Annotated in this window: 58 protein-coding genes and 2 tRNA genes (2 of these 60 running past the window's edge); 36 read left to right on the top strand and 24 right to left on the bottom strand. The window is 32.0% G+C overall.

What is annotated here, in order from left to right; translation table 11 throughout:
* Nucleotides 1–1,326: the 3' portion of a glucose-6-phosphate isomerase gene (pgi, locus tag J9309_RS04605; RefSeq protein WP_230477370.1), read on the top strand. The gene continues 327 nt to the left of window position 1, outside the view; 1,326 of the gene's 1,653 nt are visible here — the last part of the coding sequence; its start codon lies off the left edge, out of view; its stop codon occupies nt 1,324–1,326.
* Nucleotides 1,327–1,738: 412 nt separating this feature from the next.
* Here pgi and J9309_RS04600 read toward each other — a convergent pair whose 3' ends face one another.
* The 5 genes from J9309_RS04600 to J9309_RS04580 form a co-directional block, all read right to left on the bottom strand.
* Nucleotides 1,739–2,260: a plastocyanin/azurin family copper-binding protein gene (locus J9309_RS04600; protein WP_230477369.1), complete on the bottom strand. Its 522-nt coding sequence runs from the start codon at nt 2,258–2,260 to the stop codon at nt 1,739–1,741.
* 117 nt (nt 2,261–2,377) lie between these two features.
* The gene (locus J9309_RS04595; RefSeq protein WP_230477368.1) at nt 2,378–3,025 is read right to left on the bottom strand and encodes a 7-carboxy-7-deazaguanine synthase QueE; all 648 of its coding nucleotides are present in this window, start codon (nt 3,023–3,025) and stop codon (nt 2,378–2,380) included.
* A 2-nt stretch (nt 3,026–3,027) separates the two neighbouring features.
* A complete protein-coding gene (locus J9309_RS04590) occupies nt 3,028–3,906 on the bottom strand; it encodes a bifunctional 5,10-methylenetetrahydrofolate dehydrogenase/5,10-methenyltetrahydrofolate cyclohydrolase (protein ID WP_230477367.1) in 879 nt (292 codons plus the stop codon).
* A 153-nt stretch (nt 3,907–4,059) separates the two neighbouring features.
* Entirely contained in the window at nt 4,060–4,476 is a 417-nt protein-coding gene (locus J9309_RS04585; protein WP_230477366.1) for a hypothetical protein, read from the bottom strand.
* A 3-nt stretch (nt 4,477–4,479) separates the two neighbouring features.
* Complete coding sequence (locus J9309_RS04580) at nt 4,480–5,481, bottom strand: NAD(P)H-dependent glycerol-3-phosphate dehydrogenase (RefSeq protein ID WP_230477365.1); 1,002 nt, start codon at nt 5,479–5,481, stop codon at nt 4,480–4,482.
* 74 nt (nt 5,482–5,555) lie between these two features.
* Between J9309_RS04580 and J9309_RS04575 the strand changes: the two genes are divergently transcribed.
* The 9 genes from J9309_RS04575 to J9309_RS04535 all read left to right on the top strand — a co-directional run bounded on the left by J9309_RS04575 (nt 5,556) and on the right by J9309_RS04535 (nt 15,530).
* Entirely contained in the window at nt 5,556–6,977 is a 1,422-nt protein-coding gene (locus tag J9309_RS04575) for a lipopolysaccharide biosynthesis protein (RefSeq protein WP_262897282.1), read from the top strand.
* Nucleotides 6,978–6,983: 6 nt separating this feature from the next.
* Nucleotides 6,984–7,415: a dUTP diphosphatase gene (gene dut / locus J9309_RS04570; RefSeq protein ID WP_230477364.1), complete on the top strand. Its 432-nt coding sequence runs from the start codon at nt 6,984–6,986 to the stop codon at nt 7,413–7,415.
* A gap of 29 nt (nt 7,416–7,444) precedes the next feature.
* Nucleotides 7,445–8,467 carry a sugar phosphate nucleotidyltransferase gene (locus tag J9309_RS04565; RefSeq protein ID WP_230477363.1) on the top strand — a complete coding sequence of 341 codons (1,023 nt, stop codon included), beginning with the start codon at nt 7,445–7,447 and terminating at the stop codon, nt 8,465–8,467.
* Nucleotides 8,468–8,478: 11 nt separating this feature from the next.
* Nucleotides 8,479–9,270 (top strand): DUF4292 domain-containing protein, encoded by a 792-nt coding sequence (locus J9309_RS04560; protein ID WP_230477362.1) that lies wholly within the window; start codon nt 8,479–8,481, stop codon nt 9,268–9,270.
* Nucleotides 9,271–9,347: 77 nt separating this feature from the next.
* A complete protein-coding gene (locus J9309_RS04555; RefSeq protein WP_230477361.1) occupies nt 9,348–10,937 on the top strand; it encodes a murein hydrolase activator EnvC family protein in 1,590 nt (529 codons plus the stop codon).
* Nucleotides 10,938–10,974: 37 nt separating this feature from the next.
* The gene (gene tatA / locus J9309_RS04550; RefSeq protein WP_230477360.1) at nt 10,975–11,145 is read left to right on the top strand and encodes a twin-arginine translocase TatA/TatE family subunit; all 171 of its coding nucleotides are present in this window, start codon (nt 10,975–10,977) and stop codon (nt 11,143–11,145) included.
* A gap of 91 nt (nt 11,146–11,236) precedes the next feature.
* Nucleotides 11,237–11,848: a DUF4254 domain-containing protein gene (locus tag J9309_RS04545; protein WP_230477359.1), complete on the top strand. Its 612-nt coding sequence runs from the start codon at nt 11,237–11,239 to the stop codon at nt 11,846–11,848.
* A 153-nt stretch (nt 11,849–12,001) separates the two neighbouring features.
* The gene (locus J9309_RS04540; protein ID WP_230477358.1) at nt 12,002–13,234 is read left to right on the top strand and encodes a DUF6051 family protein; all 1,233 of its coding nucleotides are present in this window, start codon (nt 12,002–12,004) and stop codon (nt 13,232–13,234) included.
* Nucleotides 13,235–13,322: 88 nt separating this feature from the next.
* The gene (locus tag J9309_RS04535) at nt 13,323–15,530 is read left to right on the top strand and encodes a M1 family metallopeptidase (protein WP_230477357.1); all 2,208 of its coding nucleotides are present in this window, start codon (nt 13,323–13,325) and stop codon (nt 15,528–15,530) included.
* 58 nt (nt 15,531–15,588) lie between these two features.
* Here J9309_RS04535 and J9309_RS04530 read toward each other — a convergent pair whose 3' ends face one another.
* On the bottom strand, nt 15,589–17,721 hold the full coding sequence (locus tag J9309_RS04530; protein WP_230477356.1) for a S9 family peptidase: 2,133 nt from the start codon (nt 17,719–17,721) through the stop codon (nt 15,589–15,591).
* 1 nt (nt 17,722) lies between these two features.
* Complete coding sequence (locus J9309_RS04525; protein WP_230477355.1) at nt 17,723–18,073, bottom strand: arsenate reductase family protein; 351 nt, start codon at nt 18,071–18,073, stop codon at nt 17,723–17,725.
* Between the two features lie 98 nt (nt 18,074–18,171).
* On the opposite strand from J9309_RS04525, the gene rluF reads away from it, so the two are divergent.
* The 3 genes from rluF (at nt 18,172) to J9309_RS04510 (ending at nt 22,250) form a co-directional block, all read left to right on the top strand.
* On the top strand, nt 18,172–19,095 hold the full coding sequence (gene rluF, locus J9309_RS04520) for a 23S rRNA pseudouridine(2604) synthase RluF (protein ID WP_230477354.1): 924 nt from the start codon (nt 18,172–18,174) through the stop codon (nt 19,093–19,095).
* Nucleotides 19,096–19,217: 122 nt separating this feature from the next.
* Entirely contained in the window at nt 19,218–21,677 is a 2,460-nt protein-coding gene (locus J9309_RS04515; protein WP_230477353.1) for an alpha/beta hydrolase family protein, read from the top strand.
* A gap of 63 nt (nt 21,678–21,740) precedes the next feature.
* Nucleotides 21,741–22,250: a hypothetical protein gene (locus J9309_RS04510; RefSeq protein ID WP_230477352.1), complete on the top strand. Its 510-nt coding sequence runs from the start codon at nt 21,741–21,743 to the stop codon at nt 22,248–22,250.
* A gap of 46 nt (nt 22,251–22,296) precedes the next feature.
* Here the strand turns inward: J9309_RS04510 and J9309_RS04505 are convergent, their stop codons facing one another.
* From J9309_RS04505 to J9309_RS04495, 3 genes are read right to left on the bottom strand one after another with little or no spacing between them, the layout of a single operon-like run.
* Nucleotides 22,297–23,334: a pseudouridine synthase gene (locus tag J9309_RS04505; RefSeq protein ID WP_230477351.1), complete on the bottom strand. Its 1,038-nt coding sequence runs from the start codon at nt 23,332–23,334 to the stop codon at nt 22,297–22,299.
* 18 nt (nt 23,335–23,352) lie between these two features.
* Nucleotides 23,353–24,264 (bottom strand): geranylgeranylglycerol-phosphate geranylgeranyltransferase, encoded by a 912-nt coding sequence (locus tag J9309_RS04500; protein WP_230477350.1) that lies wholly within the window; start codon nt 24,262–24,264, stop codon nt 23,353–23,355.
* Nucleotides 24,265–24,283: 19 nt separating this feature from the next.
* Complete coding sequence (locus J9309_RS04495; protein WP_230477349.1) at nt 24,284–25,201, bottom strand: mevalonate kinase family protein; 918 nt, start codon at nt 25,199–25,201, stop codon at nt 24,284–24,286.
* Between the two features lie 248 nt (nt 25,202–25,449).
* Here J9309_RS04495 and J9309_RS04490 point away from each other — a divergent pair, with 248 nt between their 5' ends.
* The 9 genes from J9309_RS04490 to rfbD all read left to right on the top strand — a co-directional run bounded on the left by J9309_RS04490 (nt 25,450) and on the right by rfbD (nt 33,891).
* Entirely contained in the window at nt 25,450–26,109 is a 660-nt protein-coding gene (locus tag J9309_RS04490; RefSeq protein ID WP_230477348.1) for a CBS domain-containing protein, read from the top strand.
* A complete protein-coding gene (locus J9309_RS04485) occupies nt 26,109–26,993 on the top strand; it encodes an NAD kinase (protein WP_230477347.1) in 885 nt (294 codons plus the stop codon). Before J9309_RS04490 ends, J9309_RS04485 begins: the two co-directional genes overlap by 1 nt.
* Before the next feature lie 121 nt (nt 26,994–27,114).
* Nucleotides 27,115–27,888, top strand: a complete 774-nt coding sequence (porG, locus tag J9309_RS04480; RefSeq protein WP_230477346.1) for a type IX secretion system protein PorG — start codon at nt 27,115–27,117, stop codon at nt 27,886–27,888.
* Between the two features lie 12 nt (nt 27,889–27,900).
* On the top strand, nt 27,901–28,644 hold the full coding sequence (locus tag J9309_RS04475) for an isoprenyl transferase (protein WP_230477844.1): 744 nt from the start codon (nt 27,901–27,903) through the stop codon (nt 28,642–28,644).
* A gap of 23 nt (nt 28,645–28,667) precedes the next feature.
* Complete coding sequence (gene bamA / locus J9309_RS04470) at nt 28,668–31,187, top strand: outer membrane protein assembly factor BamA (protein WP_230477345.1); 2,520 nt, start codon at nt 28,668–28,670, stop codon at nt 31,185–31,187.
* Between the two features lie 61 nt (nt 31,188–31,248).
* Nucleotides 31,249–31,869 (top strand): OmpH family outer membrane protein, encoded by a 621-nt coding sequence (locus J9309_RS04465; RefSeq protein WP_230477344.1) that lies wholly within the window; start codon nt 31,249–31,251, stop codon nt 31,867–31,869.
* Between the two features lie 31 nt (nt 31,870–31,900).
* The gene (locus J9309_RS04460) at nt 31,901–32,416 is read left to right on the top strand and encodes an OmpH family outer membrane protein (RefSeq protein ID WP_230477343.1); all 516 of its coding nucleotides are present in this window, start codon (nt 31,901–31,903) and stop codon (nt 32,414–32,416) included.
* A 57-nt stretch (nt 32,417–32,473) separates the two neighbouring features.
* Entirely contained in the window at nt 32,474–33,031 is a 558-nt protein-coding gene (rfbC, locus tag J9309_RS04455; RefSeq protein ID WP_230477342.1) for a dTDP-4-dehydrorhamnose 3,5-epimerase, read from the top strand.
* Between the two features lie 5 nt (nt 33,032–33,036).
* A complete protein-coding gene (gene rfbD / locus J9309_RS04450) occupies nt 33,037–33,891 on the top strand; it encodes a dTDP-4-dehydrorhamnose reductase (protein WP_230477341.1) in 855 nt (284 codons plus the stop codon).
* Between the two features lie 68 nt (nt 33,892–33,959).
* On the opposite strand, the gene serS is transcribed toward rfbD, so the two are convergent.
* Complete coding sequence (gene serS, locus J9309_RS04445) at nt 33,960–35,228, bottom strand: serine--tRNA ligase (protein WP_230477340.1); 1,269 nt, start codon at nt 35,226–35,228, stop codon at nt 33,960–33,962.
* Nucleotides 35,229–35,592: 364 nt separating this feature from the next.
* Between serS and J9309_RS04440 the strand changes: the two genes are divergently transcribed.
* On the top strand, nt 35,593–35,805 hold the full coding sequence (locus J9309_RS04440; RefSeq protein WP_230477339.1) for a hypothetical protein: 213 nt from the start codon (nt 35,593–35,595) through the stop codon (nt 35,803–35,805).
* Between the two features lie 40 nt (nt 35,806–35,845).
* Here J9309_RS04440 and J9309_RS04435 read toward each other — a convergent pair whose 3' ends face one another.
* Genes J9309_RS04435 through J9309_RS04425 form a run of 3 tightly spaced genes read right to left on the bottom strand, consistent with a single transcriptional unit; the run spans nt 35,846 to nt 38,658 of the window.
* The gene (locus J9309_RS04435) at nt 35,846–36,973 is read right to left on the bottom strand and encodes a DNA polymerase III subunit (RefSeq protein ID WP_230477338.1); all 1,128 of its coding nucleotides are present in this window, start codon (nt 36,971–36,973) and stop codon (nt 35,846–35,848) included.
* A gap of 27 nt (nt 36,974–37,000) precedes the next feature.
* The gene (locus J9309_RS04430) at nt 37,001–37,669 is read right to left on the bottom strand and encodes a copper homeostasis protein CutC (protein ID WP_230477337.1); all 669 of its coding nucleotides are present in this window, start codon (nt 37,667–37,669) and stop codon (nt 37,001–37,003) included.
* Nucleotides 37,666–38,658, bottom strand: coding sequence for an isoaspartyl peptidase/L-asparaginase family protein (locus tag J9309_RS04425; RefSeq protein WP_230477336.1), 993 nt, complete (start codon nt 38,656–38,658; stop codon nt 37,666–37,668). The genes J9309_RS04430 and J9309_RS04425 overlap by 4 nt, the downstream gene beginning before the upstream one ends.
* A gap of 103 nt (nt 38,659–38,761) precedes the next feature.
* Between J9309_RS04425 and J9309_RS04420 the strand changes: the two genes are divergently transcribed.
* Together J9309_RS04420 and J9309_RS04415 are read left to right on the top strand one after the other, a co-directional pair.
* Nucleotides 38,762–39,181, top strand: a complete 420-nt coding sequence (locus tag J9309_RS04420) for a Fur family transcriptional regulator (RefSeq protein WP_230477335.1) — start codon at nt 38,762–38,764, stop codon at nt 39,179–39,181.
* 61 nt (nt 39,182–39,242) lie between these two features.
* Nucleotides 39,243–41,204, top strand: coding sequence for a heavy metal translocating P-type ATPase (locus tag J9309_RS04415; RefSeq protein WP_230477334.1), 1,962 nt, complete (start codon nt 39,243–39,245; stop codon nt 41,202–41,204).
* A gap of 29 nt (nt 41,205–41,233) precedes the next feature.
* Here J9309_RS04415 and J9309_RS04410 read toward each other — a convergent pair whose 3' ends face one another.
* On the bottom strand, nt 41,234–41,971 hold the full coding sequence (locus tag J9309_RS04410) for a tyrosine-protein phosphatase (protein ID WP_230477333.1): 738 nt from the start codon (nt 41,969–41,971) through the stop codon (nt 41,234–41,236).
* Nucleotides 41,972–42,124: 153 nt separating this feature from the next.
* Between J9309_RS04410 and J9309_RS04405 the strand changes: the two genes are divergently transcribed.
* The gene (locus J9309_RS04405; protein WP_230477332.1) at nt 42,125–42,967 is read left to right on the top strand and encodes a siderophore-interacting protein; all 843 of its coding nucleotides are present in this window, start codon (nt 42,125–42,127) and stop codon (nt 42,965–42,967) included.
* Nucleotides 42,968–43,054: 87 nt separating this feature from the next.
* Nucleotides 43,055–43,765, top strand: a complete 711-nt coding sequence (locus J9309_RS04400) for a GLPGLI family protein (protein ID WP_230477331.1) — start codon at nt 43,055–43,057, stop codon at nt 43,763–43,765.
* 45 nt (nt 43,766–43,810) lie between these two features.
* Here the strand turns inward: J9309_RS04400 and J9309_RS04395 are convergent, their stop codons facing one another.
* On the bottom strand, nt 43,811–45,382 hold the full coding sequence (locus J9309_RS04395) for an Rne/Rng family ribonuclease (protein ID WP_230477330.1): 1,572 nt from the start codon (nt 45,380–45,382) through the stop codon (nt 43,811–43,813).
* Between the two features lie 210 nt (nt 45,383–45,592).
* Nucleotides 45,593–45,889 carry an HU family DNA-binding protein gene (locus J9309_RS04390; protein WP_121934437.1) on the bottom strand — a complete coding sequence of 99 codons (297 nt, stop codon included), beginning with the start codon at nt 45,887–45,889 and terminating at the stop codon, nt 45,593–45,595.
* An 84-nt stretch (nt 45,890–45,973) separates the two neighbouring features.
* Between J9309_RS04390 and mutY the strand changes: the two genes are divergently transcribed.
* From mutY to J9309_RS04360, 6 genes are all read left to right on the top strand, one after another.
* Nucleotides 45,974–47,014: an A/G-specific adenine glycosylase gene (mutY, locus tag J9309_RS04385; RefSeq protein WP_230477329.1), complete on the top strand. Its 1,041-nt coding sequence runs from the start codon at nt 45,974–45,976 to the stop codon at nt 47,012–47,014.
* A 41-nt stretch (nt 47,015–47,055) separates the two neighbouring features.
* Nucleotides 47,056–47,493 carry a single-stranded DNA-binding protein gene (locus J9309_RS04380; RefSeq protein ID WP_230477328.1) on the top strand — a complete coding sequence of 146 codons (438 nt, stop codon included), beginning with the start codon at nt 47,056–47,058 and terminating at the stop codon, nt 47,491–47,493.
* A gap of 25 nt (nt 47,494–47,518) precedes the next feature.
* Nucleotides 47,519–48,124, top strand: coding sequence for a gliding motility lipoprotein GldD (gene gldD / locus J9309_RS04375; RefSeq protein ID WP_230477327.1), 606 nt, complete (start codon nt 47,519–47,521; stop codon nt 48,122–48,124).
* A gap of 69 nt (nt 48,125–48,193) precedes the next feature.
* The gene (rseP, locus tag J9309_RS04370) at nt 48,194–49,567 is read left to right on the top strand and encodes an RIP metalloprotease RseP (protein ID WP_230477326.1); all 1,374 of its coding nucleotides are present in this window, start codon (nt 48,194–48,196) and stop codon (nt 49,565–49,567) included.
* Nucleotides 49,568–49,634: 67 nt separating this feature from the next.
* Nucleotides 49,635–49,708 (top strand) — tRNA-Asn (locus J9309_RS04365).
* 55 nt (nt 49,709–49,763) lie between these two features.
* A tRNA-Asn gene (locus J9309_RS04360) sits at nt 49,764–49,837 on the top strand.
* A 51-nt stretch (nt 49,838–49,888) separates the two neighbouring features.
* Here J9309_RS04360 and meaB read toward each other — a convergent pair.
* The 5 genes from meaB to J9309_RS04335 all read right to left on the bottom strand — a co-directional run bounded on the left by meaB (nt 49,889) and on the right by J9309_RS04335 (nt 54,279).
* A complete protein-coding gene (gene meaB / locus J9309_RS04355) occupies nt 49,889–50,839 on the bottom strand; it encodes a methylmalonyl Co-A mutase-associated GTPase MeaB (RefSeq protein WP_230477325.1) in 951 nt (316 codons plus the stop codon).
* A gap of 65 nt (nt 50,840–50,904) precedes the next feature.
* Nucleotides 50,905–51,627 carry a helix-turn-helix domain-containing protein gene (locus J9309_RS04350; RefSeq protein ID WP_230477324.1) on the bottom strand — a complete coding sequence of 241 codons (723 nt, stop codon included), beginning with the start codon at nt 51,625–51,627 and terminating at the stop codon, nt 50,905–50,907.
* A 148-nt stretch (nt 51,628–51,775) separates the two neighbouring features.
* A complete protein-coding gene (locus tag J9309_RS04345; RefSeq protein WP_230477323.1) occupies nt 51,776–51,940 on the bottom strand; it encodes a FeoB-associated Cys-rich membrane protein in 165 nt (54 codons plus the stop codon).
* A gap of 6 nt (nt 51,941–51,946) precedes the next feature.
* Nucleotides 51,947–54,046, bottom strand: a complete 2,100-nt coding sequence (gene feoB, locus J9309_RS04340; protein ID WP_230477322.1) for a ferrous iron transport protein B — start codon at nt 54,044–54,046, stop codon at nt 51,947–51,949.
* Complete coding sequence (locus J9309_RS04335; RefSeq protein ID WP_230477321.1) at nt 54,046–54,279, bottom strand: FeoA family protein; 234 nt, start codon at nt 54,277–54,279, stop codon at nt 54,046–54,048. The genes feoB and J9309_RS04335 overlap by 1 nt, the downstream gene beginning before the upstream one ends.
* A gap of 176 nt (nt 54,280–54,455) precedes the next feature.
* On the opposite strand from J9309_RS04335, the gene rplU reads away from it, so the two are divergent.
* Together rplU and rpmA are read left to right on the top strand one after the other, a co-directional pair.
* Entirely contained in the window at nt 54,456–54,761 is a 306-nt protein-coding gene (gene rplU, locus J9309_RS04330) for a 50S ribosomal protein L21 (RefSeq protein WP_230477320.1), read from the top strand.
* A 48-nt stretch (nt 54,762–54,809) separates the two neighbouring features.
* On the top strand, nt 54,810–55,067 hold the full coding sequence (gene rpmA / locus J9309_RS04325) for a 50S ribosomal protein L27 (protein ID WP_194182401.1): 258 nt from the start codon (nt 54,810–54,812) through the stop codon (nt 55,065–55,067).
* A 162-nt stretch (nt 55,068–55,229) separates the two neighbouring features.
* Here rpmA and thiL read toward each other — a convergent pair whose 3' ends face one another.
* Together thiL and J9309_RS04315 are read right to left on the bottom strand one after the other, a co-directional pair.
* Nucleotides 55,230–56,291 carry a thiamine-phosphate kinase gene (gene thiL, locus J9309_RS04320; protein ID WP_230477319.1) on the bottom strand — a complete coding sequence of 354 codons (1,062 nt, stop codon included), beginning with the start codon at nt 56,289–56,291 and terminating at the stop codon, nt 55,230–55,232.
* A 6-nt stretch (nt 56,292–56,297) separates the two neighbouring features.
* Nucleotides 56,298–56,801: an acyl-CoA thioesterase gene (locus tag J9309_RS04315; protein WP_230477318.1), complete on the bottom strand. Its 504-nt coding sequence runs from the start codon at nt 56,799–56,801 to the stop codon at nt 56,298–56,300.
* Nucleotides 56,802–56,963: 162 nt separating this feature from the next.
* On the opposite strand from J9309_RS04315, the gene J9309_RS04310 reads away from it, so the two are divergent.
* Nucleotides 56,964–57,671: the 5' portion of a universal stress protein gene (locus J9309_RS04310; protein WP_230477317.1), read on the top strand. Its footprint extends 123 nt past the window's final position; 708 of the gene's 831 nt are visible here — the first part of the coding sequence; it begins with the start codon at nt 56,964–56,966; its stop codon lies beyond the right edge, outside the window.

Raw genomic sequence — 57,671 nt, 5'->3', positions numbered from 1 at the left:
GTTTTGGTTGATGGCGAAGATGTAATGCCTAAGATAAATGAAGTGTTAGAACAAATGAAGTCATTTTCTAATCAAGTGATTTCTGGGCAATGGAAAGGGTTTACTGGTAAAGAAATTACAGATGTTGTAAACATCGGTATCGGAGGTTCTGATCTTGGTCCTGTGATGGTGACTGAAGCGTTAAAACACTATAAAACGCGTTTAAACGTTCATTTTGTTTCTAATATTGACGGAACACATTTAGCAGAAACATTTAAAGTTATTAATCCGGAAACGACTCTTTTTATCGTTGCTTCGAAAACGTTTACTACACAAGAAACGATGACGAATGCCTTTACAGCAAAGCAATGGTTATTAGATAACGGAGCTGCTGAAAAAGACGTTGCAAAACATTTTGTGGCATTATCTACTAATGCGAATGGAGTTGCGGATTTTGGTATAGATACAGCCAATATGTTCCAATTTTGGGATTGGGTTGGTGGTAGATACTCTTTATGGAGTGCGATTGGTTTAAGTATTTGTTTAGCCGTTGGGTATGATAATTTTGAGGAATTGTTAGAAGGTGCTCACGAAATGGATAATCATTTTAAATCTGAAACGTTAGATCAAAATATACCTGTGGTTTTAGCTTTAATAGGTATTTGGTATAACAATTTCTTTGGAGCGGATTCTGTTGCTTTATTACCATACGAACAATATTTATCTCGTTTTGCGGCTTATTTCCAACAAGGAGATATGGAATCGAATGGTAAATATATTGGGCGTGATGGAAAGAAAGTTGATTACGAAACTGGACCTATTATTTGGGGTGAACCAGGAACTAATGGGCAACATGCTTTTTACCAATTAATTCATCAAGGAACAAAATTAATTCCTGCTGATTTTATCGCCGGAGCTAATTCATTGAATAATTTAGGTGATCATCATGCAAAATTATTATCAAACTTTTTCGCACAAACAGAAGCGTTAGCTTTTGGTAAAGACGAAGAAACTGTTGTTGCGGAATTGGTAAAAGCTGGGAAATCGCAAGAGGAAATAGATTTCTTAACTCCGTTCAAAATTTTTGAAGGAAATCGTCCAACAAATTCAATCTTATACGAAGTATTAACGCCACGTGTTTTAGGAAATTTAATCGCGATGTACGAACACAAAATTTATGTTCAAGGCGTGATTTGGAATATTTTCTCATTCGATCAATGGGGAGTAGAATTAGGAAAACAATTAGCAAACGTTATTTTACCAAAATTAGAAAATGAAGAGAATGTAACTTCTCATGATTCTTCGACTAACGGCTTAATCAATGCCTATAAATTTTGGAGAAAATAGTTTTCAGATATATTTAAAATTTTAAAGGGATATTCATTGAATATTCCTTTTTTTATTTCAAATTCAGCTCGAATTTTAATATTTCTGAGTTAAAATATAGAGCATAAAAAAAGCCTGAAAAATGTTCAGGCTTAAAATTAACACATGAGGACAAAATTTACTCTACTAAATCTTATACTCTTATAATATTTCAATTAGTGTGCCAAAAAATAAAAAACATCAATATTTATTTATTAATCTATTAATATCATAGATTAGTAGGAGGATTTTCGGTTTTTTAGCTCATAATCAATTTCTAAATCATAAAGATTTATGCAATTAGTCTAAAAAAATAGACGAGTCATAGCAATTATGTCAGTTAATTTTAAAAATATAAATAAAAAAAACCTCCGATTGGAGGCTTATATTTTGATTAATTAACTGCAATTATTTTTCCTTGCATTGTTGCTGTATGTCCAGGGAACGAGCATAAGAATTGATAATCTCCAGGCTTCTCAATTTTGAATTTTATTTGGTCATTTTCTTTACCACCTAAAAGTTTAGTATGTGCCAAAATATCAGCTTGTTTTTCTTTTGGAATGTAATCAGTATCTTTTTCTGAAGATGCTGCGTACGCAAAATCTCCTAAATCAACACCTTGATTCAGAATAACTAAATTATGTCCCATTGCTTCTTTAGACATAGTTCCGTTATTCATTAACAACAATGTAATTTCTTCTCCAACTTTTACGGTAAAGGTCGTTTTATCAAAAGTCATATCATCATTGGCTTTAATTACGATATGATTCGTTGTTTGTGCAGTTGCAGAAGTAGTAGCTTCAGGAGTTGAAGTTTCGTTATATTCGATTATATCTGTATTTGCATTTGATTTTTCTTCTTTTCCGCACGAGAAAACTAGCGGAAGAACAAATGCCATTAAAAAAATCTTTTTCATAATTCTTCAAATTTCGATTAAGTTACGATTATTATGGATGAATTAAAAGTTTTTTTCTATGATAGAAACTAGTACAAAAAAAAGGACATCAACTGATGTCCTTTTTGTATTTAATTCCTAAGGAATATCTAAATATTTATGAGTTTGTAAAGAAATTCTCCATTTCGGATTTTCTTTAACGTATTCTACAATCTCAGGTAAGTTTTTATCACGTTTACTCCATTCAGTTTGTAAGTATAAAACGCAATCTTTACCTACACGAGCTGCTTGTTCTTCAGCAAACTTAAAATCATGTTGATTATAGATGATACATTTTAATTCGTGCGCTGCTTCGCAAACATCATCTTTTGGTAACATCGTTTTCTTTGGAGAAAGGCAAACCCAATCAATATCGCCTGACATTGGATAAGCTCCGGAAGTTTCCATGTGGATACGCGCTCCTTTTTCGTGTAGTTTTTTCGTTAAATACGATAAATCCCACATCAATGGTTCACCACCAGTAATTACGATAATATTTGCTTGTGAAGTTGCAATTTCAACAATATCTTCAACCAAAGTTAAAGGATGTTTTTCTGCGTCCCAGCTATCTTTTACATCACACCAATGACATCCAACATCGCATCCACCTAATCGGATAAAATAGGTAGCCACACCAGTATAAGCTCCTTCACCTTGAATTGTGTAAAAGTGCTCCATAATTGGTAATAACTTACCTTCTTTAAGTAGTTCTTGTTGTTCTTTTGTCGTTGATGTAATATTAATCATTCTTATTTGTTGTTTCTGTTGTAAGCTAATAAAGTATTTTTTAATAACATTGCTCTTGTCATTGGGCCAACACCACCTGGTACTGGAGTAATCCAAGAAGCTTTTTCTTTTACGTTTTCAAAATCTACGTCACCAGCTAATTTAAATCCTTTTGGAGATGAAGGATCGTCAACGCGAGTAATACCAACGTCTACGATAACTACACCGTCCTTTACCATATCAGCTTTTAAAAATTCAGGAACTCCTAAAGCTGTAATTACAATATCAGCTTCTTTGGTATATTTTGCTAAATCTTCTGTTTTTGAATGAGTAATTGTAACTGTGCTGTTTCCAGGGTTTCCATTTTTACTCATTAAGATTGACATTGGACGTCCAACGATACGAGATCTACCAATTACAACTGTGTGTTTACCAGCTGTAGGAACATTGTAACGCTCTAACATTTCCATAATTCCGTAAGGTGTAGCCGGTAAAAATGTTTCCATTTCTAACGCCATTTTACCAAAATTCATTGGGTGAAATCCGTCCACATCTTTATCAGGATCGATTGCGTTAATTACAGCCTCTTGATCGATGTGTTTTGGTAATGGTAATTGAACAATAAAACCATCTAAATTAGCATCATTGTTCCATTCTTTGATCTTAGAAATTAATTCTTCCTGAGAAATTGTATCGTCTAAAATTAATTCAGAAGATTCAAAACCTACGAATTTACAATCTTTGATTTTGTTGTCTACATATGTGCGTGATGCGCCATCGTTTCCAACTAAAATTGCACCTAAATGTGGTGCACGTTTTCCTTGTTCTTTGTACGATTCAACTTTCAATTTGATCTCGTTCTTGATCTCTTTTGAAAGTTTAATACCATCTAAAATTTGCATTGTTTGTTGTGTTTGCGCAAAGATAAGAACAAAATAGTTATGAATAAAGTTGTTGATAACTAGATTTAAGAGGTTTGAAAGATTGATTGGAAATAAAAAAAGCTATCAATCAAAAAATGATAAATAGCTTTTAGTATATATTTTCGTTGTAATCTAAACAAATGAGTTTAATTGCTCTTTTACAGTTTTGTATTCAGCTGCGATAATTGCATCTTCTTCTGTTGGGAATTGGAAAATTCCTGAATTAACACTTTGGATTCGTTCAACAATTTTAAAACTTAAAACTGCCTTTTCTGTTTGTCCGATTGTTAAATATACACGAGCTGCTTTTAGATAAGTTCTAATACTAGCTTTCTTTAACTCATCAGACAATAAAAATTGATCTCGATCTTCGTCAGCGATTAATAAAGTTGCTAATTCATTATCATCTAAACGATAATATGAGCGTAACATTTCATTGAAATGAAAAATGAAATTATCATCTTCGTCACCAATTTCGTACGCAATTAGACGAGCCATTGATTTTCCTAACTCTTCGATATATTTAGAAATAAAATCTTTTCTAATCATAATTTAATCTAATTTCATAGATAATTCTTTCATTGTTTTTCCGGCATTTTTACCTTCATAAAGTATGCTATAAACAGCATGAATTATTGGAGCTTTAATCTTGTATCCTTCATTTAAGATAGCAACACCTTTTGTTGCATAATAACCTTCAGCAACCATATTCATTTCCATAATAACGGATTGAACAGAATATCCTTTTCCAATCATATTTCCGAAAGTTCGGTTTCGAGAAAAATTTGAATATCCAGTTACCAATAAATCACCCAAATATGCCGAATCGTTAATTTGACGTTTGGTTTTATTGACTTGTTTCAAGATGTCATTCATTTCACGAATCGCGTTACTCATCAATACCGCATGGAAATTATCTCCGTAACCTAATCCGTGAGCAATACCAGCAGCAACGGCATAAATATTTTTTAAAATTGCACCGTATTCTGTACCGAAAATATCGTTTGAGATTTTAGTATTGATAAAATTACAAGCCAAACAATCTGCAACTGTTTTAGCCTTCAATTCATCTAAAGCAGCAATTGTTAAATAAGATAAACGCTCTAAGGCAACTTCTTCTGCATGACAAGGACCACTTACAACACCTAATTGTTCATCTTTAATATTAAATTCGTCAACTAAATATTGTCCGACAGCTTTATAATGATTCGGAATAATTCCTTTAATTGATGTAACAACAAATTTATCTTTTAATGAAATCGTTAATTTACTTAAACAGCTTTCAACATAAATAGAAGGAACAACCAAAAAAATGATATCAGAATTTGATACAACTTCGTTGATGTTTGTAGAAATTTTTAATTTTTCAGGATTAAATTCTACATCTGTTAAATAATTTGGATTGTGGTGATTTTGTTCGATACTTTCTTTCACATATTCATCTTTCACCCACCAGTTGAATGTTTCAAGGTTTTTACTCAGCATTTTTGCAATTGCAGTTGCCCAGCTTCCATTCCCAATTAATCCAACTTTACGATTTGATAACTCAATCATAATAATTTTATTGAACTTACAAAGTTAAGGAATTTGTATTATACCTATTTTTGTATTTACAAAAACTTACGAACTTGTATAAAAAATTATTTAGCGAAACCATCATATATGGTGTAGGATCAATCTTGCCTCGATTGATAATGTTTGCTTTAAATCCTTTTATTATTGGAAAAACAGCAGAAACAGATTTTTCTATTTTTGGTCAATTATATGCCGCTGTATCTTTCTTAAATGTTATTTTAACTTTCGGTTTTGAAACTGCATTTTTCCGTTACGCAACAGAAGATGGTCTTTATCAAAAGGTTTTAAATACGGCATTTTGGTTTATGACAGCTACATCTTCTTTAATGCTGATTTTGCTTTATGTTTTTTTACAACCATTAGCAGATTTTGCGAATTATACAGAAAACCCAGAGTATTTATTATGGTTTGGTTGGATTGCTTTTTTTGATACAATTTGTGTAATTCCTTTTGCTGTACTTCGTTTTAAGAATAAGCCAATTTATTATTCAGCAATTAAGGTTTTCCAAAATGTGTTTCAGGCTTTATTAACCATTTTCTTGTTGTATTATATTTCGACTGATTTTATGGTTGATTTAGGATTTACGAACACGATTTCTTATCCTTTTATATCCAATTTAATTGCGTCTATTTTAGGTGTAGTTTTATTGTTAGGTGTGATTAAACAAGTTCAATTAAAATTTGATTCAGATCTTTTTAAGAAGATGTTTCTTTATGGATATCCGATTATGATTGCAGGTTTAGGATATATATTAAATGAGAATTTTGATAAATTAGTCCAACGTCAATTAATTGATGAAGCTGATGCTGGTTCATACGCAGCATGTTATAAAATCGCGACTTTGATGACGTTGTTTGTCACAGCTTATCGAATGGGAATAGAACCATTTTTCTTTAAAGTAGCAAAAGATAAAGACGCAAAGCAGATGTATGCAAATATCTTGTTTTTCTTTAGCTTGATTTGTAATGTTGTGATTTTAGGAATACTTGCTAATATTGATTTAATCAAACAAATTTTTATACCAAAATCATCATTCTGGTTAGCGTTAGATATTGTTCCAATTATTTTAATAGCGAACTTATTTTACGGGATTTATTACAATCTTTCTACATGGTATAAGGTAACAGATCGTACCAATGTAGGAACTAGAATCTCTTTAATAGGAGGAGCGATTACAGTTATATTAAACTTAATTTTATTACCAAAATATGGTTTCATGGTATCGGCTTGGGCAACATTAATCGCGTATGGAACGATGATGATCATCTCATATATCTGGGGACAAAATGCTTACAAAATTCCATATCAAACAGGAAAAATCATTTTATATATGACAATTGCAATTGTGATGGCATGTGTTAATTATTATGTTTTAGATTCTAATTTGATTATTGGTAATCTTTTATTAATCTCGTACATTGCATTGCTATTTATCGTAGAACGAAGAACTATTAAAAAACTGATTCAGAGATAAAATCCCATGAAAGTAAAAGTTATTAATCAATCGAAACACGCGTTACCAGAATATAAAACGGCTTTATCAGCTGGTATGGATTTGACAGCGAATATTGATGAACCAATTGAATTAAAACCTTTAGAAAGACGTTTAATTCCTACAGGATTATTCATCGAATTGCCAGCAGGTTACGAAGCACAAGTTCGTCCTCGTAGTGGTATGGCTTTAAAACATGGTTTAACTTGTTTAAATTCTCCAGGTACAATTGATGCAGATTATCGTGGTGAAATTGGTGTAATTATCGCCAATGTTTCTAATGATACTTATACTATCGAAGATGGTGAACGTATCGCACAATTAGTAATAGCAAAACACGAAACAATTTCGTGGGAACAAGTAGAAACTTTAGATGAAACTGAGCGTGGAGCAGGTGGATTCGGTAGTACAGGAAAGTAAGAGATCAAACTCAACAATATTTATTTAAAATGAAAATTATTATCCCAATGGCTGGACGAGGATCTCGTTTACGCCCACATACATTAACAACTCCTAAACCATTAATCCCTATTGCAGGTAAACCTATCGTTCACCGTTTAGTTGAGGATATCGCCAAAGTAAGTTCAGAAAAAATTGATGAAATTGTTTTCGTTATCGGTGATTTTGGTGCTGAAGTAGAAGCTGATTTAGTTACAATTGCAGAAAAATTAGGTGCGAAAGGTACAATTGCTCATCAATTAGAACCTCTTGGTACAGCACATTCAATTTGGATGGCAAAACAAGCTTTAGACGGACCAGTTGTTGTTGCTTATGCAGATACATTATTCCGTGCAGATTTTAAGTTAGATATGGAATCTGATGGTGTAGTTTGGGTAAAACAAGTTGAAAATCCATCAGCTTTTGGAGTAGTAAAATTAGATGAAAACGAGGTAATTACAGATTTCGTAGAGAAACCTCAAGAATTTGTATCAGATTTAGCAATCATTGGTATTTACTTCTTCCGTGATGGTCAAAAATTATACAAAGAAATTGAACATTTAATTGAAAATGATATCACAACTGGTGGTGAATATCAATTAACTGATGCGTTAGAAACAATGCGTTCAAAAGGAGATCAATTTACTTTAGGTAAAGTTGACGAATGGATGGATTGCGGAAATAAAGCGGTTACTGTTGATACAAACTCTCGAGTTTTAAATTTAGATAAAGCAGATTATTCATCGATTAATTCAAATGCAGTTATCGAAAATTCATTAATTATTCCACCATGTTATATTGGAGATGGAGTTGTAATCAGAAATTCTAAAATTGGACCAAATGTTTCTTTAGGAAATGGAACAAAAGTTGAATGTTCTAATATCGACAATTCATTAATTCAAGAAAACTCTATTATTGCTAACGCGAATTTAACTGATTCTATGATTGGTAATAATGCTAAATATTACGGTGTTTCTCGTAGTATTTCGCTAGGTGATTTTTCTGAATTAGATTTTAAATCTCACGAAGCTTAATAATTTAAGATATGAAAAAATTAGCCCTAATTTTAGGTTTAGCATTTGCTGTAACAAGTTGTACCTCATCAAAAGTGGTAAATAATTCTGAAGCTCCGTTAGTTTCAGAATCTACTAAAATTATCAACCAAACGTTAGCTAAAAAATCAAACTTTGATCATTTAACGATTCAAGCCAAAGTAGTAGCTGATTTGGAAGAAATTTCTGGTGATGTAAAAGCAACGATTTACGTAAATAATGGATCTAAAATTTGGGTTAATGCTACTAAATTTGGTTTTACAGGAGCACGAGCTTTAATAACACCCGATGGTTTTTCTGCTTACGAGAAAGTAGGTGGAACATATTACGAAGGTGATTTTTCGTTAGCGAATAAACTTTTAAAGGTCGATTTTATTGATTATCAAAAGCTTCAGAATTTAATGTTAGGTAAAGTTTTCGTGGATTTAAATCCAACAGAATACACAGCAACGTTAGATCAAAATCAATATATTGTAGCGTATAACAAAAACTCACAAATTCAATCTTCACCTCAAGCGGGTGAATACATTCAGACTTACGTTTTTGATAATGGTTTTCGTCTAAAAGAAGCTCATCTTAAAGATCCAAAACGCAAGATGGAAGTTGAAATAGCATATGCAAATTGGATGAAAGTGGGTGAGGAAGAGTTTCCTAAAAATGTTAAAATTATTATAAAAGATAAAAAAACGCGTCAAGTGGATTTGGAATATAATAGTTTTACATATCAAGAAACAAATACACCTTTCTCAGTTCCAAGTGGGTATAAGAAAAAAGAAATAAAATAATGAGGATTGTTTTAACCGCAATTATATGCTCTTTGAGTATATGGGTAAATGCTCAGGTGCCCTATAACAAAGAGAATTTGCAAAAACAAAATGCACAGTTAAAAAAAGAAATTTTACAGTTAGGTCAAGCCTTGAAGAAAAATCAAGAAAATTCTCGACTTAATGTAGAATATGTGCAAAATCTTACCAAAAAAATAGATACTCAGACCAAATTAGTAAGCAACTTAGGTAAAGAAAAACGCTTTATCGAAGATGAAATTTATTTGACTCAGTTAGAAATTAATAAACTTTCTCGTGAACTTCAGGTTCTAAAAGAAGATTATAAAAAAGTATTAGTTCGTGCCTACCAAAATCGTTCGGTAGACAATAAATTACTTTTTATCTTATCATCTAAAAGTCTTAGTGAAGCTTATCGCCGAGTTGAATATTTAGAAAAATACGCTGATTATCAAATTGCTAAAGCAGAAGAGATAGTTGGTAAAACAACTGATATTCGTGCTAAACAAGCAGCAAAAGAAAAAGCTAAACAAGACAAAGAAAAAGTCTTAACTCAACAGCAATTATTTAGTCAATCATTAGAAAAAGAAAGACTAGAAAAAGAGAAAGCTGTTGCTGAATTTAAGAAAAATGAAAGTGTAATTGCTGCCGATATTAACGCGAAACAAAACCAACAACGTCAGATTGATGCTCAGATTAAAGCGATTATCGAAGAAGAAATTCGTCAAGCAAAAATTAGAGCTGAAAAAGATAAAAAAGCTTGGGATATTGCGCGTAATGCAAATACAATTCCTGCTTATAACGAATATTTAAAAGAAAATCCGAAAGGAGATTACGCATCATCTGCACGTAGAAATATTGCAGCGATTGAAGCGGATGCGAAAGCATGGAATGTTGCTCGTAGTACTCACTCAAAGGCAGCATACCAATCGTATTTAAAATCTTATCCAAAAGGTAGTTTTGCATCTACAGCGAAAACAGAAGTTGCAAAATTCGAACAATTAGAACGTGAAGCAGAAGCAGAACGTCAGCGATTAATTGCGCAGCGTAAAGCGGAAGAGGAAGCTCGTTTAAAAGCTCAGAAAGAAGAAGATCAGCGTAAAATTGCTGAAGCACGTGCTGATGCCGAAGCGAAAGCGAAAGCAGAAGCCGCAGCTAAGGTAATAACGAAAGTTCCTGAAAAAGAGAAGGTTGTTGTAAAAGACGAACCAAAACCAGCTGAAAGCTTTAATGATACACCAGAAGTTGGTGGTTTATCTGGAGATTTCTTAGCGAATAAAGGTCGATTACCTTGGCCAGTTGCAAAAGGGAAAGTTGTAAGTCATTACGGAACAAGTTCGCATCCAATCTTAAAGAATATCGACATTCAAAATAGTGGTGTTGATATCTCTACAGGAAAAGGATCAAGTGCAAGAGCCGTTTTTGAAGGTACTGTTTCTTTCGTAATGCCAATCCAAGGTGGTAACAAATCTGTATTAGTTAGTCACGGAACATATTACACGGTTTATACGAATTTATCTACAGTAAATGTAAGTAAAGGAGATCGTGTAGGACGTGGTCAATTAATTGGATTAATTGATACTGCACCAACTGGAGAAACAATCATGAATTTCCAAGTATGGAGCGGAACAACGAAACAAAATCCTGCACTTTGGATAGCAGGAATGTAACAAAAAATAAATATATTTGCATTAAAATCAATTCAATATGGGAATGTTAGGGGGTAAAGAATGGATTCTTATCATTATCGTAGTTTTGTTATTATTCGGAGGTAAGAAAATTCCTGAATTAATGAGAGGATTAGGATCTGGAATTAAAGAATTCAAAGATGCTACAAAAAAGGAAGGTGACGAGAACGAACCTAAAAAAGAAAATTAAAATAGTATTTTAATTATATACAAAGCATTGTAGTTGTGAAACAATTTCTGATTACAATGCTTTTATTTTTATTAGACAAAAACATATTACAATGAAGTTTACAGAAAGAGCTTGGGAGATTTTTAATGAATCAATTAACGATTATCATCAATATGATGATGTTAATAGAACAATCGAAAATCCATACGACGAGTCAAACTTAATTGAACATTTATTATACAAAAAGAACTGGATTGATACTGTTCAATGGCATTTAGAAGATATTATCCGTGATCCACAAATTGATCCTGTTGAAGCATTATCATTAAAACGTTGGATTGATAAATCAAATCAAGAACGTACAGATATGGTAGAATACGTTGATAGCTGGTTTTTACAACAATATGCAAATGTTGAAGTGAAAGCTGATGCGAAAATTAATACAGAATCTCCTGCTTGGGCGGTTGACCGTTTTTCTATCTTATCGCTTAAAGTTTACCACATGCAACAAGAAGTTGATCGTACAGATGCAACTCCAGAACATATTGCAGCGTGTCAAGCGAAGTTAGATGTTTTAAAACAACAACATATTGATTTATCTACTGCTATCGAAGAATTATTAGTTGATTTTCAAGAAGGAAATAAATACATGCGTGTGTACAAACAAATGAAAATGTACAACGACGAGTCTTTAAATCCTGTTTTATACGCAAATAAAAAATAAGTAATTAATCACTTGCTATATAAAAGCTTAACTCTTAGTTAAGCTTTTTTTATGCAACATTGTTAGGCATGCATAATAAATTTGTAATTTTAGCTATTCTTAATAAAGTAGGAAAAAAGTAGAAATAAATTTATTTCAAAACGAGTTATTCTTATGAATTACAGTGAATTATATGAGGTTTTAAAAGAGAATTTTGAAAAAAAAGGTTCTTTTAAAAAAGTTGATGGTTTAAATTTAACGATAGAAACAATTCATTTTGACTCGACTAAAGCCGATTTACTTCATGGATCACCAAAGTACACATGCGATAAACATGATTTAAATTTCTCAGTTGATGCAGAAAAAAAATCCCAAGTTATTTATGGAATTCCATCTGTTGATGCAACTGATTTTGATATCGAATGTAATAAACATTTTGATTATTATATCTTAAAACGCGCTGATATTGAAAAGGCAGATGGAGCAATTATTTTTTTTCATGGATTAAATGAAAAACGATGGGATAAATATCTTCCTTGGGCTTATGAACTAGCGCAACAAACAAAGAAAGCAATAATCTTATTCCCGATTGCATTTCATATGAATCGAGCTGAAGAAATTTGGTCTGATCGTCGTGCAATGGTGGAAGTTTCTAATTTCAGAAGAAAAAATTTCAAGGACAATTCAGATTGTTCCTTTGTTAATGCAGCAATCAGTTCTCGACTAGAAGCTCATCCTCAGCGTATTTTCTGGTCTGGTTTCCAAACGTATTCAGACGTAATTTCGGTGGTTAATTCTATTCGTAATAATACTATCAAAAGTGTGTCAGCAGATTCTACTTTCGATTTATTCGGGTATTCAATAGGATCGTTTTTATCAATTATTCTTAAAATGGCTGATCCTGAAGGAATTTTTAAGAAATCGAAATTATTTTGTTTTTGTGGTGGAATGACAATCGATCGTATGTTCCCGATTTCTAAATACATCATGGATGCAAGAGCAGCGATAAAAATGCAAACAGTTTTTGCTGAATTATTAAGTTCTGATTTTAAATCAGATCATCGTTTAGGTCATTTTCAGAATCAACAATTACATCCTCAAGAAAGTTGGTTTAAGATGATGTTACGTTATAATTATTTTCAAAAAGAACGTGAAGTTCGCATCAAAGAATTACAAGGTCAGATTAAAGCTTATGTTTTAGAGAAAGACGAAGTAGCTCCGCCGATGGAAGCTTTAAATACTTTACAAGGAGGTTATAGAAATATAAAAATAGAGGTAGAAATTCAGGATTTCCCGTTTGAATATTCGCATATGATTCCATTTCCTTTAACAAATAAAATTCAGGACGAAGTCACAGAATCTTTTAAACAGTTTATAAAATCGGCGAGTGATTTTTACAATGCCTAAAAATAAAATGTAATAAATAGAATATCAATACCTCTTATTAAAAAATAAGAGGTATTTTTATTTTAATCCATATTAATATCATACAAGAATGAATAGACTACTTACGAAATCACTTTGCATAGGTTTAAGTTTTTTAGCGTTGAATATATCAGCTCAAGAAACTCCGAAATACGATTATCACGAAGCGTTTAAACCTTTTTTTTACCTAAATAATGGAACAGATTATCGTTCTGCAAGTGGTAAACCTGGACATAATTATTGGCAAAATAGAGCTGATTATAATTTAACAATCTCTTTAAATGATCAAACAAATGAATTGGTCGGTAGTTCAGAGATTTTATACACTAATAACAGTTTCGATTCACTTGAATTTTTATGGTTACAATTGGATCAAAATTTATTCAATAAAGATTCAAGAGGAGCATCTTTAATTCCTGCAACAGGAAGTAGATACGGAGATTCTGGTTCTACATTTGACGGCGGATATAAAATAAAATCTGTCACAGTTGATGGGAAACCAGTTAAATATTCGGTTATCGATACACGAATGCAAATTGATTTAGCAAAAGCATTAAAAGCAAAAGGTGGAAAAGCTAAAATTAAAGTAGAATATTCTTACACTGTTCCGAACGAAGGTGCAGATCGTACTGGAGTGGTTGATACAAAAAATGGAAAGATTTTTACAATTGCACAATGGTTTCCACGTATGGCTGTTTACGATGACATACATGGTTGGAATACGTTACCTTATTTAGGTCCTGGAGAATTTTATTTAGAGTACGGAGATGTTACGGCAACAATTACGGCACCGGCAAATCATTATGTTGTTGGTTCTGGCGAATTGTTAAATCCGAAAGATGTATATTCTTCTGAACAGTTAAAACGTTGGGATAAAGCGAAAACAAGTGATGCTACTGTTATGATTCGTACAGCGGATGAGGTTAATGCAGCTGAAAGAACTTCGTCTAAAACTAAGACATGGAAGTTTAAAATTAAAAATACAAGAGATTTTGCATGGGCTTCGTCTTCTGCGTTCATTTTAGATGCGGCGAAAATTAATTTACCATCAGGCGATAAATCATTAGCAATTTCTGCATATCCAGTAGAAAGTGATGGACAACATGCTTGGTCTCGTTCAACAGAATATACCAAAGCTTCCATCGAACATTATTCAAAACAATGGTCTGAATATCCTTATCCGACAGCGATTAATGTAGCGGGAAATGAAGGTGGAATGGAATATCCTGGAATTGTATTTTGTCACATGAATTCGAAAGGTGAAGGCCTTTGGGGAGTTACAGATCACGAATTTGGACACATTTGGTTTCCTATGATTGTAGGTTCTAATGAGCGTGTACACGGTTGGATGGACGAAGGTTTTAATACGTTTATTAATGATATTTCTACAAAGAATTTTAACAATGGTGAATATTATGTGAAGCAACCTTTACAAAGAATGGCCTCGGTTTTTAATAGTGATAAATTAGAGCCGATTGCAAGTCAGCCAGATAATATGCGTGAACGTAATATAGGTTTATTATTGTATTACAAACCAGGCGCTGGTATGACATTGTTACGTGAACAAATTATAGGAGAAGAGCGTTTTGACAAAGCTTTAAGAACATATATAGATTATTGGGCATATAAACATCCAACGCCTGAGGATTTTTTCCGCACGATTGAAAATGTAACCGGAGAAGAATTGTCTTGGTTTTGGAGAGGTTGGTTTTTGAACAAATGGAAAATTGATCAAGGTGTAAAAGGAGCAAAATACAAAGAAGGAGATTTTACGAAAGGTATAAATGTAACGGTTGAAAATATTGGTCAGTTACCTATGCCAACTACGGTTCAATTAACATTCAAGGATGGAACAAAACAAGAGGTTAAATTACCAGTTGAAGTTTGGAAAAAAAATACGGAATGGACTTTTCATGTACCAAGTAAAAAAGAAGTTACTACTATAAAGTTAGATCCAACAGGAGCTTATCCAGACGCAGATTTATCAAATAATACATTCACAATTGGTGGAGATGGAGAAATGGTTCAATCAAGAATTAACGTAAATGAATTTGTTGGTACTTTTCATAATGCACAAGTCGGAATGGAAATAGTAATTAAAGTAGATAATAATCATTTAGTTGCTCAAGCGGCTAATCAACCAGCTTTTCCAATAATGCATTCAGAAGGTAGAACTTTTGTTTTTGATGAAGCGGATATTAAATTTGAATATGCTGAAGATTTAAAATCTTTCATTTTAAAACAAGGAGAATATGAATTAGAATTTAAGAAAAAATAGATTTCATTAAATTTTAATAACTAATAAAAAAGCCTCGCATCGCGAGGCTTTTTCAATATTATTTTGTTTGCTTTGGTTTAAGATATAAATCAAAGTAATCTGTAATTTTTTGCATTAAATGTACACGTTCAACACCGCGAACATTATGCTCATGATTCGGATAAACGTAGTAATCAATTTGCTTCTCCGCTTTTACCGATTCTTTTAATAAATCCATCGAATGTTGCCAAACCACAACAGGATCTAAAGAACCATGAATAACTAAAAGCTTACCTTCTAAGTTACCAACTTTTGTTAATAAGTTGTTTTCTTCGTAACCTTTCGGATTGTCTTGAGGCGATTCCATGTAACGCTCTGTGTACATAATTTCGTATCGACGCCAATCAATTACTGGTCCACCAGCAACTCCTACTTTAAAGACATCAGGTTTACGTAACATAAAAGAAGTTGTCATAAATCCTCCATAAGACCAACCGTGAATTCCCATTCTTTCAGCATCAACAAATGGTAAAGCCTTTAAATAATCAACACCTTTCATTTGATCCTCCATTTCTGTAGCTGCTGCTTTTCCATGAATCGCTTGCTCAAATTTTAGTCCTCTATGTGCAGAACCGCGACCATCCATTGTAAAAACTACATATCCTTTTTCTGCTAAATGGTCGTACCATAAGTTACCAGAAGCTGGAAATCTATTTGTAATTAATTGTGCGTGTGGTCCATTGTATAAATACACGATTACAGGATATTTCTTTGTCGCATCAAAGTTGTTTGGATAGATTAACTTTCCGTATAAATCTGTACCGTCATCTGCTTTTAACGTTACATTTTCAACTTTTGCAGTTTTGTAGCCGTTTAATGGATTTTTAGCCGTTAATAAATTCGAAATTTTATTCGACTTCGTATCAATTATATCAATTTTACGAGGAGTTGTGTCGTTACTCCAGTTGTCAATCGCATAAATTCCAGAAGTCGAAACCGAAGGATTATGCGTTCCAGCTTCTTTCGTTAATTTGCGTAACTTTCCATTCTCCCAATTTACTGCATATAAATGACGTTCTTTTGGCGAATCTTTTGTTGTAACAATCAATAATTCTTTTGCTTTTGCATTTTGTCCCACGATATCTGTAACAACCCAATCACCTTTTGTAATTTGATTGATTAACTTTCCATTCGTGTCAAAACGATATAAATGCATAAATCCATCACGTTGCGACCACCAAACAAATTCATTAGTTTTTCCAGGAATAAAGTATAACTCGTGTTGAGGTTCTACATATTTATCATCCTTTTCTTCGAATAATGTTTTGATGAATTGTCCAGAAACTGCATCGTATTGGTTTAATTTTAAGTGTTTTTGATTACGACTTAAAATTCCAATGTAAATGTGTTTTTCATCTGGCGACCATGTAACAGATGTTAAATATTGATCTTTTTGTGGTTCAGTTTCTAAGAAAATCGTTTGTTTTGTTTTCGGATTATAAACGCCTAAAGTAACTGTATGATTTTTTGTTCCAGCAAATGGATATTTAATATTTTTATTTACCGCAGGTTGAACTGACCAGTCAATAATTGGATATTCTGTTACAACCGTTTGATCCATTCTATAAAAAGCTACATAATTCCCTTTTGGAGAAATATAGATTCCTTTGTGGATTCCAAACTCGTTTTGGTGAACAGATTTACCGTTTACAATATTATAAGAACCATCTTTGGTGATTTGATGTGTGTTTCCAGCGTTATCTACAAAGTATAAGTTGTTATCAACGGTATAACCCGCTTGATTATTGGCTGCATCAAATTCTACATCTTGCGCATTTGCAGGAATGTTTATCCAATTGTTGATTTGTCCGTTTGTAGAAACCGTTTTGTAAGCTCCTTTTTGGTTGAAGAATGCTTTTTGGTTATTGATCCAATTAAGAGATGGCACACGATTTCCTTCGAATTGAGTGGAACGGAAAATGGTATCTACTTTATTCGTAGGAACATTACGTTTAACCAGAGCTTCTCCGTATTTTGTTTTTACATTTTGTGTAAAAGCGTCTTCATTCGGAATCCATTGTACTTGACTTAAATTCTCAACTCTTAGATTAGTTCCTAAACCAAGAACAGCATCTTTCATTGTAATTTCTTTTTGTTGAGCAATCGATAGTGTACTCAAAAAAAGCGTTGCGTATAGTAATTTTGTTTTCATGTTATTGAGCTAAATAAGCTGCTAAAGCTTCTAAATTTTTCTTTTCATTTCCAATAAAAATGGTATCACCGTCAACAATAACTGGACGTTTTAAAAATGTATAATCTGATAAGATGTAATTCTTAATATCAGCTTCGGATAATTCAACATCTTTTAAACCTAATTTTTTATAATTCTGCGCACGTCGAGAAAATAATGCTTCATAACTTCCAGCTAGGTTTTTCATTTCATCCAATTCGTCTTCAGTTATAGCAGTAGATTTTATTTCATGTAAATCAAATCCAGTAAAATCATTTTCCTTTAAAATACGTTTACACGTATCGCAAGTTTTTAAAAAGAATACTTTCTTCATCAGGTGAATTTTTTATGTTATGTAAATATACTTAATATTGAATTGTTAATGCATTTTGTCTTTTTATTTATGTTTATAGAAAGCTTTATCTTTGCAAGATGGACGAGAAGAATATGATACGATTAAATAAGTATATAAGTGATAGTGGATATTGCTCGCGAAGAGAAGCGGATCAATACATCGAAAATCGCTTAGTACATATTAATGGGCGTGTAGCTAAAACTGGACAACATGTTGGTCCGAATGATGTAGTAACAGTAAAAGGGGTAGAAATTGAACCTCGAGACAAAGCACATGCAGCATATATTATGTTGAATAAACCAGTTGGAGTAACATGTACAACTGATCCTTCGGATCCAGATAATATTGTTGATTTCTTATCTTTCGGAGAGCGAATTTTTCCAATTGGTCGTTTAGATAAAGATTCGCAAGGTTTGATCTTATTAACAAGCGATGGTGATATTGTGAATAAGATTCTTCGTGCTGGAAATAATCACGAGAAAGAATATGTTGTAACGGTGAATAAGCCAATTACAGATGAATTCTGTGAGCGAATGTCGAAAGGTGTTCCGATTTTAAATCAAGTGACGAAGAAATGTAAGATTGAAAAAGTAAGTACAAATGTTTTCAAAATTACATTAATACAAGGATTAAATCGTCAGATTCGTCGTATGTGCGAATATTTCGGTTATACAGTAAAGAAATTAGAGCGAATTCGAATTATGAATTTAACGCTGAATGTTCCTGTTGGTCAGTTCCGTGATTTAACTCCTGAAGAATTAGCAGAATTGAATCGTCTTACTGCAGATTCAGAAAAACATGAAGAAAAAAAATCATCGAATAAACCGAAGAAATCAGCAGCAAAAAAATCAGCAGATTTTTCTCCAGATTTTAAAGATGAGAAAGGACGTCCAGTTCAAAAAAAGAAAACAAATAAACCAAAATCTACATCTCAAGCTCGAGTTGGTAAAAGTAAAGCTCCAACAACATCAAAAGGTGGAAAATTTGGGAAGAGAAGATAATTCTAAAACCGATTCTTTTAAAAGAATCGGTTTTTTTATGCGCTTAAAAATTGTCAATATATCGTTGTTTGATTTTTTTTAGATTTGATTTTTATATCTTAGTTAAAAATTAACAAACAAGCATGAAGAAGATTATTTATTCGTTAATGTTTTTAGCGATGACTTTTGGGTCTGCGTTAAATGCACAGGAAAATTTATCATTCCAAACTCCACCAAAAGAAATTTTACAATTAGCAGATGCTGATATGCCACCTTCTATTTCAGTGGACGGAAAAGCAGAAAACGCTTTCTTATCGTACAGAAGTCGTTATAAAACATTGAATGAATTAGCAGAAACAGAATTACGTTTAGCGGGTTTAAGAATTAATCCAGTTACTAATATTAATTCGAGAGAAAATTTCAGTGAAAAAATTACTTTCTATGATTTAAAAAATTCGAAAGAACAAACAATTACAGGATTACCAGCAAAAGGACGTTTCTCTAATCAATCATGGAATTCAAACCAAACAAAATACGCAGTTACAAATACAACTGAAAAAGGAGTTGAATTATGGGTAATTGATGTAAAATCAAAATCAGCTACAAAAGTTTACGAAGATAAATTAAATGCAAATTTAGGACGTCCATATACATGGTTATCAGACAATAAAACGGTAATCGTAAATGTTATCCCTGCTTCTAAAAAAGCTTTAATTAATACTGCTGAAGCTGTTCCTACAGGACCAACAGTATCTAATGCAGACGGAAAAGAAGCGCAAAACAGAACATATCAAGATTTATTGAAAGATAAGAATGATGAGTTTAATTTTGAGCAATTAGCAATTTCTGAATTAGTAAAAGTTGATGTAGAAACAGGTGCTAAAACAAAATGGAAAGACGCTGCAATGTATGCAAATGTTGTTGGTTCTCCAGACGGACAATATGTTTTAGTAAACGAAATTCAAAAACCATTTTCTTATTTAGTTACTTATAGAAGTTTCCCAAGCGTAGATGTTGTTTACGATGTAAATGGAAAAGTAGTTAAAGAAATTAATAAAAAAGATTTACAAGAAGTTGTTCCAAAAGGTTTTTCTTCGACAACTACAGGAAAACGTAGTGTTTACTGGCGTGCAGATAAAGCCAATACTTTATATTGGGTTGAAGCTTTAGATGGTGGTGATGCGAACAAACCTGCTGAATATCGTGATGCAGTTTATCAATTAGCAGCTCCTTTTACAGGTGAAAAACAAGAATTAGTAAAAGTAAAAGATCGTTACCGTGGAATTATTTGGGGGAATGATGAGGTTGCTTTAGTTCGTGATTCATGGTATAACACACGTAATGAGAGTTACTACATTTTTAATCCATCAAATAATAAACAAGAAGCAAAACGTTTCTTTAGTCGTAATACGCAAGATGCTTACAATGATCCAGGAACTTTTGTTACAGAGAAAAACGATTACGGATACAATGTTTTAGCAATTAATAAAGGTAAATTAATGTTAGATGGCGAAGGAATTTCACCAGACGGAATTTTACCATTTGTTGATGAATTTGACATCAAAACATTAAAAACGACACGTTTATGGAGGGCTCAAAAATCAGATAAATTAGAAACAATTGTTGATATTATTGATCCTAAAAAAGGAATTGTTTTAGAGCGTATTCAATCAAAAACAGAATATCCAAATTTATACGTTCGCAATATTTTCCAAAAAGGAGGTAAGCCAAAGCAAATTACGTTTACTAAAAACCCATTCGAAGCAATGAATCAAGTTTCGAAAGAGTTAATTAACTACAAACGTGCTGATGGTGTAGAATTATCAGGAACTTTATATTTACCACCAAATTACGATAAAACGAAAAAAGAGAAGTTACCAATGTTAATGTGGGCTTACCCGCGCGAATTTAAAGATGCTGCAACTGCAGGTCAGGTTACAACTTCTGAAAATCAATTTACATCGCCATCATACGGTGGTCCAGTTTTTTGGGCTTTAAGAGGATATGCAGTTTTAGATAATGCAGCTTTCCCAATTATTGGTGAAGGGAAAGAAGAACCAAATGATACGTTCGTTCCACAATTAGTTGCTAATGCAAAAGCAGCCATTGATGCAGTAGATGCTTTAGGATTTATTGATCGTGAAAGAGTAGCAGTTGGAGGACACTCTTATGGAGCGTTTATGACAGCTAACTTATTATCACATTCTAATTTATTCGCAGCTGGTATTGCACGTTCAGGAGCTTATAACCGTACATTAACGCCTTTCGGATTCCAATCAGAACAGCGTAATTACTGGGAAGCACCAGAAGTGTACAACACAATGTCGCCTTTTATGAATGCAGAGAAAATGAAAACACCTTTATTATTAATCCACGGAGATGCGGATAACAATACAGGAACTTTCCCAATGCAATCAGAGCGTTACTTTAACGCATTAAAAGGATTAGGAGCAACAACACGTTTAGTTTTATTACCAAAAGAATCTCATGGTTATGCATCACGTGAAAACATTATGCATATGTTATGGGAACAAGACCAATGGTTAGAAAAATACGTGAAAAACAAAGGAAAAGAAACTTCGAAAGAAGTGAAGAAAAAATAATTTCTAATAAATTAAAAGCGACTACTTCGGTAGTCGTTTTTTTTAATAATGTATTTTTATTGAATGAAGGATAAATCATTATTATTTTTAGGGATACTTATTTTAACAATTATTTGTTTTAAGTTGTACTTTAATTTTATAGGTATACCTTGGCCTTATTCAAGTTCAGATTTCAATTTTGATTTAATAGCTTTATTTTTAAGCTTAGTTTTATCAATAACAATTGCTTTGATTGGTTTTAAAATTCCCATGTTATTTCGTTTTTTAACTTTGATCTTACTTTTTCCAACAATTTATTTTTTCTCACTTAATTTTTTTAGAGATACGTTAAAGGCAATAGATTTTGGTTTGTCAAAGGAACTTACAATTAAAAAAATAGTTTATTCAACTGATCATAATTGGGTAATTCATCAATTAACCACGAAAGAAAAAGGACCAGTATTTATTTCTCAGCTCGACACCTCGGTGTGGGGTTTTGATTCTTATATTTTTAAAGGAGATACGATAAAATCTATTCGAATTAGAGAAAGTAGAACTAATCCGAATCATTTTTATTACTATTTTAAAAAATAAAAAAAGCCTCGCAATGCGAGGCTTTATATGTTGAATCAAAATTTGATTACATCATTTTTAAGAAGTTAACTTCTAATTCAGTTAAAGGACGATAATCTCCACGGTTTAAACCTTTTTTAGTTAAACCAGCAAAAGATACACGATCTAATTGTTCTACTTTGTATCCTAATTTTTCGAAGATACGACGTACAACACGGTTCCATCCAATGTGGATTTCTAAACCGATTTCGTTTTTCGGACGATTTTCGATGTAAGAAATTTCGTCAACTATTGCAATTCCTTCCGGAATTAAACGAACACCTTTTTTAATATCAGCCATATCATTCGCCGTTAATTTTTTATCTAAAGTAACGTGGTAGATTTTTTTGATATCATGACTTGGGTGAGTCAATTTCTTCGTTAAGTATCCATCATTTGTAAATAAAAGGACACCTGTTGTCTGACGGTCTAAGCGACCAACAGGGAAGATACGAGCTGTTGTTGCACCAGCTACTAAATCCATTACAGTTTGACGATCTTTCTCGTCTTTAGAAGTTGTAATGAATCCTTTTGGTTTGTTTAATAAGAAGTAAACATTTTTTTGCGAAGAGATTTTCTTTCCGTCGAAACGTACTTCATCACCTGGTTGAACCTTGTAACCCATTTCTGAGATAACTTGACCATTCACAGTAACGATTCCAGTTTTGATCAGTTCGTCGGCCTCTCTTCTGGATGCAATCCCTGCATTCGCTACATATTTATTTAAACGAATAGTCCCGTCATCAACCGGAGCCGCTTTTAACCTTTTTACGAAAGGTTTTTGCCCTGGTTTAGAAAACGATTTTTTTGGTCCAAAACTATTTCCTTCTCCTGTTAGTCTTCCACCACCGTAAGATGGTTTGTTACCTCCAAAAGATGGTTTACCTCCTTCTGTTTTGCTACTTCCACCAAAGCTTGGTTTCCCACCTTCAGTTTTTTTAGCTCCAAAACTTGGTTTTCCTTTCCCTCCGTTAGGTCTTGATGAAGATGAACCACTGTTCGCTCCTCTACCACGATTATTCCCGCCTTGGGAATTTCTGTTGTTGGATTGTCGTCTATTATTCATGATTATATAATTGATGCGCTACCTAAAATTTTGCGCAATAGTTTGCAAAGTTAAGGGATTTATTTCGATTAATGAGATACTAAATACGCCTGCAACTATCATTCCTTTAAAAAAATAATGTAAAATTTTGAAATCTTGCTCTGTTTTTCCTCTCCATAAGAGAAATGCATTGAATAAGAAAGAGATAATAGAAAACATGAAAAAGTATTTCATTAAACCAATTTCATGACTTTTTATCAGATAACAACCTAATAAAATATCTATTATTATAAAGACATAAACAATTCGTTTCGTCGTTCGTGTCCCATATTTAATAGGAATAGAATTGTAATTATAAATTAAATCCACACGTTGTGAGGCTAAATTTTTAACAATATCAGTAATTAAAAATAAGATGGTTAAAAAGCTTGCATGTAGTAAAAGGATTTGGTCAAACTTTTCAAAATAAACAACTAAAGCGAAGAATGGCATTGTACGCAATACAACCAGATATAAATTTTTAATCAGTGCAAAGCGATTCATTTTGTGGCTGTAAAACCAAACTAATATCTGATAAGCGAAGAAATATAGCAGCACTCGCCAAGAAACACTGGAAGCGATTAATAACGCTAGCGAATTTAATATGATGTAAACTCTAAGTTTAAATCCTTGTGAAACTTGTTTATTAATGTAAGATTGCATCGGACGTTTGATGCGATCTTTTTCTAAATCGTAAAAATTATTAATAATATATCCTGCAGCAACACAAAGTATAGAGGATAAAATAATACCATTAATTTTAAGATTTGTAAGTATGGTAACATGATTTTCTTCTTGCGCAAAAATAAATAAGCATGCAAGATATTGGGCCAACATCAAGATAATAAGATTGTAGCCTCTAATAACAGAAAATAAAGCAAAAAGTTTGATGATTATCTTCTGCAGATTCATTTTCTAAATTGATTTTGAATTAAAAACGATAAATAACTTCAGTATTAAAGTCTTTTAAATATGTTTTAGCTTTTTCGTAGTCTTGTGTAAAACCTAAAACATATCCACCACCACCTGATCCACAAAGTTTTAGGTAATAAGTGTTGGTATCGATTCCTGTTTTCCAGGCGTTTACTAATTTCTGAGGAATCATCGGACGAAAATGTTCAAAAGCCCATGATGATAACTTCTGTAAATTATTAAATAGCGGATTGTATTCACCTTTTACAAAATACTCAATACAAGCATTGTTGTATTTTATAAATTCTTCTTTTAAAGTTTTACGGAAACCGTCGTTTTTTAATTTTTCGAAGAAAATTTGAACCATCGGAGCAGTTTCTCCAGGTTCACCAGAATTTATTAAAAATACAGCGCCTTTACCATTAGCTGCAGCTTCAGGTAAACCAACTGTAGAAATATCGTCTTTAGATTGGATTAATAAAGGAATATTCATGTAACAAATCAATGGATCAATTCCAGAAGATTTACCATGAAAATAAGATTCCATTTGCCCAAATGTCAATTTTAATTCAGCAATTTTTTCTTTTGTTAAATAACTTTCAATCTCGATTTTGTTTTTCGCGTACTTGTTGTAAATCGCAGCGACTAAAGCACCAGAACTTCCAACTCCGTATCCTTGTGGAATATTAGAATCGAAATACATTCCGTTTTCAACATCTTTATTGAAAGCTTCAGTATCAAATAATTCTGAAAAATTTTCTGATAAAAATTGAGCGTACTTACGTAAATGAGCGTTGGAAGAAGCTGTCATTTCAGTTTCTTCAAATTTTAAGGCTCCTTGGTAAAAGTTGTAAGGAATCGTCAAACCTTTCGAGTTTTCGATAATTCCATATTCACCAAATAACAAGATTTTAGCGTAAAACAATGGGTTTTTCATGTTGAATATTAAATTCTAAGCAGCAAAATTACAAAATTACTTTCACTCTATCTTGCTGAATGTTAATTCTTGATTCAATATACAATAAATGATCCAATTTGTAATAAATTTAAATCAAATTCATTTGGAATGTTATTTGTTTATTTGATTATGATTCAGTTTTTTAACAACTGTATTAAATTTCTGTTAAAATCAGAATACAATCAGATTAGTAGCCCATTTCTTATTAAAAATTTTAAATTTGCAGCATGTACGTAACAGCATATTTGTCGAAAGAAATTAAACCAGGAAAAATCAATTATTCTCCTGAACATCTTCTAGAGATGGTTCAAGAAATGAAGTTGACACATTTACCAATTTTCGATGGTTTGGATTTTGTAGGAAATATTGCTGAAGAAGATTTAGTGGAACTAACGCTTGGATACGAAAATCAAGATTGGATAAAGAATTATACTGAATCTTTTTACTTGACTGAAGATCATACGTTATTGGATGCTATACAGATGATGTACATGAATCACACGAATGTTTTACCTGTAATTTCTGCTAGAAATAAATACATTGGATGCGTATCGCAACAAACAATTCTAGAGGCAATGGCAAAGTTTCCATTTGTGTCAGAGTTGGCTGTATCAATGATTGTTTCTATCCCGTCTAAAGATTTATCAATGTCGATAATTACGAATATTATTGAATCTAACAATGGGAAGGTTTTTGGATTGATGTTAGTAGATGATGTTGATGATCAAGCGAATGTTTTCGTAAGATTTAGTTCATCAAATTTATTATCAATTGGCGAAACTTTCGAGAGATATGGTTATCAAGTGATTCAGAAGTTTTATAATGATGAAAAACAAGAGTTGTTGCAATCTCGATATGCTCAGCTTTTAAAATACATGAATACATAATGGTTAAAGTTGCTCTTTTTGGTCAGAAGACAAGCACATCTTTAGAAGATATTATTACTCCTTTTTTAAATTATTTATCTGCACATAAGATTGAGTATTGTATTGAGGAAAGGTTTTTAAGAAAAATTTCTGTCTTGACAGACGTAAATCTTACAAACGTTGAAACATTTAGTTCTAATGAAGATTTAGATAAAAGTGTAAAATTCTTTTTTTCTTTTGGAGGTGATGGTACAATTCTATCTGCAGCTACAATAGTTAGAGAATCACAAATTCCAATTGTTGGTGTAAATACAGGACGATTAGGATTTTTGGCAACGATTAATAAAAGTGTTTTATTAGAGCAATTAGATAATTTTTTTGAAGGAAATTATAACATTATCCCTCGTTCACTTTTAAAAATTGAAAGAAATGACGGTGTTGAAATCGAAAATAATTTTGCCATTAACGAAATTACAGTAACTCGTAGAGAAACAACCTCTATGATTACGATTGATACAACTTTAAACAATGAATTTTTAAATTCTTTTTGGTCAGATGGATTAATAATTTCTACGCCAACAGGATCTACAGGTTATAATTTAAGTTGTGGTGGACCAATCGTTCATCCATCCAATCAAAATTTTATCATTACACCAGTCGCGCCACATAATTTAAATGTTCGTCCACTAATAGTTTCAGAAGATTCTGTCATCGATCTTAAAATTAGAAGCCGTGCAAATGAGTATTTTTTATCATTAGATTCAAGAAACTTAGCATTAACTACAGATGTCGAATTACGAATTACAAAAGCGGATTTCAAGATCAATATAGTTGAAGCAAATGAGGCCAGTTATTTTACAACTTTGAGGGATAAAATGTTGTGGGGATCTGATAAAAGAAATTAATATTACAATAAATCATCTTAATTTTTGTTAAATCAGTTATCTTGAATTGACTTTTGTTTATATTTGTTCGATAAATTAACATTTGAAAAGTAAGCAAAAGCCGAAAAATTAACATTAACACATGAGTAGATTTTTATTATTCATCTTTGTATTATGCTTCTCTCAAGGCGTTTTAGCACAAAGACATGAAATCGGAATTTTTGCTGGAGGGGCAAACGTAATCGGTGATGTAGGAAAAGGAAATTACATTAATCCATTCCCTACAAGAGTAACATCGGGTGGTGATATTGTATTACCAATTTCAATTGGAGGACTTTATCGTTTTAACATTAACCCACACATGGGATTTAGATTAAATCTAACATATTCACATGTTGGTGCTGGTGATTTTAAATCGGGAGAACAATTTAAAAGAGATCGTAATCAAAGTTTTGAAAATGATATCTTAGAGGGTGCAGTATTATTCGAATACAACTTTAAAGATATAAACGAAGCACAAGAATTTGCACATTCACCTTACTTATTTTTTGGTGGTGGTGCATTCCAAGCAAAATATAGAATTTACGACTATGACGCTGATGAGGGTGAAATAGTGCATGATACTTACAACAAAAGAAAATTAGTTTTTCCTTTTGGTTTAGGTTACAAAGTAAGATTTAACTACAACTGGTTACTTTCATTAGAAACTGGTTTTAGATATACAAATCAGGATTTTTTAGACTATAATGTCGCTGATTTTACAAAGAATTTAATTAATGCAGGAAATTCTAATCCGGTTATTGCTGAAGAAATTCGCGATAAAACTTTTGGTAACATGAGTAATAAGGATTGGTACGTACAAACTGGTATCACATTAACTTACAGTTTCGGACGCCCTGCATGTTATTGCAACTAATAAAAAATGGAGATCAGTTTAATAGATCAGATAGATAAAAATAATTTGCCAGACCACGTTGCTATCATTATGGATGGTAACGGGCGTTGGGCAAAACAGAATGGAAAAGAAAGAACTTTTGGGCATAAAAATGCTTTAAAAGCCGTTAGAGCATCTATTGAAAGCTGTAGAGAATTAGGTATTAAGTATTTAACACTTTATGCATTTTCCACAGAAAATTGGAATCGTCCAAAATTAGAAGTTTCTTTTTTGATGACTTTACTAAGTAAAACAATCAAAGCTGAAATTAAAGAACTTCATCAAAATAATGTTCGTTTTAACATTATTGGTGACTTGTCGAAATTGCCGTTATCTGCGCGCAAAGATTTAGAAAAAGCAATTGAACTTACCAAAGATAATACAGGTTCTATTTTGACTTTAGCACTAAGCTACGGCTCAAAAGAGGAAATATTAGGTGCAATAAAAAATATTGCAAATCAGTACAAAGAAGGATCGATTAGTGAAGCCGATATTAACGAAGAACTTGTAAATCAAAATTTATATACTCACAATATGCCAATGGTGGATCTTATGATTCGCACAAGCGGTGAAACACGCATCAGCAACTTTTTACTTTGGCAAATAGCATACGCAGAATTGTATTTTACACCAGTTTTATGGCCAGATTTTAACCATGAAACTTTCTACGAAGCTATCTTAAGTTACCAAGGAAGAGAGCGCCGCTATGGTAAAATTAGTGAACAATTAACGAACTGACCGGAACTGGAAATAGAGGGATTATGAAGAAAATTATTTGGACAATGTGTATGTTAGGTACCTACATGGCTCATGCGCAGGTAGATTCTACACAAAACGTTGTTTCAACTCAGATAGAGAATTATGAGGTGGATTACATGAATCCAAGAGTTTTTACATTAGAAGATATTGATGTAAAAGGAGATACTAAATTCTCTAAAAATCAGATTATTCGTTATGCTGGTTTCTCTATTGGTGAAGAAATTGAATTACCTGGAAGTAAAGTGAACAATGCTGTAAAAAAATTATGGCGTTCAAAAATGTTCTCAGATATTGATATCTACATCAAAGAGATAAAAGGAAATAAAGTTATTTTAACATTAGAATTAGTTTCTGTACCAGAATTGGCAGATATTAAAATTAATGGAATCAAAAAATCTCAACGTGAGGATATTGTTAAAGAAAACAAATTAAATCCAGGTGTTAAGATTACAAATAACTTAATTAATTCAACAAACAATAAAATCAAAGAATATTATACTGGTAAAGGTTTCCCTAACTCGACTATTAAAGTTGAGCAAACATCAGTTGATGGTTCTAAAGATCAGCAAAATCTGATTTTAAATGTTGATAGAGGTGAACGTGTTAAGATTGATGATATTGTTTTCGAAGGGAATAATGAGTTATCAAGTAAGCGTTTACGTAAAGCAATGAAAGACACAAAACGCAAGTCGATTAATGTCTTCAAAGCTTCTAAAATGATTCCTGATAAATACCAGGCAGATTTAGAAAACGTTGTAAACGAATATAAATCAGTTGGTTTTCGTGATGCAAAGATTGTTTCTGATACAATCATGCAAGTAGATCCTAAAAATTTAGTTGTGAAAATTAAAGTTGACGAAGGTAAACCTTATTTCTTAGGAGATGTTACTTTTTCAGGAAACTCTATTTATACTTCTGAACAATTAAAGCGTGTTTTTTCTTATAAAACAGGTGATCGTTACGATGCAGTAGGAATCAATAAAAAAATATCTGGATCTGATAAAGATGATGATATCCAAACATTATACATGAATAATGGATATTTATTCGCTCGTGTTTTCCCAGTTGAAAAAAATGTGAAAAACGACACGATTGATCTTGAAATTAAAATTTACGAAGGAACTCAGGCAACTTTAAATAAAGTAACAATTTTAGGTAATACAGAGGCCCACGATCATATTTTATATCGTGAGTTAAGAACTAAACCTGGAGATTTATTTTCTAAAACTGAGATTCGTCGTACATTAATGGAGTTAGCTTCTTTAGGTTATTTAGAACCTACACAGATTTCTCCAGATATTAAGCCAAACCCAGAAAATAATACGGTAGATATTGATTGGAAAGTTGCTCCAAAATCATCTTCACAAATCGAATTACAAGGTGGTTATGGTGCAGGAACTTTCATCGGAACTTTAGGTTTAACATTTGGTAACTTCTCTATCGGAAACATGTTCCGTGGTGAAGCTTGGAAACCTGTGCCTATGGGAGATGGACAGTCATTATCTGTACGTGCACAAGCTGGTAACGGTTATAAAAACTATAGTTTATCGTTTACTGAGCCTTGGATTGGAGGAAAACGTCCAACAGCATTATCAACATCGTTCTACTTATCTCAATATGGATATACAGATCAATGGGGTGAAAAAGCAAATTTAGATATTTTAGGTGCAACTATTGGATTAAACAAGTTATTAACTTGGCCAGATGATTACTTCCGTTTATCAAACTCGTTATCTTTCCAACGTTATAATTTTGATAATTATAACTTAGCTGTAGGTAACTTAAATTACGAAAACGGTTCATCTAATAATATTAACTATACATTAGGTTTAACACGTAACTCTGCAGGACCAGATCCAATTTTCCCAGAAGATGGATCAGAAATGAGTGTTGCTGTAACAGCAACTTTACCTTACTCTTTAATGGGGAAAGAAAAAGACTATTCAACAATGTCTGACACAGAAAGATTTGAATGGTTAGAGTATTACAAGATTAAAGCTAGAGCATATTGGTACAAACAAATTGCAGGTAAATTAGTTGTTCGTGTAGGTGGTGAATTTGGTGCATTAGGTACTTATAACCGTAAAGTTGGAACTATTCCTTTCGAAAGATTTTACTTAGGAGGAACAGGATTATCACAATCTCGTTTTGATGGTCGTGAAATCGTTGCATTACGTGGTTATGAAGATTCATCTACAGGTGGTGGACAAATTGGTGATTTAACTCCAACAGGTGGAGGAACAATCTACAATAAGTTCTCATTAGAATTACGTTACCCAATTACAATGAGCCAACAAGCTAAAATCTATGGTTTAACTTTCGCAGAAGGAGGTAACGTTTGGGGATCTACAAGTGAATATAAACCATTCGAATTGAAACGATCTGTTGGTGCTGGTGTACGTATTTATATGGCAGCATTCGGATTATTAGGATTTGATTTTGGATATGGATTTGATAAAGGATTTGGACAAACAGAACGTTCTGGATGGCAAACTCACTTTATTATTGGACAACAATTCTAATTTTATTACATTAGCAATACCAAAATATTTGGCATAGTTTTAGAATTAACACGACTTAAATATGAAAAGATGGATTAGCTTTGTTGTTGTTTTCTTAGGGTTAGTAGGGTCGGTATCGGCACAAAAATTCTGTTATGTGGACACACAATATATCTTAGAGAATTTACCAGAATATACAAATTCTCAGAATAGACTGAAAACACAGACTGAAAACTGGCAAAAAGAAATCGAAGCAAAACAAGAGAATTTAACCAAAGTACAAGCTGCTTTTGAGGCGGAAAAAATTCTTTTAACTGCTGAACAAGTGAAAGAGCAAGAAAAGAAAATTGCTGATGAACTTAAAGCAATTAAAGATTTACAAGAAAAAAGATACGGACCTACGGGTGATTTAGTTTTTATGCGTAGAGCGCTTGTAAAGCCAATTCAAGATCAAATTTATAATGCAACAAAACAAGTTGCTGATAAAAGAGGTTATAGCTTTGTATTTGATAAAGGATCTGATTTGATTATGATTTACACTGATCCTAAATTTGATATTAGTCGTGAAGTTTTGAATATTTTAAAACCAGAAAATAATCCAAAACAAAATTCTAATAATAGAACATCGACAAATACAGGAAATAAAACGAATACAACAAATAAAGCAGCAACCTCACAAAATAGAGGTCAAATAAAAAAATAATAAGTAATAAATAAACTAAACATAATTTAAAATGAAACAATTAAAAGCAATAGCGTTTTTCGCAATGATGGTTTTCGGAAGTGTAATTTCTTTCGCTCAAGATATCGCTCACATTGATACTCAAGCTGTTTTAGAAGCTTTACCAGCTTACAAAAAAGCTGAGGCTGATTTAGAAGCTTTAGGTAAAAAACACCAAGATAAAATTGCTTCTTTAGAAGCGGAATACAAAACTTTCATGGAAGGTGCTCAAGCTCAATTAGCTGGAAAATCTCAAGAGGAAGCTCAAAAAATCATGGTAGCTAATAAATACCAAGAGAAAGATCAAGAGTTACAACAAAAATTCCAAGCGTACCGTCAAGCTGCTCAAGAAGAAATGGTAAATAAAGAAAAAGCATTATTTGATCCAATCGAGAAAAGAGTAAATGATGCAATTGCTGCAGCTGCTACTAAAAAAGGAATTAAATACGTATTACCAGCAGGTGTTACAATCTACAAAAACGGAGGATACGATTTATTCAACGATGTTAAAAAAGAATTAGGATTATAATCCATATTTTAAATATCTTTAAGCCACTATTATTAGTGGCTTTTTTTATTATATCACATGAACGCAATTGAAACTAAATTAAAAGGTTGTTTTATATTAGAACCATCTGTTTTTGAGGACGAAAGAGGATATTTTTTCGAATCTTATAATGAGAATAAAATGGAACAAATTCTAGGTTATAAACCAACTTTTGTACAAGATAATCAATCAAAATCTTCTTACGGTGTTATTAGAGGATTGCACATGCAAGCTGGCGAGCATTCACAAGCGAAATTAGTTCGTGTTGTTGAAGGTGCAGTAATTGATGTGGCAGTAGATGTACGTCCTGATTCGCCAACTTACGGAGAAGCTGTGGCGGTAGAATTATCTGCAGACAATAAAAGACAATTATTTATTCCGCGTGGATTTTTACATGGTTTTTCAGTAATTAGTGATACAGCTGTATTCTTTTATAAATGCGATAACGGTTATAATAAAGAATCTGAAGATGGAGTTAATCCTATCGATGCAGATTTAAATATCGATTGGCAAATTCCTGCTGAAAAAATGTTATTATCAGATAAGGATAAAGAAGCGCAGTCATTTGCGAATTTTAAAGCTAAAAATTTAAAGTAATCTGCATGAAAAGAATTTTAGTTACTGGAGCAAACGGTCAATTAGGTCAATCAATAAGAGAAATTTCAGAAAATTATAATCAATTAGCTTTTGAATTTGTTTCAAGAGCAGAATTAGATATTACTAACAATGAAATGGTAATTTCTTATTTTGACAACAATAAATTTGATGCTGTGGTTAATTGTGCAGCTTATACAGCGGTAGATTTGGCGGAATCAGATATTGAAAACGCACGATTAGTAAATGCAACAGCAACTAAAAATTTAGCAGAAGCTACAGCTAAAGCTGATATACCATTTATTCATATTTCTACAGATTATGTTTTTGATGGTACAATTTCAACGCCACGATTAGAGTCTGATCAAGTAAATCCTATTGGAGTGTATGGATTGACTAAGTTGGAAGGTGAAAATTTAGCCTTAGAAAACAATCCTAAGACAATAATTATTCGTACGGCTTGGGTTTATTCTAAATACGCAAAAAACTTTGTTAAAACGATGCTTTGGTTGTTTAATGAGAAGGAAGAAATCGGAGTAATTAATGATCAAATAGGTTCCCCAACCAATGCAGTAGATTTAGCAGATGCAATTGCTCAAATTTTATCAAAAGATGAATTAACATACGGCATCTATAATTACTCGAACGAAGGTGAATGTTCTTGGTTTGATTTTGCCACTAAGATTAAAGAATTAACTAATTCATCAATCAAGATTAATCCAATTCCGACGACTGATTATCCTACGCCAGCAAAGCGACCTGCATATAGTTTATTAGACAAAACTAAAATTAAGGAAACGTATAATATCGAAATTCCGAATTGGGAAGAAAGCTTAGCAAAAGAGTTAAAAGCAATGGTTTAAAATTATAGATAAATAAAAAAAATCCTCGCAGTTGCGAGGATTTTTTATTGTTATATGAATTGATAATTTTAGTTGATAACGTCAAAACGTGTGTAAGGACGTAATGCTTCAGGAATACGAATAGATCCGTCTGCTTGTTGGTGATTCTCTAAAATAGAAGCTAAAATACGAGGTAAAGCTAAAGCAGAACCATTTAATGTATGTGCTAATTGAGTTCCGTTTTCGTCTTTATAACGTAATTTTAAACGATTCGCTTGGAAAGTTTCAAAGTTAGAAACAGAAGAAACTTCTAACCATTTTTCTTGCGCTTCAGAGAAAACTTCGAAATCGTAAGTTAAGGCAGATGTAAATCCTGCGTCACCACCACATAATCTTAAAATACGGTATGGTAATTCTAATTTTTCTAAAATTGATTTTACGTGATCTACCATTCCTTCTAACGCTTCGTAAGAATTTTCAGGTTTTTCGATACGAACAATTTCAACTTTTTCAAATTGGTGTAAACGATTTAATCCACGAACATCTTTTCCATAAGATCCAGCTTCGCGGCGGAAACATGGAGAATATGCAGTATTACAAATTGGTAAATCTTCCGCTTTGATAATAACATCACGGTAAATATTTGTTACCGGAACTTCAGCAGTTGGAATTAAATATAAATCGTCTTCATTAACATAGTACATTTGACCTTCTTTATCAGGTAACTGTCCTGTACCATAACCAGAAGCCTCATTTACTACGAATGGAGGAACAATTTCGTCATATCCAGCGTCAGCATTACAATCTAAAAAGAATTGCGCTAAAGCACGTTGTAAACGAGCTCCTTTTCCTTTGTAAACAGGGAAACCAGCACCAGTAATTTTAACACCTAATTCAAAATCAATTAAATCGTATTTTTTAGCAACTTCCCAATGAGGTAAATTTTGTGGTTTAGGAGTTGGAACTCCATGTTCAAAAATTGTTTCATTATCATCCGCATCTTTTCCAGCTTTTACGCTTTCGTGTGGGATATTAGGAATTTGGTATAATAATTCTTTTAAAGACTCTTCGTATTTCGATAAAATATCCTGTAGTTCTTTGGAAGAAGATTTTAATTCAACCGATTTTTCTTTTAATACATTTGCTTCCTCCGCTTTACCTTGCTTAAACAAATTACCTACTTCTTTCGCTAATTTGTTGGATTCTGCTAATACATTATCTAATTCAAATTGTGTTTTACGACGAAGTTCGTCAACATTTAACACTTCGTCAACAATCTCTAAGTTCTTGAAGTTACGTTTTTTTAATCCTTCAATTACTTTTTCTTTGTTTTCTTGAATGTAAGAAACTACAAGCATATCTATAATTTATTTTATACCTCACAAATGTAATAAGAATTAATTGTTTCAATACAGACTTTCAAGACAAGTTTAAGTTTGAACGATTATAAATTTGATTGTTTTTGCCTAAAATTGAGTTTTATGATCAATATATTTTTTCAAAATTATTTCTTCTTTTGATAAATTAATCAACTATTTAGTTTTACAAAAAATTAGTAATCTATTTCAGCTTAATACATAAGTATTTAAATATCAGTATCTTATATTTTATAATTAACTGAAATATTGTTACAATTATATTTCATTGATTTTACATTTTAAATAATTGATTATCAGTTAATTTTGAAAAGTATTCAAATAGTAAAATATAAAACAAATCAATATGAAAAAATTAGTTTTCGCTTCATTCGCAGTAACAGGATTATTATTAACATCTTGTGGTAACGATAAAAAAACAGAAGTTGTTGTTGAAGATACTGTAGTTGTTGATACTGTAACAACAGTTGTAGATTCTACAGTAGTTGATGCACCAGTTGTAGATTCTGTAATTGCAGAAGATTCTGTTGCACCAGCAGCTCCAGTTGAAGCACAATAAAATATAAATAAAAAAGCCACTCCTTAAAGAGTGGCTTTTTTTATGCAGTCGCTTTGCGATGTAATAATCGTGTTAGTTTGATTGATAGATCAAGTAAAATAAATTTAGCGTTTCCATTTCGTTCAATATGGTAAGACGCTTCGTTGATTTCATCCAATATCTCTTCAATGTTTGCTCCGTGAATGAATTGTGCAAATCCTTCCCATTTAAAACCTTCAACTTGAATCTGAACATTGACTAAATCATTCACTTGGTAAGATTTTAATAATGCTTGACGAAAAATTTCGCTACAATAATTCAAGAAATTCTTTTGTTCGTCTCGTGACCATGTTGATATTTCGTTCGACCAATCAATTAAATCCTTTAAAACAACAGGTGTTTTAGCGGCCATAAATGCTTTTCTAACCCAAGTAACAAAATAACTATCAAAAATTTTGTTTGAGTTTTGCATCAATGTAAATGCTTCACGCAGATTACCGTTTGATAAAAAAGCTAAATGTTTTGCCTTTTCTTGACCAAAATTTTCTTTCTGAATTAAGAAATTTTCCACATCTTGATTTTCAATTTTCGGAATTTTAACCAATTGACATCGTGATGTTATTGTAGGTAAAACCAAATCTTCACGCTCACAAACTAATAAGAAAAGCGTATTTTGAGGTGGTTCTTCTATAATTTTTAATAATTTATTTGCCGCAGCTGTATTCATCAGTTCTGGCATCCAAATGATCATAATTTTATATCCACCTTCATACGAATTTAAAGCTAGCGTTTTTACAATTTCGTCAGCTTCATCTACATTAATTGCTCCTTGTTTTTTCTCTATTCCAAGGTGTTTCATCCAATCATTTACATTACCATAAATATTTTCCTGAATAAAACTTCTCCATTGATTAATCAAGAGTTTTGCATTTGGTTTTTTGACCGAATCAGTCGCTGAAAACGGATATGAAAAATGCAAATCAGGATGTTGTAGGTTATTCACTTTGATGTGACAATTATTTTCGGTATCACCACATAAAACTTCCTGTGCATAAGCCAAAGCTAAAGCTAAAGCTCCCGAACCTTCTGGTCCAGAAAATAGTTGCGCATGACTAATACGACCATCTTTGATCGATTGTTTTAGTTTAGTTTTAATTTCGGTTTGTCCTACAATATTTTCCCAAAGCATAAGCCAAAGATATTATTTTTATTCGACCTAATTGATGAGAGTTTTCAGTTGATTAATTTCTTCCAGATTTGAAATTCCACTATCATCTACCAAGGCAGAAGAATGGAAGTAATTCGCATTGGTAATCGAATGGATTTCTTTTAAATTTGAAGAACGCAATCCGCCTCCTGGCATAATTTCTATACGATTTCCTGCTAATTCTACTAATTTTTTCAAATTATGTTTGCCTTCATTTACATTAGAACTTAATCCAGAAGTTAAAATAGTTTTAAAGCCTAAGTTAATTACTTGTTCAAGAGAATTTTCTAAATCAGATGTGCGATCAAAGGCGCGATGAAATGCACATTTTAAGGGTTTTGCTAACTCAACTAAAATCTGATTACGCTCTAAATCAATCTCATTATTTTCTTTCAAAATTCCGAAAACGAATCCATCAATTTTTAAAGATTTTAATGTTAAAATATCATTTTTCATCAGTTCAAATTCATCATCAGTATAATTAAAATCTCCACCACGAGGGCGAATCATAATCATTAATTCTTTATCAGAATTTGAAATTAATGTTTTAATATCTTCTTTTTTGGGAGTAGTTCCACCTAAATGAGCATCTGCACAAAATTCTATGCGGTCAGCATTAGATATGGCTGCGACTAAGGCAGATTCTAAGTTGAAACAAGCTATTTCTATTTTTTTCATTTTATGATTGATTTACCATCAATTAAACGATTTCCTTTTTGATCGTGAACTGCAAAGTTAAACCCTGGATGAATACAATACGAACCATATTCACCTTGTTTATTAATAGCAATAAATCCTACTTGAATATTTTTTAAATCCTTCTTACGTAATTCTGTCAATTTTATAATTCTAAGAACAGCTTCTTTACAAGCATCTTCTGGGTGTTTCCCTTGTCGCATCAATTCCACAACCAAATGACTTCCTGCAATACGAATCACTTCCTCTCCATGACCTGTTGCAGTTGCAGCACCAATTTCGTTATCAACATATAAACCAGCACCAATAATAGGCGAATCACCAACGCGACCATGCATTTTATAAGCCATTCCACTTGTAGTACAAGCTCCAGAAAGATTTCCAAATTCGTCTAAAGCAATCATTCCGATTGTATCGTGGTTTTCGATATTAATAGGCATCTGATAATTAGTATCTTTTAACCATTCTTTCCATTCCTTTTCAGATTCTTCGGTTAATAAATTTTCTTTCTTAAACCCTTTTTCCAAAGCAAATTGCAACGCTCCATTACCAACTAACATAACATGTGGTGTATCTTCCATTACCTTACGAGCAACAGTTATAGGATGTTTAATTTGTTCTAATCCTGCAACAGAGCCAATATTAGCTTGATGATCCATAATACATGCGTCTAATGTTACTTTTCCGTCACGATCTGGTCTTCCTCCATAACCAACACTTCGTTCAGTAGGATCAGCTTCTACCAACCGAACACCTTTTTCAACAGCATCCAATGCATTTCCTTTACTGCCTAAAATTTTCCAAGCTTCGGCATTGGCTTGTATTCCGAAATTCCAAGTCGATAGAACAATAGGTTTATTTATTTTTGATGAAGTGGATAGATTAGAAAATTCAATTGCGTCTAATTTAGCCGTAATACCTAAAATCCCTAAGGCTGATATTTTTTTTAGAAAGCTTCTTCTGTTGTTCATGTGTAAATTATTGTTTATGTGTTGTTAACAAATATATTATTAATAGTTTAACACAATTGATATTGAAAAAATAATTGTAATTTTAGATTAGGTTTGATAAGGAATGGAAGCAGATATTTTAGCGAATCAATTAAAAGAAAGAAAAATAAATCCAACAGCGATGCGACTTTTAGTTTTGGATCAATTAATTAAATCTGATGTTGCAATGAGTTTGGTTGATTTAGAAACTTTGTTGGATTCGGCTGATCGTGTAACGATTTATAGGACTTTAAAGAAATTTGAAGAAAAGAAGCTTGTTCATACGATTGAAGATGGTACAGGATCTATAAAATATGCCATTTGCGAATCTAATTGTAAGTGTAATACAGCGTTTACACACGCGCATTTTCATTGTACACAATGTGAACAAACGTTTTGTTTGCGTAATATACATTTGCCAGATATTAAACTTCCTAAAAATTTCCAAGCAGAACAATCTTCGTTTATCTTAAAAGGAATCTGTGATCATTGCAGCGTAAAATAACTTTGCAATTCAATTGCATATGCTTAATTGTACATTTGATTTGAATTTAAATGATTAAGATATGTCAAATTGTAAAACATGTTGTGGAGAAGATGAACAACATTTTCATAATCATTCTCACGAAAGCAATTCAAATAATCATAATGATCACGATCATGACCATTCAACCAACCGATGGACATTAATTTTTAGTTTAGTTATTTTCTTCTTAGGATTAACTTTTCAATATATTATTAAGGCCGAGTGGTTTTTAGGAAACGAATGGATACGTTTAATTTGGTTTGCTGTAGCCTATATTCCGGTAGCCTATCCAGTTTGGGTACAAGCTTTTGAATTATTTCTAAAAAAAGATTTTTTCAATGAATTTTCTTTGATGGGAATCGCAACTTTAGGCGCATTTTTTATACAGGAATATCCTGAGGGAGTCGCAGTAATGTTATTTTACACAATAGGCGAAATGTTCCAAGATGCTGCTGTTAATAAAGCAAAAGGTAACATTAAAGCGTTATTAGATGTAAGACCTAATACAGCCAATGTCTTTAGAGATGGAGTTTTTAAGGAAGTGCATCCAGAGGAAGTTCAAATTGGTGAAATTATTCAGGTTCGTGTCGGAGAAAAAGTCCCACTTGATGGTACGATGAAATCGGATAAAGGTAGTTTCAATACTTCTGCATTAACTGGAGAAAGTAAACCTTCTGTTTATAGAAGAAATGAACAGGTTTTGGCCGGAATGCTTAATTTAGAAAATGTAGTCGAAATGGTAACGACAAAAAAGTTTGAAGACAGTTCGATTGCAAAGATTCTTCAGATGGTTCAAGAAGCGAGTTCACGAAAAGCGAAAACAGAATTATTTATAAGAAAATTTGCTAAAGTTTATACGCCAATTGTTTTCTTTTTAGCAGTAGCATTAGTCTTTATTCCAGCTCTTTTTGTTGACGATTACAATTTTAAAGATTGGTTGTATCGAGGGTTAATATTCTTGGTTGTTTCATGTCCATGTGCATTAGTTATATCTGTTCCATTAGGGTATTTTGGAGGAATTGGAGCTGCTTCTCGAAATGGGATTTTATTTAAAGGATCTAATTTCTTAGAACAAATGAGTAAAGTAACTGCTGTTGTGATGGACAAAACAGGAACTTTAACCAAAGGTGTTTTTAATGTTCAACAAATTGAAACTGTTGGTATAGATCAGAACGAATTTTTATCTATGGTTTCAGCATTAGAATCTCAATCTACTCATCCAATAGCCAAAGCAATTGTCAATCATCATCCACCAATTTCTAAAGCAGAAAATGTAGAGGAAATTGCTGGGAAAGGTTTAAAAGGAAAAGTGAATGGAAAAGAGATTCTAGTCGGAAATGGGAAATTATTGCAACATTTTGGTATCGTGTATCCAACAACAATAGATCAGATTGTAGAGAGTATAGTTTTGGTCGCAATTGATAATAAATACGCGGGTTATATTACAGTTGCAGACGAATTAAAAACTGATGCAAAACAAACAATTTCTGATTTAAAAAAACTAGGAGTTAACGTTACTGTAATGTTGAGTGGAGATAAAGATTCAATTACTCAGAAAGTAGCCAAAGAAATAGGTTTATCAAAAGCTTATGGTGGATTATTGCCAGAAGGGAAAGTTGAAAAAATGAACGAATTGAAGAAAGATCCAAATCAAATTGTAGCATTTGTTGGTGATGGAATAAACGACGCACCAGTTTTAGCATTAAGTGATGTAGGAATTGCAATGGGAGGTTTAGGAAGTGATGCCGCAATTGAAACGGCTGATGTTGTAATACAGACAGATCAGCCACATAAAATTGCTACTGCAATTAAAATTGGACGAGAAACCAGAAAAATAGTTATTCAGAATATTTTGTTGGCTCTTATTGTAAAAGGAATTGTGATGATTTTAGGAGCTGGTGGTTTATCTAACATGTGGGAAGCTGTATTTGCAGATGTTGGTGTCGCTTTATTAGCTATTCTTAATGCAGTAAGAATTCAGCGAATGAATTTTAATATATAAATAAAAAAGCGAGGATTGCCTCGCTTTTTTTATTTCGTATATATTTTCTTCATCAAATCGATATCAACGTTCAAATGATCGGTCAAATAATCATCAACTGAGTAATACTTTTCCACTATTTTTTCAAAAGCACCTTGTAAATATTCAGCGTTTACTAAGAAAATATCAGCTAAAGATGGGTTTTGTTCGATGTAAGCAGCATATTTTTTTTCTAAAAATTGGTTCGATAATAAATAATCAGACTCTATCGTATTCCAATCCACATTCAACGATTTTAAAATTAAAGCAGTTGCAATTCCAGTTCGATCTTTTCCGGCTGTACAATGATAAATAACCGAGCAATTCTCCTTATTTTGTAAAATAGAAAAGAATTCTTTAAACTCTTTCATTGCATTTTCTTCTAAAACTAAATCGCTATAAAATTGCTGCATCATGTGTTTATAATCTGTCAATCCACTTTGCATTTTTTGCATAAAGGCATTCATATTAGCCGCCATAATATCTAAATGAAATTCATTCTTACAAGTGGATGGAACTCGATCAATAGATGATTTTCTTTCCTCAGCCGTTCTAAAATCTACAACAGTTTTTACATTTAAATCAGCTAAAAATTCTAAATCATTTGTATTTAATCTGCTTAATTCATCTGTTCTTATTAAGTAATTTGATTTTATAATTGTCTTATTTCCTGTTATTATTCCTCCTAAATCTCTAAAATTATAACCTCCTTCTATTGGTAGTATTCTACTTTCGTGCATCAATTTCATCTTAATAAATAGTTCTAACTCCTTAAATTAATGCTATTTATTAATACAAAACTTAAAATTTGTGTTAAATGTGAATTGTGAATAAAAATTATTTTTATTAATTCTAAATTTAGATTAGATTTGTCGTGAATTAGATTTAATCTAAATAAAAAGATGGCTGAAAAGACTAAAATTGTTAAAGAGAAATTTTTTTTAAAACGTAAAGAATATGTGACTCCACATTTAATTCGTTTATACATTGGTAGCGATGATGTTTTGGTTTTTGAAGAAACAACTTTAGGAGGAACGTGTAAATTATCGTTCCCACCATTAGGAATCCGAGATATTCACTTTGCTGAATATGATGCGGAAAAAAATAAATGGTACACACCTTCTGATAAATTTAAACCAGTTACACGTACATATACCTTAAGAGGAATTGATGCAAAAGAAAACGAATTAATCGTAGATGTTGCAGATCACGGAGATAATGGACCTGGTTCTCGTTGGGCAAGAAATGCACAAATTGGTGATAGAATAGGTGTTTCTATGAAAGCGAAGAAAAAAGAATTAGCTCCAAAAGCCGATTTTGTTTGTTTAGCTGCTGATTTAACAGGTTTACCAGTTATTTCTGTCATTATAGAATCTTTGCCATCATCTACAAAAGGTATAGTTTGTGTTGAGGTTCCGTCTAAGGAAGATGTTCATAAAATAGAAACTAAAGCAAATTTAGAATTCAAATGGATTATTAATCCACAAAGAGGAAAAGGTACAGCTTTAGCAAAATTAGTTACAAGTCAAAAATATCCTAAACGTAAAGACGGTAAACGTTTTGCTTATGTTGCGGGAGAATCACAATCAATTAAAAAAATTAAAACTTTCTTTAAAGATGATTTAGAGTGGAAAAAAGAAGAATTCTACTGTACATCGCACTGGAAAGCTGGTAAAGCTGAAAGAAATGGTTTAGAGGAATGTCACGATAAAATTGAGCAAAGGGAAATAGCTAAAGTTTTTTAATTTCAATATTTTATTCATTTTATGGAGAATGCCTTTCGGAAACGGAAGGCATTTTTTATTATCTTTGAAATAATTAACTTTCAGATTATGAGATTATTATTGTTTTTATTATTACCATTTTCCTTATTTGCTCAAGATAAATTTAAGGTAGAATACGAAAAACGTAGCTACATTAAATTAGATGGCAACAGTGAGCAATATAGATTGATGGAAGAGCAATTTTCTAGACCATCTTATCTGCAACTATTGGGTGATGATAATCGATGTTCATTAAAAGAAATAGATAGGATTTCTAATTCTCAAAGTTCAACACAAATGAGTATAATTGGCGCTGAAAAAGATTTAGAATCATATTTAGATTTCACAAAAAATGAAATGATAGTTTCTAAAGATATTGATGGAAAAATATTTTTAATTTCTAATCAAATTAAACCTTTCGAATGGATAATTACTAGAGAAACAAAGAAAATTAATGGTTATAATGCAAAAAAAGCGACTTATAAACATCAAGATTTTCTTTATGAAGTTTGGTATTCTACTGATATAAAATCAAAATGTGGTCCTGATGATGCATATGGCTTACCAGGCTTAGTATTAGAAGCAAAGATAATTCATATAGAAAAACCAGATAATTACACACATTATAAGATAGATCAACTAACAATTGATAATGAGGTTAAATTTAATGTCCCAACTAAGGGAAAACCGACAACCGCAGAGGAATATAAATCATTTCGTGCAGAATATGATAAACGATTACAAGAAGCCTACGGGAATACAGGAATTGATAAAGATTAAATTAAGAGCTATATAAAAAAAAGCCACTCGATTGAGTGGCTTTTTTTAATTTGATTCGTTGTAAAGTGTGTTATGATTCTTATCCAAGAAATTGAATTGTAAATATTTATACGCATCTCTTGGTACAATCTTAATCCACTTTTTGTGTTTAAATAACCATTTCATCTGAATGCTTGGTAATCCATTTTTTAAGTACGCCGCTACGAAGGGATGTACATGCAAAGACATTTTAGTCAAATCTTTGTCTTTACGTTCAAGGATATTCAAGAGCACTTGTTCAATCTTGTCAATTGTAACGATAGGTGCCTCAACTTCATTCGATTCCTGGTTTGGATTTTCTTCTGTGGTAACAAAGTTAATTTCTGGTCTTACTCTTTGTCTTGTGATTTGAATTAATCCAAATTTACTTGGAGGCAAAATCTTATGTTTTGCTTTGTCTTTTGCCATTTCAGCTCTCAAATGTTCGAACAATTCTTTCTTATGTTCGGCATCTGTCATATCAATAAAATCCACAACAACGATTCCACCCATGTCACGCAATTTCAATTGTCGTGCAATTTCAGAAGCAGCAATTTTATTTACTGCAAAGGCAGATTCTTCTTGGTTTTTTGAATTTCTAGAGATGTTTCCAGAGTTTACATCAACTACGTGTAAAGCTTCTGTATGTTCAATCACCAAATAAGCACCTTTTGATTGCGGTATTGTAACCGTTTTTCCAAAAGCTTGTTTAATTTGACGTTCAACATTAAACTTCTCAAAAATTGGAACATAAGGATCGTCATATTCCTTTACCAAACTGATTTTTTCCGGTGCAATTACTTCTAAGTATTCGCGCATTTCCTCAGCTAATTGTACATCATCTACCGAGATTTTAACGAATTCATCATTAAAATTATCTCTTAAGATAGAAGAAGCACGATCCATCTCACTTAAAATTTTACTAGGTGCTTTTTTCTTTTGTAGATTTTTAAAGATTTGAGTCCATTTATTAATTAAATAACTTAAATCAGCTTGTAATTCGTCTACATTTTTTTGTTCAGCAACTGTTCGAATAATAATTCCAAAACCTTCAGGAGTAAGTCCTTCAAGAATATTTGTTAAACGTTCTCTCTCTGGTTTTGATTTTATTTTCTGAGAGATTGATACTCTGTTAGAAAATGGTACAAGTACCAAATATCTACCTGCAATAGATATTTCAGATGTAATTCTAGGACCTTTCGTGTGGATTGGTTCTTTTGTAATTTGAACCAAAACTGAGTCACCTGGAGCAAAGATTTCAGATATTAATCCATCTTTTTCAATCGGTTCCTCCATACGGAAGTTCTTCAGTTTATCTGTTTTATACGTTCCGTTTACAACTGTTTTAGCAAATGTATTCGATGAACGTATTTGTGGACCTAAATCATGATAATGTAAAAAGGCATCTTTCGAATAACCAATATCTACAAAAGTTGCATTTAGGCTAGGAGCTAATTTTTTGATTTTTCCCAAGTAAATGTCACCAACAGCAAATCCATCGTTCGAAGAATCTTGATGAAATTCCATCAAACGACCTTCGTCAAGTACTGCAATGCGTACTTGATCTTCTTGCGCCGATATAACTAGTTCTTTGCTCATCAAAAATTAACTTTTAAAAATGATAAAAGCACTTTCCAAAACCTGAGTTGAAAAGTGCTATTTTCAAAAAGATTAAATTTATAACAGTTAACTGTTAATTATTTTTTCTTTTTGTGTCTGTTAAGACGACGACGTTTTTTACGTTTGTGCGTCGCTACCTTATGTCTTTTACGTTTTTTTCCGCTTGGCATGATACAATTATTTTACTTGTTATTTTACTACGTTTGCTTCGCTAGACTTTACATCTTCGATGAAAGTTTTTGCTGGTTTGAAAGTAGGTACGTTATGAGCAGGGATAATGATAGAAGTACCTTTAGTGATGTTTCTACCTGTTTTTTCAGCTCTCGTTTTAATAGTAAAAGAACCAAATCCTCTTAAGTAAACATTTTCACCATTAACTAAAGATTTGATCACCTCATCCATAAACGATTCTACTACTCTCTGAGTGTCGCTCTTTTCAAGTCCTAACTTACCTGAAATGTTATTTACTATTTCTGCCTTTGTCATAATTCCTTTTCTTATTCTTAAATTTGAAAGCGGGTGCAAATATAACTATTACATCTTAACAAAAAAAGCATTTTAGTAGATTTTATGAAATTCAACTACCTGATTTTGTCTTGGTTTGACAAAAATAAGAGAGAATTACCTTGGCGCAATACTCGAAATCCCTTCCATATTTGGTTATCAGAAATTATCTTACAACAAACAAGAGTTGAGCAAGGTAAGAATTTTTATCTTAATTTCATAACGGAATTTGACACGGTAAATGACCTTGCAAAAGCGGATGAACAAAAGGTTTTAAAGCTATGGCAAGGATTAGGATATTATTCTCGTGCAAGAAATTTACATTTTACTGCTCAATTTGTTTCAAATGAGCTAAATGGCGTATTTCCGGACACTTTTAAAGAATTAAAAAAATTAAAAGGAATTGGGGATTATACTGCTGCTGCAATCGCTTCTATCGTATATAATGAACCTGTCCCAGCGGTAGATGGAAATATGTTTCGTGTTTTTTCTAGATATTTTAATGTAGAAGATGACATTTCATTAGCTAAAACTAAAAAAGTTTTTTGGGATTTGGGAATTGAAGTAATTGATGAAAAACGTCCAGGAGATTTTAATCAAGCAGTGATGGATTTAGGTGCAACAATTTGTTTGCCGAAGGCTGCAAAGTGTGACATTTGTCCTTTAAATGAATCTTGTGAAGCGTTACGATTAAATAAAGTGCAAGAATTACCGATTAAAACGAAAAAAGTAAAAGTTTCCAATCGTTTTTTACATTTTATTTTGGTTCAGAACGGAAATGAAATTGGTTTAGTGAAGCGTGAAGGAAATGATGTTTGGAGAAATCTATTTACGTTACCAATGATAGAAACAACGACTGATTTGTTGGATAATGAAGATCTGATTCATCAAAATATCCATTTGGATTTGAGCTTTATTTCTGAAGAAAAACACATTTTATCGCATCAAAATTTATTCATCAAGTATTATCGTTATATTCCAAATGTGTCTAAAATTGAGCATTTGCGTAACTTATCTGATTTTGAATGGATAAATTTAAATGAAATAGAAAATTATCCACTTCCAAAACCAATTGAAAATTTTATAAATTATCATTTTTTAGATTAATTTTGTATATTAAAGCCACGTAATCAAAACCACGAAAAGCTATGAACGGTACAACCAACAAAGTAATCTTAATTGGAAATTTAGGAGATGATGTTAAATTGCATCATTTTGATGAGCAAAATTGTATAGGTCGTTTTCCAATCGCAACAACAGAATCTTACATTTCTCGTACAGGGGAACGTATTACAGAAACTGAATGGCACAATATTACAACGCGTAATAAATTAGCCGAATTGTGTGAGCGTTACCTAAAAAAAGGAGATAAAGTATTTGTTGAAGGACGTATTAAAACACGTAAATGGGACGATAATGGACAAACTCGTTACACAACTGAAATTGTAGCAAATTCAATAGAATTTTTAACACCAAAAACAGATTCAGATCAAAGATCAACAACAAATCAACCAGAACAGGTAAACAATGAAACGCCGTCAACTCCAACTTCTATGGGAGAAGGTGAGGATGATTTACCGTTCTAAAAAAATGTAGTAGAAATAAAGTAGAATGAATTATAATTTACTGAAGCGAAAGCTCGTAAACAAAGTCTTATGTATAGTAGCATTATGTATTAGTGCTATTTTTTTTATGTCATGTTCGGATAATTCAGAGGTAGTAAAACCTCTAGGCCAAGTACGATTAGAATATCCGACAGCGAAATATGTAAAATTTAATCAAAACGCACCGTATACGTTTGATTATTCAGATTTTGGACAAATAAAACAAGGAAAGCAACCAAATTGGTATATTGTTTATTATCCTGAAATGAAAGCAAATATTTTCTTGACCTATTTTCCGGTGAATTCTAAACAAGATTTAATTGTTAAAATTAAAGAAAGTGAAGCTTTTGTTCAGAAACAAACTGTAAAAGCAAGTTTTATTTCTCCACAAATGTTTGAATTTCCAGAAAAACGAGTGTTTGGAACATTGTACGAATTAGGTGGAGAGTCGGCAATCAACCTTCAATTTCATGCTACAGATAGTGTAAGCAATTTTATTTCAGGTTCAGTTTATTTTTCATCAGAACCAAAAGCAGATTCTTTAGCACCAGCTGTTGAATACATTAAAAAAGATGTACAGCATTTGATTGAATCTTTAACTTGGCGAAAATAAAAGTATTTGATTACTAAAAACGATTATTTTTGTAATCAATATAATAAAGCAACTAATTTTTAAAATAATATGTTAGTACAAATCGGGCAGTTAATGCTCAGTTTAATGTTGTTAGTAATGTTACACGAGTTAGGACATTTCGTAGCAGCAAGATATTTTGGCGTTCGTGTAGAGCGTTTCTTTGTTTTCTTTGATGTGAAATTCGCAATCTGGAAAAAGAAAATTGGTGATACTGTTTACGGAATAGGTTGGTTACCATTAGGTGGATATGTTAAGTTATCAGGAATGATTGACGAAAGCATGGACACAGAACAAATGAAAAGCGAACCACAACCATGGGAATTCCGTACTAAGCCAGCATGGCAACGATTAATTATTATGTTAGGTGGTATTTTCGTTAATATCGTTTTAGCTATGATAATTTATTCTGTTTTACTAATTGCAAACGGAGAGCGTTATACTAAAGTTGAAGCAATGAAGTATGGTTTAGCTGTAGATTCAACTCAATTAGCGTTAGGTTTAAAAACTGGTGATATTCCTGTTGGTGTTAACGGTATTAAATATAATTCGTTAGAAGAAATTGATAAAGAAGCTTTATTAGGAGGTGAAACTTTAGAAATTTCACGTCAAGGAAAAGAAATTTCTTTACCAATTAACGAAGATTTCAGAACTCAAATTTTAAATTATAAACAAGGATTCTTCGTTCCTCAATTTTCATTTGAAGTAGATACAGTTTTCTTAGATACACCAGCTCATAAAGCAGGAATCTTAAAAGACGATAAAATTATTGCGATTGATGGATTTACAACTCCTTTTTTCAATGATTTCTCTAAGAAATTAGAAGAATATGAAGGAAAAACAGTCCCTTTTAGTGTTGAAAGAAATGGTCAGCCAGTAGAATTAATGGTTACGATTGGAAAAGATGGAAAAGATGGAAAAGATGGAAAAGATGGAAAAGATGGAAAAGATGGAAAAGATGGAAAAGATGGAAAAATCGGAATTAAGGCTAAATCAGCATACTTAGATTCAGTGATTGGTCGTAAAGATTACTCGATCGGAGAAGGTATTGCACAAGGTATCGTAAAGCCGTTTGATGCTATTGCTACACAAGTACGAGGAATCGGAACATTGTTCCAGGTAAAAGATGGACGCAAGCAAGTGTCTGGTCCAATCGGAATGGTAAAACACATGCCTGAAAAATGGGACTGGTTAAACTTCTGGTCTTTTACAGCTATGATTTCAGCTTGGTTAGCTTTTATTAATTTATTGCCAATTCCAGGTTTAGATGGTGGACATGCAGTGTTTGCAATCTATGAAATGGTGACAGGAAAAGCTCCGAGCGAAAAAGTTTTAGAAAAAGCACAGATGGTCGGAATCTTCATAATCCTTGGTTTAATGGTATTTATCTTCGGAAATGACATAATAAATTTAATTTTCGGATAAATTTTTTAAAATATTTTTTGTGGGTGTAAAAAATCCTTTTATATTTGCACCCACAATTAAGCAACATTCCTCCTTAGCTCAGTTGGTTAGAGCATCTGACTGTTAATCAGAGGGTCCTTGGTTCGAGCCCAAGAGGAGGAGCTTTTTTAGTGAAACAAACCAAGTCAAACAAAGACTTTAAAATAATTTTGGATTTTCCTCCTTAGCTCAGTTGGTTAGAGCATCTGACTGTTAATCAGAGGGTCCTTGGTTCGAGCCCAAGAGGAGGAGCAATCAAAAATAAAAAGGCTATCAGTAATGATAGCCTTTTTTGTTTGTCATTTATTTTAATTCTAACCATTCTTTTGCCATTTGAAATGCATTCGGAATCGAATAGTTGAATGGTTTTTCCTTTAATTTTTCTTTAGTTTCACGTTCTATCATCTCTAATACATAAGATTCGGCTTGTAGAAGCTGTTGTTTACGTCTATTTTGAAGATAATAATCGTTTGCGTGTATTTGTTCAAAATACAACAAGATGGTTTCCCAAAGCTCTGTAATTCCTTTTTCTTTTAATCCAGAACCAAGAATTGTTTTACGTTTCCAATTCGAGTCTTTTGTTGGTAAAAATTGAAGTGATCGTGCTAAATCAACTTTTGCATCCTTAACTAATTTTTCCTGAAAAGAATCAACTTTGTTTACGAAAATAATATCGGCCATTTCCATGATTCCACGTTTTATACCTTGTAAATCGTCTCCAGAACCTGGTAATTGTAAGAATAGAAATAAATCAGAAATTTGATTTACTAACGTCTCTGATTGTCCAACACCTACTGTTTCTATTAAAATATGATCATATCCTGCAGCTTCACATAATAATATAGCTTCGTAGGTACGAGATGTGATTCCACCTAAACTACCATTGGAAGCACTCGGACGAATGTAAGCTAATTCGTTTTTAGCTAATTCTTCCATTCTAGTTTTATCGCCCAAAATACTACCTTTGGATAAACTACTACTTGGGTCAATGGCAAGTATTGCGACTTTCGAGCCTAAGTTTGTTAGATATTTTCCTAAAGATTCGATAAATGTACTTTTACCTACGCCGGGAATTCCTGTGATGGCAATTCGCTTCGAGTTGGTTGAAGGAGGAAATGCTTTGATGATTTCTTGTGCAGCTTCTAAATGTTCTAATCTTGTGCTTTCGGCTAATGTGATAGCTCGGCTCAAGGCGAATCGATTTCCGTCTTTTATATCTTGAATTAGTTGTTCCGTATTTATTTGTTTTGCCATTTTGTGGTATTCGAATGTTTAATATAATGAAAAAACTACTTCCAATTTGAAAGTAGTTTCTAAAATTATTCAGTAATTTTTTCCTTTTTAGCCTCTTTCAAAGCTTTTATATATTCTGAAGGGGATTGACCAACGTATTGTGTAAAAAGTGTCGAAAAAGAACTATGTGAATTGAATCCAAAATCGCTCGCGAGGTAACTTACTTTTGTATTTAAGACTTTCTCATTGTTATTTAACTCATCAATTAAATGATGAATTCTTAGTTCGTTTAAGTATTGATTAAAGTTCTTATTTTTATAGCTCTTTATAATCTCGCTTAAATATTTTGTGTTTGTATCAAATTGTTTGGCCAAATTATTCAAGTTCACATCCTTTTTCAGAAAGTCTTTAGAATTTTCAAAAGCTTCTATTTTTTTCAATAATGTTTTTTCTGTTTTAGATGAAATATTGATATTAAGTTTGGGTTGATCGACCTCTTTAGTTGAAGATTTTTTGTTTTTAGAAATTTTCTGATTTTCCTTTTTAGGAGTTTCAGTTTTATTTTCTTCTTTCTTGATTTGTTCTACAGGAATATCATCAATTTTTTTCTCAATACTTATTTCTAAATTTTTTTCAACAGTAACATCAATCTCTTTTTCTGGAAAAATTGTAGCTTCTTTTTCTTCGATAATAGGCTGTGTAGTATTTTCTGCTTGGTTTTCTTTCTTTTTAGAAATTAAGAAATAAATACTAATCGCTAAAATAATCACTAAAACAACGGCAGTAATAATAAATAATGGGTTTTCCATAAGTAAAGATTCAAAATATTAATTTTAGTAATTTATAAAAAATATATAAATGATAATGAATGAGTTGGGTTGTGAAATTTAAGGAAATAAAAATAGGTATTTTTTCTAAAAAATAAAAGCTAAAGGACTTAAATCCTTTAGCTTTCTGTTATTTTAGTTTATTCTTGACAGAGTTACCTGTACAGCCACAATTTGAGCCACAACTACCGTCGTCTTTTTTCTTAAAAGTATTTTTCAGCATTCCGAATATATACCAAACGGCAAAACCAACTAAAAAAGCAATAAAAGCATATTGAATATAAATGTTATCCATTTTCTTTTATTTTAAAATTTGATAAGCAATAAATGCTACGACGTATGCTAATCCTGTCATGAAACCTGTTTGAATTAAGGTCCATTTCCATGAATCTGTTTCACGTTTTACAATTGCAATTGTACTCATACATTGCATTGCAAATGCATAGAATAATAATAAGGAAATACCCGATGCGAAAGTATATGCAGCTACTCCAGTATTACGGTTAATTTCTGCACGCATACGGTCTAATAATTTACCTTTTTGTTCATCTTCTTCGATATCAACTTCTCCTAGACTGTAAACTGTTGACATAGTTCCCACGAATACTTCACGAGCTGCAAAAGAAGAAATTAATCCAATTCCCATTTTCCAATCATATCCTAAAGGTGCTACAACAGGCTCGATTACAGAACCTATTGTTCCTAAATATGAGTGTTCTAATTTATAAGAAGCAATTTCGTTTGCTAATTCCTCTTCATTCATTTTAGGATTATGAGCAGTAACAATTTCTTCTGCATTATTAAATTGTTCTCCAGGTCCGAAAGAACCTAAAACCCATAAAATAATAGAAATAGAGAAGATAATTTTTCCGGCACCAAGTAAGAAACCTAACGTTTTTTCCCACACATTAATACCAACATTTTTCCAATCGGGTAATTTATAAGTAGGTAATTCTAAAATTAATAAGCTTTTGTGTTTCGCTTTGATGATTAAATTTAAGATTATAGCGCTTAATAAAACTCCAACAACACCTAATACGTACATTAAGAATAAGGCTAAACCTTGTAGATTAAATCCATACCAATCTTCATCTGGAATTACTAAAGCGATAATTACGATATAAATTGGTAAACGAGCTGCACAAGTCATAAACGGCGTAACTAAAATTGTTAACATACGTTCTTTCGCGTTTTCTATATTACGAGCCGACATTACCGCAGGTACAGCACATGCAACCCCAGATATTAACGGAACTACAGATTTTCCACTTAAACCAAAAGGTTTTAACCAACGATCCATTAAATATACTACACGGCTCATGTATCCCGTTTCTTCCATTAATGAAATGAAAAGGAATAAAATTGCGATTTGAGGAACGAAAATTACAATACCACCAATTCCTGGAATAATAGCCTCTGAAATAATATCGGATACTGGACCAGCTGGAATTGTATTAGTAGCAAATTCTTGTAAGCTTCCAAATAAACCATCAATCCAATCCATTAATGGTCCTGACCATGTGTATACCGCCTGAAACATTAATAATAAAAGAGCAAAGAAAATTACATAACCTAAAAATGGATGCATGATAACACTATCTATTTTTTCGGTAAGTGTTTTTTCTTGTTTGTGATTGTATTTTACAATTTCACTTAAAATTTCATCTAATTGTTGATTACGATCGACAGTTTCTTTTACTTGAATACGACGTTCAACTATTTTATGTTTCTTTTTAAGTGTATTTAAATTTTCGCTTTGTTCAGCAGTTAAAAAATTAATATTTTTTTGTCCTAAGTATAGCCAAGCTAAATAATCTGAAGAAAGATTAAAAGTAGATTTTACATCATTTACAGCACTTTCGTATAACGAACCAACATTAAAGTTTGTTGATTTTTGAACCGGCTGATATTCAAAATTTGAAATCAATTCTTCTATACCTTCACCATTACGAGCATTGGTTAAAATCACTTTAGTTTCTAAAAAATCCTCTAATTTTTTAATATCGATAGAAAGACCTTTCGCTTCAATTTCGTCTTTCATATTGATTACAAAAATTGAAGGAATACCAAGATCTTTTACTTGACAATGTAGTAAAATAGAGCGTTTTAAATTACTTGGTTCAGCAATAACAACTGCTAAATTTGGATATTCTTTATTGTTTTTATCTCCAAGGGTTTGGAAGACAATTTCTTCGTCTAACGAATTTGGGAAGATAGAATATGTTCCTGGTAAATCAATAATATGATATTTTTTACCGTTTCTTTCTACATTTCCTTCTCGTTTTTCGACAGTAACACCAGCATAGTTTCCTACTTTTTGGCGAAGGCCTGTTAATTTATTAAAAAGTGATGTTTTTCCGACATTCGGATTTCCGACTAGCGTAATGATATTAGAACTCATTATTTCTTTTCAATCAAAATTTGACTTGCTTCAGCCTGACGTAAAGCTAAAAGCGACTTATTACTCATTATACTGATACAAATTGGACCTCCAAATGGAGCTTTATTCTTAACTTGTAACTCAGTTCCAGGGATAAAACCCATTTCATATAACTTAGCAGGGACATCTTCAGAAGTAAATCCGCTGATGATAGCTAAATCTCCTACCTTTAAGTCTTTTAATGTTTTACTCATTATTTTATTTCGTTAAAAATACTGATTTGACAAAGTTATTTAATTTTTAATTAATCTAAATACAATAAATATCATAATTCATAATCTTTTACTATAAAAATCAATAAGTTCAGGTTGATAATTGAAAAAAAGGTTATATATTTGCACTCAATTTTATATCAAATAAATTTTAATTTATGTACGCAATTGTAGAAATAGCAGGGCTTCAATACAAAATTGAAAAAGACCAACAATTGTTTGTTAACCGTTTAGCTGGTGAAGCAGGTGACGAAGTAAAATTCGACCGTGTTTTATTAACTGACAACGGAGCAATCACAATCGGCGCCCCAGTTATAGATGGAGTTACAGTAGTAGCTAAAATCGTTGAGCACGTTAAAGGTGACAAAGTAATCGTTTTCAAAAAGAAAAGAAGAAAAGGATACCAAAAATCAAACGGGCACCGTCAACAATTCACTAAAATTGAAGTTGTTTCAATCGGTTAAGATTGGGTAACTTTTTAATTTAATTATTAACTTTAAAAGCAAAACGAAATGGCACATAAGAAAGGGGTCGGAAGTTCGAAGAATGGTCGTGAATCAGAATCGAAACGTTTAGGAGTTAAAATTTTTGGTGGACAAGCAGCTATCGCTGGTAACATTATTGTTCGTCAAAGAGGTACTCAACACCATCCAGGTAATAATGTAGGTATCGGTAAAGATCACACATTATTCGCTTTAGTAGACGGTAAAGTTGTTTTCACTAAAAAACGTAACAACAGATCTTACGTTTCAGTTGAACCATTAGCTTAATTATTAGCTAATATCAATTGGTGTAAGCACTAACGATATTAAAAGCTCATCTACATGTAGATGAGCTTTTTTTATGGATTTTATTTTAGAATAATATAAAAGTATTCAATATTTATTGAATACTTTATATAGGGATTGTTTCTTACTTTATTTAGATTTTAGCTAATCTTCTTTTTCTTCTTCAGTTCCCCAACCTTGTGCAATTAAAGGAATCATTTGTTCGCTACCTTTTGTGATCAAGTAGTTTTCTGCTCCTGTTGCAGTTGCGTGACCAATTACAGTTAAATATGGATTACCTTTAATCTTATCGAAATCTTCTTGCTTAATCGTAAATAATAATTCGAAATCTTCTCCACCGCTTAATGCACAAGTTATAGGGTTGATTTGAAACTCTTCAGCAGTACGAATAGCTGCAGGATCTAAAGGGATTTTTTCTTCGTAAACGTTAAATCCAATATTATTTTCTTTAGATAAATGTATTACTTCAGATGATAATCCGTCAGAAATATCGATCATAGTTGTAGGAACAATATCCATTTCAGCTAAGAGTTTAACAATATCTAAACGTGCTTCTGGTTTTAATTGGCGTTCAATTAAATACGTATATTGCTCTAAATCTGGTTGATTGTTAGGATTTACTTTCGTTACTTGCGCTTCACGTTCTAAAACTTGTAAACCTAAAAAGGCAGCACCTAAATCACCAGATAATACTAATAAATCATTTTCTTTTACATCGCCTTTACGGTAAGTTATTTTTTGTTCTTTTACAGAACCTAACGCAGTCATGTTAATAACTAATCCGTTAACAGAAGAATTTGTATCACCACCAACGATGTCGATTTCGTATTTGTCACAAGCGTATTTCATTCCGTTGTAAATTTCATCTACAGCCTCTAACGTAAATCGATTTGATAAAGCTAAAGAAACTAAAATTTGTTTCGGAATAGCATTCATCGCTAAAATATCGCTAATTGCAGTAACCACAGCTTTGTAACCTAAATGGCGCAAAGGCATGTAAGACCAGTTGAAATTAACTCCTTCAACCAACATATCTGTAGAAACAACTGTTTTTTCGCTTCCGTAATCTAATACAGCAGCATCGTCGCCGATACCTTTTATAGAAGTTTCTAAACGAATTGGGAATCCTTCTTTAATTTGTTCAATTAAACCAAACTCGCCAATTTCGGCTAAACTTGTTTTTGAAATTTTTTTATCTTCTAACATTCTTTATTATATATTAAATAATGAAGGGTCAATATTTTGTGCACGTTTTGGTAAACGCATCAAGTCCATTTTCGTTAAAACTTTAACGGCTTGCCCTTCAAAAGATTTTTTAATTTTTTCTGTAATTTCAGTAGGTGGGATTTTCATTTTTCTATCAGTCATAGAAAACCAAACACCAGTTAAATCGGATGAACAAAGATGTGTTCCGTCTTTTCGATATAAATTTTGTTTGAAATTAAAAATCATCCCATCATCCGACATTCCACCAATTTCTATAGTGATATAGATTTCTTCGCCTTCATGGGCTTCTCTAAAGAAAGAAAAATCTTCATGTAAAACTGCAGGTCCTATCTCGTGATGTGCTAATGACTCCATAGTAATGCCAAAATCACGTAAAAATGCGATTCGTGCATAACTAGTAAAATTCATATAAGATGCATTGGCTAAATGTCTATTAGCATCTAAATCAGACCAACGAACAATGGTTTTCGCTGTATAAAGTTTTGTCATTATTTGTTGTGATTTAATTATGCAAAGTTAAGGTTTTCGAACGAATCAATTCGGATAGTTTTTTGTGATTAAAAATAATGTATTAAAGGAAAATAAATTTTAAACTTTGATGTAGTTATACAATATTTACGTAAATTTAATAAAGAACAAAATGACTAATTTATGAGAAAGATATTATTTCCAACAGATTTTTCGGAAACTGCAAACAATGCATTTTTATACGCTTTGAGTTTGGCCGAAAGTCAAGATGCTATTGTATATATCTTACATGTCTATGAATTGCCTGTGATAAATGGTGGATTAAGCGCAGGGTTAATTCAGAATGTATATGATTCAGTAAAATTAGGTCAGTTCGAGAATTTTAAAGATAATATTCCACAATTACGAAAAATTGCTGAGGATAATGGTTTAGGTCATATTAATATGAAGTTTATCTTAGAAGAAGGTAACTTTTTATACATTATGCGTGAGACCATCATGGAAGAAAATATTGATTTTGTTGTGATGGGAACTACGGGTAATACAGGATTGGAAAAATTAATTTTCGGTTCTAATACGATTAATGCCATTACATCTTTAAAGGTTCCTATTTTAAGTATTCCAAATCACTTGAAGTTCAAAGGAATTAAAAATTTAGGTTTTACAACTGTTTTCGGAGAGAAAGACAAGGACGCATTATATTATTTGTGTGAAGTTGCAATGCGACATAGCGCGCATATAAAATGTTTGCATGTTTCTAAAGACGGCAAATACAATGAAAAAGCTTTAGCAGCATGGAAAGAGGAATTTAAAGATGAACCTATTGAGTTTGTCGTTGAACAAAATCCAGAACCAGCTGAACAAGTTTTAAAATTTATTGAGCAACATGAT

Source organism: Faecalibacter bovis (assembly GCF_017948305.1).
GTDB classification, from domain to species: domain Bacteria; phylum Bacteroidota; class Bacteroidia; order Flavobacteriales; family Weeksellaceae; genus Empedobacter; species Empedobacter bovis.
Note: the sequence above shows the minus strand (reverse complement) of the source record. Positions and strands in the feature narration are given on the sequence as shown.

Bases quoted from the DNA above. Each gene is read 5' to 3' on its own strand.
- J9309_RS04460 (WP_230477343.1), top strand. From the start codon at position 31,901: ATGAAACAATTAAAAGCAATAGCGTTTTTCGCAATGATGGTTTTCGGA.
- J9309_RS04490 (WP_230477348.1), top strand. From the start codon at position 25,450: ATGTACGTAACAGCATATTTGTCGAAAGAAATTAAACCAGGAAAAATC.
- J9309_RS04350 (WP_230477324.1), bottom strand. From the start codon at position 51,627: ATGGAAAACCCATTATTTATTATTACTGCCGTTGTTTTAGTGATTATT.
- J9309_RS04315 (WP_230477318.1), bottom strand. From the start codon at position 56,801: ATGACAAAACTTTATACAGCGAAAACCATTGTTCGTTGGTCTGATTTA.
- J9309_RS04515 (WP_230477353.1), top strand. From the start codon at position 19,218: ATGAAGAAGATTATTTATTCGTTAATGTTTTTAGCGATGACTTTTGGG.
- J9309_RS04545 (WP_230477359.1), top strand. From the start codon at position 11,237: ATGAAGTTTACAGAAAGAGCTTGGGAGATTTTTAATGAATCAATTAAC.
- J9309_RS04540 (WP_230477358.1), top strand. From the start codon at position 12,002: ATGAATTACAGTGAATTATATGAGGTTTTAAAAGAGAATTTTGAAAAA.
- J9309_RS04505 (WP_230477351.1), bottom strand. From the start codon at position 23,334: ATGAATAATAGACGACAATCCAACAACAGAAATTCCCAAGGCGGGAAT.
- J9309_RS04390 (WP_121934437.1), bottom strand. From the start codon at position 45,889: ATGACAAAGGCAGAAATAGTAAATAACATTTCAGGTAAGTTAGGACTT.
- rplU (WP_230477320.1), top strand. From the start codon at position 54,456: ATGTACGCAATTGTAGAAATAGCAGGGCTTCAATACAAAATTGAAAAA.
- rfbD (WP_230477341.1), top strand. From the start codon at position 33,037: ATGAAAAGAATTTTAGTTACTGGAGCAAACGGTCAATTAGGTCAATCA.
- rpmA (WP_194182401.1), top strand. From the start codon at position 54,810: ATGGCACATAAGAAAGGGGTCGGAAGTTCGAAGAATGGTCGTGAATCA.
- porG (WP_230477346.1), top strand. From the start codon at position 27,115: ATGAGTAGATTTTTATTATTCATCTTTGTATTATGCTTCTCTCAAGGC.
- gldD (WP_230477327.1), top strand. From the start codon at position 47,519: ATGAATTATAATTTACTGAAGCGAAAGCTCGTAAACAAAGTCTTATGT.
- rseP (WP_230477326.1), top strand. From the start codon at position 48,194: ATGTTAGTACAAATCGGGCAGTTAATGCTCAGTTTAATGTTGTTAGTA.
- J9309_RS04335 (WP_230477321.1), bottom strand. From the start codon at position 54,279: ATGAGTAAAACATTAAAAGACTTAAAGGTAGGAGATTTAGCTATCATC.
- J9309_RS04395 (WP_230477330.1), bottom strand. From the start codon at position 45,382: ATGAGCAAAGAACTAGTTATATCGGCGCAAGAAGATCAAGTACGCATT.
- mutY (WP_230477329.1), top strand. From the start codon at position 45,974: ATGAAATTCAACTACCTGATTTTGTCTTGGTTTGACAAAAATAAGAGA.
- meaB (WP_230477325.1), bottom strand. From the start codon at position 50,839: ATGGCAAAACAAATAAATACGGAACAACTAATTCAAGATATAAAAGAC.
- thiL (WP_230477319.1), bottom strand. From the start codon at position 56,291: ATGTTAGAAGATAAAAAAATTTCAAAAACAAGTTTAGCCGAAATTGGC.
- serS (WP_230477340.1), bottom strand. From the start codon at position 35,228: ATGCTTGTAGTTTCTTACATTCAAGAAAACAAAGAAAAAGTAATTGAA.
- J9309_RS04510 (WP_230477352.1), top strand. From the start codon at position 21,741: ATGAAGGATAAATCATTATTATTTTTAGGGATACTTATTTTAACAATT.
- feoB (WP_230477322.1), bottom strand. From the start codon at position 54,046: ATGAGTTCTAATATCATTACGCTAGTCGGAAATCCGAATGTCGGAAAA.
- J9309_RS04380 (WP_230477328.1), top strand. From the start codon at position 47,056: ATGAACGGTACAACCAACAAAGTAATCTTAATTGGAAATTTAGGAGAT.
- J9309_RS04590 (WP_230477367.1), bottom strand. From the start codon at position 3,906: ATGCAAATTTTAGATGGTATTAAACTTTCAAAAGAGATCAAGAACGAG.
- J9309_RS04400 (WP_230477331.1), top strand. From the start codon at position 43,055: ATGAGATTATTATTGTTTTTATTATTACCATTTTCCTTATTTGCTCAA.
- J9309_RS04430 (WP_230477337.1), bottom strand. From the start codon at position 37,669: ATGAAAAAAATAGAAATAGCTTGTTTCAACTTAGAATCTGCCTTAGTC.
- J9309_RS04420 (WP_230477335.1), top strand. From the start codon at position 38,762: ATGGAAGCAGATATTTTAGCGAATCAATTAAAAGAAAGAAAAATAAAT.
- J9309_RS04345 (WP_230477323.1), bottom strand. From the start codon at position 51,940: ATGGATAACATTTATATTCAATATGCTTTTATTGCTTTTTTAGTTGGT.
- J9309_RS04415 (WP_230477334.1), top strand. From the start codon at position 39,243: ATGTCAAATTGTAAAACATGTTGTGGAGAAGATGAACAACATTTTCAT.
- J9309_RS04500 (WP_230477350.1), bottom strand. From the start codon at position 24,264: ATGAATCTGCAGAAGATAATCATCAAACTTTTTGCTTTATTTTCTGTT.
- J9309_RS04585 (WP_230477366.1), bottom strand. From the start codon at position 4,476: ATGATTAGAAAAGATTTTATTTCTAAATATATCGAAGAGTTAGGAAAA.
- J9309_RS04465 (WP_230477344.1), top strand. From the start codon at position 31,249: ATGAAAAGATGGATTAGCTTTGTTGTTGTTTTCTTAGGGTTAGTAGGG.
- J9309_RS04405 (WP_230477332.1), top strand. From the start codon at position 42,125: ATGGCTGAAAAGACTAAAATTGTTAAAGAGAAATTTTTTTTAAAACGT.
- J9309_RS04525 (WP_230477355.1), bottom strand. From the start codon at position 18,073: ATGAAGAAAGTATTCTTTTTAAAAACTTGCGATACGTGTAAACGTATT.
- J9309_RS04435 (WP_230477338.1), bottom strand. From the start codon at position 36,973: ATGCTTTGGGAAAATATTGTAGGACAAACCGAAATTAAAACTAAACTA.
- dut (WP_230477364.1), top strand. From the start codon at position 6,984: ATGAAAGTAAAAGTTATTAATCAATCGAAACACGCGTTACCAGAATAT.
- J9309_RS04425 (WP_230477336.1), bottom strand. From the start codon at position 38,658: ATGAACAACAGAAGAAGCTTTCTAAAAAAAATATCAGCCTTAGGGATT.
- rluF (WP_230477354.1), top strand. From the start codon at position 18,172: ATGGACGAGAAGAATATGATACGATTAAATAAGTATATAAGTGATAGT.
- J9309_RS04440 (WP_230477339.1), top strand. From the start codon at position 35,593: ATGAAAAAATTAGTTTTCGCTTCATTCGCAGTAACAGGATTATTATTA.
- bamA (WP_230477345.1), top strand. From the start codon at position 28,668: ATGAAGAAAATTATTTGGACAATGTGTATGTTAGGTACCTACATGGCT.
- J9309_RS04600 (WP_230477369.1), bottom strand. From the start codon at position 2,260: ATGAAAAAGATTTTTTTAATGGCATTTGTTCTTCCGCTAGTTTTCTCG.
- J9309_RS04595 (WP_230477368.1), bottom strand. From the start codon at position 3,025: ATGATTAATATTACATCAACGACAAAAGAACAACAAGAACTACTTAAA.
- J9309_RS04530 (WP_230477356.1), bottom strand. From the start codon at position 17,721: ATGAAAACAAAATTACTATACGCAACGCTTTTTTTGAGTACACTATCG.
- J9309_RS04560 (WP_230477362.1), top strand. From the start codon at position 8,479: ATGAAAAAATTAGCCCTAATTTTAGGTTTAGCATTTGCTGTAACAAGT.
- J9309_RS04580 (WP_230477365.1), bottom strand. From the start codon at position 5,481: ATGATTGAGTTATCAAATCGTAAAGTTGGATTAATTGGGAATGGAAGC.
- tatA (WP_230477360.1), top strand. From the start codon at position 10,975: ATGGGAATGTTAGGGGGTAAAGAATGGATTCTTATCATTATCGTAGTT.
- rfbC (WP_230477342.1), top strand. From the start codon at position 32,474: ATGAACGCAATTGAAACTAAATTAAAAGGTTGTTTTATATTAGAACCA.
- J9309_RS04485 (WP_230477347.1), top strand. From the start codon at position 26,109: ATGGTTAAAGTTGCTCTTTTTGGTCAGAAGACAAGCACATCTTTAGAA.
- J9309_RS04495 (WP_230477349.1), bottom strand. From the start codon at position 25,201: ATGAAAAACCCATTGTTTTACGCTAAAATCTTGTTATTTGGTGAATAT.
- J9309_RS04535 (WP_230477357.1), top strand. From the start codon at position 13,323: ATGAATAGACTACTTACGAAATCACTTTGCATAGGTTTAAGTTTTTTA.
- J9309_RS04565 (WP_230477363.1), top strand. From the start codon at position 7,445: ATGAAAATTATTATCCCAATGGCTGGACGAGGATCTCGTTTACGCCCA.
- J9309_RS04410 (WP_230477333.1), bottom strand. From the start codon at position 41,971: ATGAAATTGATGCACGAAAGTAGAATACTACCAATAGAAGGAGGTTAT.